This is a genomic window from Paraprevotella clara YIT 11840, assembly GCF_000233955.1.
In the GTDB taxonomy this organism is placed as follows: Bacteria; Bacteroidota; Bacteroidia; order Bacteroidales; family Bacteroidaceae; genus Paraprevotella; species Paraprevotella clara.
The window spans coordinates 461,374-506,170 of record NZ_JH376597.1; the positions used below are offsets into that span (position 1 = coordinate 461,374).

Here is a 44,797-nt window from a genome sequence, read left to right on the forward strand (position 1 = left end):
CCACATTCTTGTCGCGCACGACGATGGACAGCAACATGCGCTCGATGGAACTGGTATCGTAGGCCACCCCACGGTAAATACGCGCCTCACGCATCTTGCCCACGCCCCTCACTTCGTAATACGAGAACCATTCGATGTCTGCCGCCAACAAGGCGTCCTTCACGTCGTCGAACTTCGTTCTCCGAATAATCGCTTCGATTTTTTTCATAATTATCCTTTTTCTATTGTTGGTTTTATCCTCTCTTTTAACGTTATCCTTTCAAACAATCTTATTTACCCCTTACAAAACATACCTTTTGGAACTTATCACATTTCTGTTATGCTTAAAAACTGAGTCCTGCCGTAAAATAGGCGTTCTCGGACGCCGGATTCCAAGTAACCTTGGCAAATAAAGGCAAGGCAAACGACTCGGTCATCTTGATGTCTTTAGCCGCCTGCAACGCCACTTCGGAAACAGCAAACCCGGAGCATCCGCCATTATAGAAAGAAGTTTCCCAAGGCACTGCGGCCACCGTAGCGTTCCAATCCAAACCTCCCAAGCGGAAAGGAGCGGAAAGCGAGACATAAGAAGAGTAGGCCCGTTTACCGTCCTTCTTCAGCCCGTCGTTGCCACCGATGTTCGTGTACCAGTTCACGGTCAGGAAGCCGAAGTCATACCCAACCTGCGCTTCGTAGACATGCAACGTGGAATTGCTGCCGAAATGGAAGTACTTCCCGCTGATGTCGGCACCCGTCTTGAAATTCGTCCCCTTGCTGAAACTGTAATCAGTGACCGACACACTGAAACCTTTTACGGCATAACCTAAGGTCAAATCGAACTCTTTGGCATATCCGCTGCCCCAAGAGGCCGAACCCCACGCCGTAAGCGAAAGACCTTTCCACGAAAGCGAAACGGAAGGCTGTATGCTGACATCGCCCAACTCTTGCCCGCGCCAGATATAACTGCTCACCAGATCCGCCCCCACGGATGCCTCGACTTTGTCTTGCCCTTCTGCGGCCACAGGGAATGCCACTGCCGCCGCCCATAGGAACATGGTTTTCTGAATCTTCGTTTTCATTCTTCTCACCTTGTCTAATTACACATTATTGTCAAACACTTCCCTGCGCATGGAAAATTTCTTTTTAAAGCAAAACCACTTAATAAGCAAGCAATTTGCTTTTGTTTTATGCAAAGTTATATCTTTTTGACAACTCAATAAGCAAATATGGTATCCTTTTTACAGAACAAGTCTAACCATGTTTCGATTTATCAGTATTTACATGATAAAACCTTCCAAATTATAACCACACATACCGAAATCCTCGTATTTTTTCACCGACATGAAACCTTTGAAAACTTATCTACCGGAAATACCCATACTCTTAAGGCCTGTACTTCCACATATTATTGGAAGAGATTTCATAATCCGCCCTACGCATTTTACAAATTGTCAAAACGTCAAGCCGACCACTGCGAGAATCGCCTATATCCCTTCCGCCGCCGACAGACACGAAAAAAACGAAATCTCGCACATCGGACTTTTATCCCAATGACAACTTATACCCGTCTTTCGTGCACACGCTGACAGACGAAAAAGCCATTGAACCGCACACCGTCCGCCGGCACGTAAGTTTCATCCCCGAATTTGCTGACATCCTGATTTCCATTTCCGTCACTCGAACAACTCCCAATAAGAGAAAAAAACGGGGAAAAGGCCTCGTTTCTTTCCCGAAACAAGACATTTTCACCTCTATTTCAGTACACACCCGTAGTAACAAGAGGAGAAAAAAATTTTTCTTCCTGCGATTGAAAAATCACTCTCTTGAGATTAAAACGCATATATACAGAAAAAGGCTGCATATATGCAGCCTAAAACTTATATTTATTCAAAACCCGCGTTTTTCCGTCTCATTTTATCCGGTTTTCACTTCACAGAAAAGAGGAAAAAGCTGTCATTCTACAACAAAAACGAGAACAAACACGGCAATTTATCAGATCTTGTTATCCCTCGGAACAAACCGGCCATCCCGAAGGTAAAAGAAACTGTGCCGGAAGACCTATACAAGTATTCCGGCACAGCCTTATCGGATGTTTCTTATCAGAAATAGAAACCTAATCCTAACTTCAAGCCGACCTTACTTCCGTCTGAAAAGTCATTCAGACTCATGTGGTAATACACTGCCGGCTCTATCGTGATGAAACGGTTCACGAAAAAGGCATACCCCACTTCGGGACACAACTGCAAATTATTCACGCTCTTGGTGGCATGCTCATACTGCAAACCAAGGCCCATATAAATGCCGTTCTGCGTGAAATAATAACGCCCGCCTACTCCCATCTGGAAATGGTCGGTATAACGCGTATGATCATACCCTAATTTACCATAGAGCATCCACGCGCTCTGCACGAAATAACCACCCGTGAAATCCAGACCGAAATTCAATTTCTCGCTGGAACTATAGGATAATCCCAAACTCGTAGTGGATGCCGCCACATACGTAGTACCCTTTTCAAATTGTGCCTTCGCACCCATTGCCACCATCATCAGCAGCAAGGACAGCATTAACTTTCTCATATTATCTTTTTTCTTGATTAATATTCACATCTTGCCCGCGTTTGTCCGCCAATTTTTCCCGCCGCCGGTAAAGATACCACAACGCCACCAGAATCACGGCATTCAAGGCCATCGTAGCCCAAATATGCCGGCTGCTCATATCCGTACGGGGGATGAAATAGGCATATACCGCTACGGAATATAAAGTAAATCCCAACAGGATTACGGTGGATTTCCGGAACCGTCTTCTTTTCATACCCTTGTCTTTTTAAATTGTAAATACCATTTCATGAACATTCCTAATAAGAGTGCGGCCATCCCTCCCCCGACTGCGCAACTTAACACGTAGGACAACCCGAATCCTTCGGGAGCCACCAGTATATAGGTCGTACAGACAGCCGTCATGAACAATGCCGGAAACAAGGTCACATAAAACGTCTTTCCTTTCCGCGCAAGCCATACGGTAACCGCCCAAAACGTAAAGATAGACAAAGTTTGATTAAACCACGCAAAATAGCGCCACAATATATCAAAGTTGATATTCATTAACACTGCAGCGATGACAAACAAAGGCAACGAAATAATCAAGCGGCGCAAAATGGTGTCTTGCCTGTAATGCAGGAAATCGGATGCTATCAGACGTGCGCACCGGAAGGCCGTATCACCGGAAGTGACAGGGGCCGCCACCACACCGAGTATCGCCAACACGGCTCCCGCCGTCCCCATCCAATCCTGACAAATGGCATTGACCACAATGGCGGGATTGGATTTTCCCGACGGCGACATCAGTTCGGCCAACGCCTCATAACTGCCTGCAAACTTAATGGCCGCAGCCGCCCATATCAAAGCCACCACGCCCTCGGTTATCATGGCGCCGTAGAACACGCGCCGCCCCAGCTTCTCGTTCTTCATGCAACGCGCCATCATCGGGCTTTGAGTGGCATGGAAACCGCTGATGGCTCCGCAGGCAATCGTGATAAAAAGCATGGGAAATATGGAGAGATTCTTATCGGGATGATGGCTCTCGAAAGCCGATGTAATCTCGGGCATCCAACCGTCATGGGTGAAAATGCCGACCAACACGCCGACGGCCATAAACAACAAGGCCACGCCGAAAAGGGGGTAGATGCGTCCGATAAGGGTATCGATGGGCAGCAAGGTAGCCAACACGTAATACACGAAAATCACCACGCTCCAAAACAAAGCGGAACCCCATACGCCCCAGTCTCCGGTCATGGAAGCCAACAACCCGGCGGGCGTGGTGACAAATACCGTACCGACCAAGACCATCAGAATCAGGGAAAAAACTCGCATCACCAAGCGGATGCCCGCCCCCAGTTCGTCGCCCACCACTTCGGGCAGGCTGGCCCCGTTCTTCCGCAGGGAAATCATGCCGGACAGGTAGTCGTGTACCGCCCCGCCGAATATGCATCCGAACACAATCCACAAATAAGCCGCCGGCCCGTAAAGGATACCCAGAATCGCACCGAATATAGGTCCCGTCCCGGCAATGTTCAGAAACTGGATGAGATAGACTTTCCACGTAGGCATCGGTGTATAATCCACACCGTCAGCCATCGTATAACAAGGTGTCTTTCGGGAGGCATCCGCCCCGAATACTCTTTCGACAAAGGCGCCGTAGACCACATAGCCCAATACCAGAAGCACCAATGCCGTAGTGAATGTTATCATATCAGGTTATCAATTAAATTACGCAAAAATAATAAATTGTATCGTAAACCATGGCATTTGTCCCCGAAACTTTCATTTTATACCCTGAAAAGCTTAACTTTGCATCTGATAAAGCTGCATACACCTACATGAAAAGATATATCTTCTCCTTATATATATGTATCACCGGCTGCCTGGCGGCAATGGGCACGCAACGTTTCGATCCATTGTCCTCCCCCAAACGGGAAACCCGGGCCGTGTGGTTGACCACGTTCAGTAGTTTGGACTGGCCGAAGAACAAAGCTACATCCCCGGCCGGCATCAAGGCACAACAGGATGAACTGTGCCGCATCCTCGACCGGCTCAAGGAAGTGAACATCAACACCGTGCTACTGCAGACCCGCGTGAGGGGGAGTGTCATCTACCCTTCGGCCATCGAACCGTGGGACGGCTGCCTGACCGGCACTCCGGGACGTGCGCCGGGATATGACCCCTTGGCCTTTGCCGTCCGGGAATGCCACAAACGAGGGATGGAACTGCATGCGTGGCTTGTAGCCATACCTTGTTTCAAGATATCCGCTGCCACACGTATGGGAAACCGTTCCGTACTGAAAACCCATCCCAAACTTTGCGTACGCCATGGAGACAGTTGGTATCTCGACCCGGGGCAACCGGAGACCGCCGACTATCTGGCTTCCCTCTGCCGTGAAATAGCTGCGAACTATGACGTAGACGGCATCCATTTCGACTATATCCGTTATCCGGAAAACGCGGCGAAATTCAACGATGCGAGCTCTTACCGCAAATACGGCAAGAGGCAAAACAAGGCCGACTGGCGTCGCGACAACATGACCCGCTGTGTACGGACGATGTATCGGGCCGTGAAAGCTGCCAAACCTTGGGTCAAGGTCAGCTCTTCGCCCGTGGGCAAATTCAGCGACCTGAGCCGCTATCCGTCCTATAACTGGAATGCCTACTCTGCCGTGCATCAGGATGCACAGGGCTGGTTGCGTGAAGGAATACAAGACATGCTGTTCCCGATGATGTACTTCCGGGGCAATCATTTCTACCCTTTCGCTATCGACTGGAAAGAAAACGACTACGGCCGACCGGTCGTCCCGGGATTGGGCATCTACTTTCTCAGTCCGCAAGAAAAGGACTGGCCGCTGGAGGATATTACCCGTGAGTTGTATTTCACGCGGTCTTTAGACCTCAGAGGACAGGCATTCTTCCGTTACGCGTATCTGAACGACAACCACAAAGGCTTGTTTGATTTCCTGAAAGACGTATATTACCCCTTCCCGGCACTGCCATCGGCTTGTAACAGCCAGGACAGTATCCCACCGGAACGTCCGGGAAATTTGCACAAAAGCCGGGAAGCGCAAACGTATGTGCTCCGATGGTCGCCGTCTGTCGATAATCTATGTGGAAAAGATGTGAGATACAACGTGTACGCTTCACAGACCTCTCCCGTGGACATCGCTTCCGCACGAAATCTTATTGCCGTGAATGTGGATTCTTGCAGCCTTCCCATCAACGAGGAATTCTGCGCCCTCAACGGCATCAGTTTCGCGGTAACGGCCATAGACCGTTTCGGAAATGAAAGCGAACCGGCACGGCTCCCGTCCGGATGGTCCGACAAACCGAACCTCTCAGGGCGGTTCCTCCCGCACGACTCGCAGACCTTGGACATCCCTGAACAGGACAGCCCTTACGTAGCGGTTGTAGATGCGTACGGGCGTATCGTCAGTACGGCACCTTACAGCCGCCGTGTCCGTATCGGGCATTTAGCCAAAGGACTGTACGAAATCAGAACCTTAGCCAAGAAAGGACGCTCAAAACACATCGGATATTTTATCAAATAATTCGACCGTCTTATGAAAACAGTCAGACTTATCACCTGTGACGGAGCCTTTCAAGCCCGTTTGATTCAGGGGGCGTTGGAAAACGAAGGCATCGCCTCCGTCCTGCACAACGAAAACACGTCCAACATCCTGCGCGGATTCACTCCCACGATTTCCGGAGTGGATATTTTCGTGTATGAAGACGACTATGAACGTGCCATGGCCCTGCTCGAACGCAACCAGATGATACCGGAACAATTAAAATACTGCCCCTGCTGCCATTCGCCCCACATCAAGTTCGTATTGAAAAAGTCTCATAGTTTCAGGGCGTTCATGGCCGCCATATTCAGTATCCTGGCCGGCGCACCTCCGGGCACGACGCATTGGGAATATGTATGCAAAGACTGTGGGGCGCACTTTGAAACGCCCGTGGCACGACAAAGAAAAGAGACACAAGACACCACCACACCCGACACAAAATGAACATCAGACCTGCACAATTCACCGATATGCCCGACATCATGGGCATATTCGACCACGCCCGGAAATTCATGAGGGAAAACGGAAACCCCTACCAATGGACAGACGGTTATCCTTCGGAAGAACTCATGGAAACGGAAATCCGACAAGGACACTGCTTCGTCTGCGAAAACGAAACGGACGGCGTGGTAGCCACATTTTGCTTTTCGGTGGGAAACGACCCTACCTATTCTCATATCGAAGGGAAATGGCTGAATGAGGCTCCATACGGTGTGATTCACCGCCTGGCATCCAACGGAAAGGCCAAAGGTATCGCCCGGCAATGCATCGCATGGTGTTTTGCCCGACACCACAATTTACGCGCAGACACCCACGCTGACAACCTCATCATGCAAAACCTGTTAAAGACCAACGGATTCCGGGAGTGCGGCATCATTTATACCCGTCAGTCACCGCGCATCGCTTATCAAAAGGTCACGGATGCCGCTCCATCCGGATTCCAAGCATAACGCCGCATATCCACGTTTCCGTTTCTTCTGAAAGCCACACCTTCGGCTTCCAGCAATGCTTTCTGTTCCGGCCAGGACGGAACAAGGCGTCCACAGCCATTCACCACCCGGTGGCAGGGAAGGCCTAGCGCATCCGGTACGTTACGCAAAGCCCTACCCACCAAACGGGCATGTTGGGGAAAGCCGGTCAGAACGGCAATTTGCTTATACGTCGCCACCCGACCGGCCGGAATCTCTTTCACGACGCTATACACATCCTGATAAAAAAGGGAAGTATCTACCATGCAATCTGCAACAGTTATCTGCTATCATCTGATGTTTCACTCTCACAATAAAGTGTACGATACCGAATCCACGTCTCTACTGTTCGTCCCCACCATGAAGGTGAAGTCGCCTTTCTCCACCACAAAATTCATCCGATTATCATAAAAGCCTAACTGCTCGTCCGTAATATCAAACACGACCTCCTTGCTCTCTCCCGGCTTCAAGGCTATTTTCTCAAAGCCCTTCAATTCTTTGACCGGACGGGTTATAGAAGCAGCCTCATCTCTCACATACAATTGCACGACTTCCTCTCCCTCATAGCGTCCGGTGTTCTTCACTTCCACTCTCACACGTGCGTGTACCTTCCCGCCATCGCCTGGAAGTACCTTTAAGGCTGAATACTCAAAAGTGGTATAAGATAAGCCGAACGCAAAAGGATAGGCCGGTTCGGAGGGTATGTCAATGTACTTGGCACACCACCCGCTGTTCGCATAAGGACGTCCCGTACTTTTATATTGGTAATACAAAGGAAGCTGTCCCAGATGCGAAGGAAAGGTCATCGGCAATTTACCGGAAGGATTATAATCTCCCCACAACACGTTGCAAATGGCCGGTCCGGCCTCACTGCCCAACCACCACGTACACAAAATAGCCAGTGCCTGCTGACGTACCTCATTGAAAATCACGGGACGACCGCACATCATCAATACAATCACCGGCTTACCTGTTTTTACCAATTCCGTCACCAACCGCTGCTGCTGTTCCGGAATAGATATGTCTCCTTTGGAAGTCATCTCTCCGCTCTCCCCCGAACGTTCGCCCATGGCCACGACAACAACATCAGCACGGCGGGCAGCCTTTAGCGTTCCTTTTAAATCTTTAATTTCATTACTTTCCAAATCATAGCCCTCGTGAAAGTCTACCTCCACACCACGCTCTTGCATGGCTTCGTAAAGTGTTACCACCTTACTCTCGTCGGCACACGTCCATGAGCCGCACATGTCCTTCTGCGACTTGGATAAACCACCAATCAACGCCACGCGTCTCACCGATGAAGCCAAAGGCAACACTGCTCCCTCATTCTTGAGCAACACCACAGAGCGCTCCGCCATATAGCGTGCCTCCCGGCGCGACCGCTCCGCCCCGATGACAGTACGCTCCCGTTCTTCATTGCAATAACGGAAAGGGTCGTCAAATAGGCCCAACTTATATTTCTGCTCCAAAATACGGCGGACAGCATCGTCCAGCAAAGCCTCCGGCACTTTCTTTTCGCGAACCAGATCTGCCAAGTTTTGGGCATAACATTCCGACACCATCTCCATATCCAAACCCGCCATGATGGCCTTATTGGCGGCTTCCTTCTGATCCTTGGCATAACGATGGTTAACCATCTCTCCCACAGAACCCCAATCGGACACAACGAACCCTTGGAAACCCCACTTTTCTTTCAAAAGACCACGCAACAAATCTTCGTTACCGGTACACGGGCGATTCTCGAAATCATTGAATGCACTCATGACCGTAGCCGCTCCGGCTTCTACACCAGCCTTGTAGGGTGGCATATAGAAATTGGCAAAATGCCCCCAAGACATGTCCACACTATTATAATCCTTTCCGGCCACCACCGCCCCGTAACCCACAAAATGCTTGATACAAGCCAAAATCGTACTGTCGGCCGACAAGTCATCACCTTGCAAGCCACATACACGGGCTGCGGCCACTTTAGCACCATAATAAGGATCTTCGCCCGCTCCCTCCATGACACGTCCCCAACGGGCGTCCCAACCGATATCTACCATCGGGGCAAAAGTCCAATGCAATCCGGCTGCTGCTGCCTCCCGTGCGGAGCACCTTGCACCCATTTTGATAGCCTCCAAATCAAAGCTTGCCGCCTCAGCTAACGGCAACGGGAAGCCGGTGCGGAAACCATGAATGACATCCATACCGAAAAGCATGGGAATCTTAAGACGCGACTTCATGGCCGCCTCTTGAAACTTACGGGTCTCTTTCACGCCGCAAACGTTCAACATGGAACCCAACAGTCCCTTGCCGACCTCCTCAGTACGGCTTATCTGCGTATTGTCCGGCCCGGTAGCGAAACCTCCTGAGCACTGGCTCAACTGTCCGACTTTCTCTTCCAGCGTCATTTTCTCCAAAAGAGAAGATATGAAACGTTCCATTTCGATATTACCTCCGGCTGCAGACATCCCCACGGGACTTAACATTCCGGCCACCCATAACCCAATAAAAAAGTTTTTCATGATTCGATATTTATATATAACATAATCACACCACAGCCACGGCAAGAAGCCGGCGGCACAGGCTCATCCTACGATATATTTACTCTTGGGCAGATAAGAGAGCAATTTTGTCAACACATAGCAAATCGCATAAATCACGATACCGGCCACCAAAATGGTACCGGGCGTATTGAAATGCGGTGCCACATGAGGGTACACAAGGTTCAACACCATATAATGTGCAAGATACATTCCATAGCTCAACTTTGAAATGGAGAAGATGCCACGGTAGAGCCACCCGCTGCCCCAGTTAATCTTTTTGAATACGATAAAGAGGGCGAAAGTCATCATCGCCACATTAGGCGTACAAAAACGCCAAGGCTGTTCCACCACAAACGGGTCTGAACTCACGGAAGAAAGATGATAGAACGCACCGACCGAGAAAGCATACCCTATCAAGAATACAGGTACGGCCACAGCGAGCGTCTTGCGCAGACTCCAGTCAATGTAGGTACGGACGTAATGTGCCATCAACAGAAAACCGATATAACCGGCATTGTAATACAAGATGTGGAAATCGTTCCAACTGCATTCTCCGTAAATCTCTCCGCCCGGCACACAAAGCTTCACGTAATGCCAGAATGTAGTGAGGAACCAAAGTCCCAAAAAGAAAAGCTCCTCCTTACGCCCTACTTGCTTCAACCAAGGAGACAAAATCGGCATAAAGAAATAAACCCCTATCAACATGTACACAAACCAAAGATGTATGGCGTTGGACGGGAAATTGTAGAGGAACGTAAGTAAGTGTGTTTTCGCGCCGTCCCAACCGTGACCGCCCCACAACAAGGGTAAAAAGGCATAAAGAAGCCCCCAGACGACAAAGGGAATGCACACACGGGTGAAGCGGCGTTTGAAAAAGACCGGTGTACTGTCCTTCAACGGAACCAGAAGATAGGCCGATGCCATGATGAACAGCGGCACGCAAGGACGCAGAGAACTGTCGATGAAAGAAATCCACCAACGGTCGGCATTGCTGGAGAAACTGATACCGTCCAGATTGAAATAAAAAGCCTCGCACACATGTACGAGAATGACCATAAAGCATGCGATGGCACGCAAATAGTCCAAAAATACAATTCGTTTTGTTTCCATAAAGCGTTTTTTCAGCTATTAGAAGCCGTTTTCGGTTGATTAGAAAGATTTATAAGACAGAGACGCAAAGTTAACAGTTATCCACTCCCCGACCCCACTTGCAGGGCAATAAAAAAACTTAAAAAGGAATATTTTCCTTCATCCATGCCATTGTCCACTCCATTTCCCCGGTATCCTCCTCCACATGCCTATCCCGGCATTCAAAACCTTCTCTACGATAAAATGCAATGGCACGGCTGTTCTTTTCATACACATGGAGCAACAAGAACCGATGTCTTTTCTTTAAAAAATCCAACAGCGCATGTCCTATCCCACGAGAACGGCATTCCATCTCCACAAAGATACCGGCGATGTAATCCCCTGCCAATCCGACAAAGCCGACTATACGCCCATCCGACTCGTATATCCACACTTCCGCTTCGGACATTGCCTTCCGAACCAACTCCACGTTACGCTCCCAATATCCGGAAGGTACAAAAGAATGCGCCTGAAGATTTGACGTTTTCCAAATACGAAGCACCGTGTCCATATCAGAAATTCCCAATGGTCTAATCATTTCTTCTTTTTCCATATTAACTTATACGACCGGACTTCTCCTACCCTTGGGGGAGCCCCACAACGCCGCCCGGTAATGTGCGGAGGGGGTCACCGGAACCAACGGCAAATATCCCTGAAGGAGTTTTCCCTCCCGTAAGCACAACGGATGGGCTTCCTCGCACCGGCAGTGCTCCGACCACAACCGCCCCGCTTCCTTCTCATAGTCTATCACAAAACGCGCTTCCGAAGAGGGAGCCAAGAAAGAAGCCAAATCGACAGAAACTTGTCCCATCGTACGGCGTAAATTGATTTCCACACAAGGATGCACACACAGGTATTCGAATCCCGGTACACGGCACAACATCATATCCACACCCAGATGGCCGTTGTAGCCGTTACCCAACCAATCAGCCAAGTAGTGCGTGACAGCCGTTTTCAGCATCTGCCATAAAAGCAAAGGAATCCTATCGGTCAGCCAACGCACCTTATCCTCTTCCGACGCCACCCAATTCCCGGCGTACGTGCCACGTGCGGTGGTCAGGAAAACCGAAAGCCCCGTATACCGCACGCCTCCGGCACCGTCGGCATAAAACTCCAAGGCAAAATCCGACACCTTATTATATACAGGCTCCACGATTACCCCGCCTTGTTCACGAAGCTGACGGCCACACCAACCCGAAAGCGGCGGCACATAACCTCCTCGTCCCAGACGCAAGCCCTTTCCGCTGCCCGACCACGGCGCTTTCAATAGGGTTTCGGGATATTGCCGCATCCTTCGGATGATTTCCTGTTCGCCGGTACAGTAATAAGAAACGCCACAAAGCCTATCCCTCCACTTCTGTCCCAAATCCGAACCGGGACCGCATAAATAAGCCAACATGTCCACTGCACGACGGCGGTTCGACAGTTCACGGTAACGCGCCAAACGCGCTTCATCGGGCAAACGGCTTCTGTCCGCGCCGCCCGTCAACAGACGTTGCACCATCAACGGACTCCACCCCCAAGGGGCAACGTCGGCATCCGAAGGCAAGCCGTCGCGCCCGACCCATTTCACTTCCGGACAAATCCCACCGGCTTCTTCCGCCCAACGCCGGGCCTCCTCCACCGAAGCCACGCACACGGCATCGCCCCTCATTGCCCACCATACGGGCAACGCCGAAAGGTCGTCGGCCATCTGCCGGGCCGAAGCTGGGGGAATGAAATGCGGACTGGGGCAGGCCAACGCCAGGTCGTTCTCGGGATTGAATATATGCAAGGTCATGGAGAAACATGAAAAACAGAACCCGAACCTTTATTTTACGACCGGCAAAACGCCCTCCGAAGTCATCTGCACACGCCGCATCGTACCATCAGCATTATAATATAAGTAGTCTGCACAGACACTTCGGCTGCACGATGTTCCTCCTTTTAGGACACCATTGTGATAAAAAAAGTACCACCGGCCCTTATATTCCTGAATAGCCTGATGATTCGAGCTACTATTCCCGGCCCATTCGTTCAGAATGCCCTGATAAACCCAAGGTCCCTCTATACTGTCGGCCATGGCATAAGCAATACGCTCGGGGAAACCGCTGGCATAAGAAAGGTAATATTTATCGCCGCGTTTATGCACCCAAGGAGCTTCTTCAAACACAAACCCCTCGAAGTTCACTTGGCGGATTTCCCCCTCGATTTCAATCATGTTCTCTTTCAACCGTGCATAATAGCACTCCCCGTTACCCCAGAAAATCCAAGCCTGCCCGTCGTCGTCAATCAAAACCGTAGGGTCGATGCAAGCCCACTGTTTTTGGGATGCGAAACAATCGGACACGGTCAACAGAGGTTTGCCCAACGCATCTTTATACGGCCCTTCCGGACGGTCGGACACAGCCACCCCGATACCCGTATGGTCGGTACTGACATACCAATAAAACGTCCCGTTCCTTTCCACCACCTGCGAAGCGTATGCAATGCCCGAAGACCATTTGAATTCATCTGCGCGCAACGGTACGGGATATTCCCGATAGTGCACTAAATCCGTCGTAGCGAACACACACCAGTTTTCCATGTGCGTACGTTGTTGATTACCCTCAAAATCTTCGCCAGCAAAAATCCAAAGCGTGTCCTTATAAACCAAAGTAGCCGGATCTGCTGTATATTTGTGCCGTACTACGGGATTTCCCTCCGCTTTCCATTCATACACTTGTGCCCATGCGGCAGAAAGCACCCAAAAAGATGCTAAAAAAATAGATATAAATCTCATCCTTCGAACTGTTTTTTTAATTCCACATCTCAATCCGTCCGACAAATATAACACTTTACTTCCACTCCACCTATAATCTTCCTTACATTTCATACCACAAACATTTCCCCACCTCCATTATTGCAAAATGCGCTTTTTTGAAACCAATTTTCCATTATATGCAACAAGAGAAACAGTCCTTCTGGGAAAAAGAGCCTACTTTTGCCCTGTCAAATATCAAACATCAACCCAAAAAACATGAGAAGAAACATTTTTATTTTAGCTTGCACCTCAATCTTGTTCCTCACAAGTTGCATCTCACAAAAAACGCCGGACCACACCGCCTATCTGTTTGCTTACTTTGAAGGCTCGGGCGAACTGGCGACACAAGAACAACTGAGATTTGCCGTGAGTGCGGATGCCGTACACTGGAAAGCCCTGAACGGGAACCGCCCCGTCATCCCATCGGACGAAATATCCCAAACCGGAGGCATACGCGACCCGCACATCCTGCGCGGAGAAGACGGGCACAGCTTTTATATCACGGCCACAGACATGTTCACCCGAAAGAACGGTTGGGAATACAATCCCGGCATCGTCTTGCTCAAATCCGGCAACCTGACCGATTGGACGCACGGCATCATCGACCTGGAAAAATCCTATCCCGAGAAGTTCGCCCACATCAAATGGGTATGGGCACCCCAAACCATTTACGACCCCGAAGCACGGAAATACTTGGTCTACTTCACCGTACGCTTCGAATACGACACCGCCCTCAATTTCTATTGCGCATACGCCAACGAAGATTTCACGGCCTTCGAGAACGAGCCTCAACTGATGTTCGCTCCCAAATACGGTGCCATAGACGGCGACATCATCCATAAAGACGGCACCTATCATTTCTTCTATAAAGGAAATACCAAAGACCGGAACGGCAAAGAGCTGAAAAGCGGTATACAGCAAGCCACGGCCCCGTCGTTGCGCGGCCCGTGGAAAGAGCATTTCGCATATCTCGACGCGTATGCCGGAACCCGTACGCACGTGGAAGGCTCCAGCATATTCAAACTGAACGATTCGGACGAATACATCCTGATGTACGACCTTTACAGCAGCGGACGCTATGAATTCCAACGCAGCAAGGATCTTATTCATTTCAGTTCCAAGCCCGAAACCTTCGTCAAAAACTTCCATCCGCGCCATGGTTCCGTCATTGGCATCACCCGCGAAGAGGCCATCCGTCTGGACCAAAGATGGGGAGGAGTCCCCGAAGAAGCCAAACAGTAAAAAACCAATTTCATAACCTAATTTCCATTTCAGATGCGGCAAACGGCAAAATCCTATTCCTTTAGGACGTACCCGTTTGCCGCTTAAAAAGCTTTTCCGACAAGCGGAACAAGAAGCACAGGAAACGTTCCTAATAAACAAATGAAAAGACATACGCCTTTTTTACCGACAAAACGTAAGTTCTACGGACTTTTTCTGAATGAAAAGTTCCATGTTCCAGTTACGTTCCATGCCATTTTTGCCCCTTTTTAGATACATAAATTCACGTTTCAGCCTTGTTTTTAGCTTTTTTTCAGCCTAAACGCATTTCAATCGCAGCCGAAAAATTTTTCGCTCGGCTGAGAAAACATTTTTTTTGTCCTCATGGTGGGGCATCTTTCTCTGCATGCAGGTGGAGAAAAGCCCTGAAAACAGAAAAAAGATATGCCCATACGGCTCGTTTTTCTCCTAAACGGAGCGCATCGGACTACAAAAAACGAATGACAGGATGCCCTACGGATGCCGTTTCACGCTTCCACGAATCCCGACCCCGTACGCACGCCGTGCCCGAATGCCGTGCATTTTGAAAGCCCGACAGGCCGAAGGAGCTTCAGAATGTCATTCCCCCGACGCGCGAGAATCGCGTATTTCCGCGCGCCTCCGTTCCTCGGTTCAAATGGCTCAATCCTGCAAGGCCGGGATTGACAAATTGACAACCCTCGCATTTCGAGATGCAAAATGAAGAAAAAACAAAGATTTTGCCAACCCGACTTTGCACTTTTGCGGTTTTACACTATCTTTGCAAATTGTATCAAGTACCAAAGAATGGAGTCTTTTTTCAGAACACATGCGTACCTTGTGGAGCATACCCACGCTCCTGTCCGTCGCGCCCTCATGGACGAGATAGACTGGAACGACCGTCTGATTGGTATTAAAGGTACACGCGGAGTAGGAAAGACCACTTTCCTCCTGCAATACGCCAAAGAACATTTCCACGTGGAAGACCGGAAATGCCTCTACATCAATCTGAACAATTTCTATTTTCAGGGCAAGGGCATTGCCGAATTCGCCACAGAGTTCTACGAAGGCGGAGGAAAAGTATTGCTGATCGACCAAGTGTTCAAACAACCGGACTGGAGCACAGACCTGCGCAAATGCTACGACACGCTGCCGGGACTGAAAATCGTATTCACCGGCTCTTCCGTCATGCGGCTGAAGACGGAGAACCCGGAACTGAACGGACTGGTGAAATCATACAACCTGAGAGGATTTTCTTTCCGCGAGTTCCTCAACTTGCAGACGGGCAATGACTTCCCGTCTTATACGCTCGACGAAATCCTGAACCGTCATGAACAAATCGTGCGCAGCATCCTGCCTAAAGCCAGTCCGCTGAAGTTCTTCCAAGACTATCTGCACCACGGTTTCTACCCGTTCTTTCTGGAAAAGCGGAATTTCTCTGAAAATCTGCTCAAGACCATGAACATGATGCTCGAAGTGGACATCTTGCTCATCAAACAAATCGAGCTGAAATATTTGGCAAAAATCAAAAAATTACTATATTTGCTCGCGATAGACAGTCCGGTGGCTCCCAACGTCAGCCAATTGGCGGAAGACATCCACACGTCGCGGGCCACGGTTATGAACTACATCAAGTATCTGGCCGACGCACGGCTCATCAACATGATTTACCCGAAGGGGGAAACCTTTCCCAAAAAACCGGCCCGAATCATGATGCACAACAGCAATCTGATGTACGTCATCTACCCGTGCCGCCTGGAAGAACAGGACATCCTGGAGACTTTCTTCCAAAACACGATGTGGAAAGACCATAAACTGAACAAGGGAGAAAAGGGCACCTCGTTTTTGGTGGACGAAAATCTGAGATTCAAAATCTGCCCCAACGAAGAACGACGGCGAAACGCTGAAACGATATATGCCCGGCATAAGATAGAAATAGGGCACGGAAACGAAATACCGATATGGTTGTTCGGATTCCTATACTAAAGAGAAAATAAAGAAATTGTAGTTTAATCTCGTAATATTAATCATTATTATGGCAAAAGAAAAAAAGTTTATCACTTGTGATGGTAACCAGGCCGCAGCGCATATCTCGTATATGTTCTCAGAAGTTGCAGCCATCTATCCCATCACCCCGTCGTCGACCATGGCAGAATACGTGGACGAATGGGCAGCACAGGGCCGTAAGAACATCTTCGGCGAAACAGTGTTGGTACAGGAAATGCAGTCGGAAGGCGGTGCCGCCGGAGCCGTCCACGGTTCGTTGCAGGCCGGTGCGCTGACCACGACTTATACGGCATCCCAGGGTTTGTTGCTGATGATTCCGAACATGTACAAGATTGCAGGCGAACTGCTGCCTTGCGTGTTCCACGTGTCGGCCCGTACCTTGGCTTCTCATTCACTGTGTATCTTCGGTGACCATCAGGACGTCATGTCTTGCCGCCAGACCGGTTTCGCCATGTTGTGCGAAGGTTCCGTACAGGAAGTGATGGATTTGGCCGGCGTGGCACACTTGTCTACCATCAAGAGCCGCGTGCCGTTCCTGAACTTCTTCGACGGTTTCCGTACGTCTCACGAAATCCAGAAGATTGAAATGCTGGAGAACGACGACCTCGCTCCTTTGGTAGACCAGGAGGCTTTGAAGGAGTTCCGCGGCCGCGCCCTGTCGCCCGAACATCCGGTGGCACGCGGTATGGCCGAAAATCCCGACACGTTCTTCACTCACCGTGAATCTTGCAATAATTACTACGACGCAGTTCCTGCCATCGTAGAGGACTACATGAACAAGGTGTCTGAAATCACCGGCCGCAAATACGGCCTGTTCTCTTACTACGGTGCCGCAGACGCAGAACGCGTCATCATCGCCATGGGTTCCGTAACCGAAGCCATCCGCGAAACCATCGACCACTTGACCGCACAAGGCGAAAAGGTGGGCTTGGTAGCCGTTCACCTGTATCGTCCGTTCTCGGCCAAGCATTTCCTGGCAGCCGTTCCGGCCACAGCCAAGACGATTGCCGTACTGGACCGCACAAAAGAACCGGGCGCCAACGGCGAACCGCTGTATCTGGATGTAAAGGAATGCTTCTACGGCAAGGAAAACGCCCCGGTTATCGTAGGCGGACGTTACGGCCTCGGGTCTAACGACACAACTCCGGCACAAATCTTGGCCGTGTACGAGAATCTGGCTCTTCCGGAACCGAAAAACCAGTTCACCCTCGGCATCGTGGACGACGTGACGTTCACTTCGCTTCCTCAGAAAGAAGAGGTGGCCATGGGTGGCGAAGGCATGTTCGAAGCCAAGTTCTACGGTCTGGGTGCCGACGGTACGGTGGGTGCCAACAAGAACTCCGTGAAGATTATCGGCGACAATACCAACAAGCACTGTCAGGCTTACTTCTCTTACGACTCTAAGAAGTCCGGCGGTTTCACCTGCTCTCACTTGCGTTTCGGAGACGCCCCCATCCGCTCCACTTACTTGGTGAACACGCCTAACTTCGTGGCTTGCCACGTTCAGGCTTACCTCCACATGTACGATGTGACCCGCGGATTGAAGAAGAACGGCACGTTCTTGCTCAACACCATCTGGGAAGGCGAAGAACTGGCCAAGAACCTGCCGAACAAGGTGAAAGCTTACTTTGCCAAGAACAATATTAAGGTATATTACATCAACGCCACCAAGATTGCACAGGAAATCGGATTGGGCAACCGTACCAATACCATCCTCCAGTCTGCATTCTTCCGTATCACCGGTGTCATCCCGGTAGACCTGGCGGTAGAACAGATGAAGAAGTTCATCGTGAAGTCCTACGGCAAGAAGGGTGAAGATGTGGTGAACAAGAACTATGCTGCCGTAGACCGCGGCGGTGAATACAAGGAACTGGCCGTAGACCCGGCATGGGCTAATCTCGCTGCAGACGCTGCACAGCCCAACGACGACCCTGCATTCATCAATGAAGTGGTACGCCCCATCAATGCACAGGACGGCGACTTGCTGAAAGTTTCCGCATTCAAGGGTATCGAGGACGGTACTTGGCCGCAAGGTACGGCCGCATACGAAAAACGCGGTGTGGCAGCCTTTGTCCCGACATGGAACGCAGACAACTGTATCCAGTGTAACAAGTGTGCATACGTTTGTCCTCACGCTTCTATCCGTCCGTTCGTTCTCGATGCCGAAGAAATGAAGGGCTTCAACGCTCCGGTTATCGAAATGAAGGCTCCGGCAGCCATGAAGGGCATGAACTTCCGCATCCAGGTGAGCGTAATGGACTGCTTGGGTTGCGGCAACTGTGCCGACGTATGTCCGGGCAATCCGAAATTGGGCAAGGCGCTCACGATGGTTCCGTTGGAACAGGAACTCGCCGAAGCTCCGAATTGGGAATACTGCGTGAAGAACGTGAAGAGCAAACAAGACTTGGTAGACATCAAGAGCAACGTGAAGAACTCACAGTTCGCACAACCGTTGTTCGAGTTCTCAGGCGCTTGTGCCGGTTGCGGTGAAACTCCGTATGTGAAATTGATTTCTCAGTTGTTCGGTGACCGTGAAATCGTTGCCAACGCCACCGGTTGCTCTTCCATCTACTCCGGTTCCATTCCTTCTACTCCTTATACGACCAACGCCAAGGGTCAAGGTCCGGCATGGGCAAACTCCTTGTTCGAGGACTTCTGCGAATTCGGCCTCGGTATGGCATTGGCCAACAAGAAGATGCGTGCACGTATCGAAGAACTCCTCAAGGGTGCCATTGCAGCCGATGAGACTCCGGCCGACTTCAAGGCTGCCGCTCAGGAATGGCTCGAAGGCAAGGACGACGCAGATGCCAGCAAGGCCGCTGCCGGAAAACTCGTCCCGATGATCGAGGCAGGCAAGGCTGCCGGTTGTCCGGCTTGCGCCAAACTGTCCGAACTGGCACACTATTTGGTAAAACGCAGCCAATGGATTATCGGTGGCGACGGTGCTTCTTACGACATCGGCTACGGTGGTCTGGACCACGTCATCGCGTCGGGTGAAGATGTCAATATCCTCGTATTGGATACCGAAGTATATTCCAACACCGGTGGCCAGTCCTCCAAGGCAACCCCGCTTGGTGCCATTGCCAAGTTTGCCGCTTCCGGTAAGCGCGTACGCAAGAAAGACTTGGGTATGATTGCTACCACTTACGGTTACGTGTACGTGGCACAGATTGCCATGGGAGCCGACCAGGCACAGTGTCTGAAGGCCATCCGCGAAGCAGAAGCTTATCCCGGCTCGTCTATCATCATCGCTTACGCTCCTTGTATCAACCACGGTTTGAAGAAGGGTATGGGCAAATCGCAGGCTGAGGAAGAAGCAGCCGTGAAGTGCGGTTACTGGCACTTGTGGCGTTTCAATCCGGCTTTGGAAGCCGAAGGTAAGAATCCGTTCTCACTCGACTCCAAAGAGCCTAACTGGGATGCTTTCCAAGATTATCTGAAAGGCGAAGTCCGCTTTGCTTCCGTCATGAAGCAATACCCGGCCGAAGCCGCCGACCTCTTCAACGCTTGCGAGGATATGGCCAAGAAGCGTTATCAGAGCTACGTGCGCATGACCAAGATGGACTGGAGCGAATAAGCCAATCCTATCAATCCATACATGACAAAGGGAGTGTCGGTACCATTCCGGCACTTCCTTTTCTAATATATTTCAGGGCATAGTCCCGATTCCATCTGCATATTTAACCTTAATTTCAACAAATGATGAATAAAGCACTGCACCATTCCATAACTTGCATGTTCCTCATCATCGTCTTTTTCGCCGGAGCATACAAACTTCAATCGCAAAACATAGGGCGGTTCGAGTTGCCTCATTACGACCAACTCCCCAACAGACAAATCAAAAAGATATTCCAAGACTCGGAAGGGCTTATATGGTATTGTACGGAAGACGGTTTATGCCGCGACGATGGTTACAACATTCAAATCTTCCGCTCCGACTTCAAGACACCGGATGTAATTAAACACAACCACATCACTTGTATCACAGAAGACCTTTCCGGAAAAATCTGGTTCGGCACTCTGCGCGGAGCTTATATTCTGGACAAAAACGACTACCGCATCACGCCCATAGAAGGCTACGGCTTCGACTCATGGAGCATCGATGAAATCAAAGCGACCTCCGATGGTTTGGTCTACATTGCCACCAACAATAAAGTGTACCGTTTCGATGCCCGTTCCACCCGCCTCACCCACAGCTACGATATAGAGTGGCAAGGTGTACCGAATAAAGTCTCGTTTTTTTTCGAAGACCCTCAAACGCACAAATTATGGGTTACATTGCAAAAAGGCGGACTATGTTGGTTCGACAAGCAACAAGAACGTTTCGTTCCCTTCTATTGGCCGTTCGAGACTCCTCCCACCGCATTGGTACGGGACAAGAGCAACCATTTCATCTGGCTTGCCACATACGGCAACGGACTCTTCCGTTTCTGCCCCGATGCCCGAAACAGCAGCAGCATTTATGTCCCCATACGGGAAGAAGCCCTGGGAAGTCCTTCCGCAAAAATCATCTATAACCTGTTGCAAGATCCTGCATCGGGTGACTTGTGGACAGGAAGCGGCGACGGCTTGTGCCGCTACAAGACCTATCCTGACGGCAGTTTGGAACGATTGAGTACACCTCCGTCCTTACAACTGGAAAACAAGGTCTTTGCGTCAGCCATGTTCGACCATGAAAACAACCTGTGGGTTGCAGGAGACATCCATAATTCTTTCATCCTTTCTTCTTTGGATTCCGCCATCCAACGCTATAGCACGCAATCTCTCCAGAGATACGGAATCCCTACTAACATGGATTTGCTGATACACGAAGACAGCCTCATCTGGTGCCTGAATAAGCAAAAGCAGCTTTTCGCCTACTTTCCAAGTAACGGAAAAGTATTCACCAGCAAGCTGTCCCACAGGCGAACCACCCCTTTGCTGGCGAAGGTACGCAACGGAAAAGGCATCTATTGCATCCTGAAAGACAACATCGTAATCCGTCTTACATTCGAGCATAACGATATACACGAAACCGAAATCGTGAATATGATTTCCGTGGCCGAAGCGGACGAACACATCCGTACACTTCACGAAGATGCTTACGGACAACTCTGGATCGGCACTTCCCGAAATTTATATCGGTACTCCCTGTCAAGTCATAGATTGGAAAAAATATGGGCATCCACTCGCATGATAAATGATATCGTCACGGACGGACATACCGCATTCATCTCCACCGAGAACAACGGACTGCTCGTCATAGAGGGGCAAGGAACGAAAAAAAGAATAAAAATAGCCGAGAACGGTCTCGGATTAGCCCTGCAACCTGGAGAAATCCTGTGGATCAGCACAGCCAAAGGCAATATACTCCGTTACGACCTGCACCGCAAAACCCTGCATTCCATGGATCGGGAGTGCGGACTGAACGGCAACAGCATCTATAACATCACGACCGACCGCAAAGGAAAACTATGGATTCTCACCCGGCAAAACGTCACGATATTCTCTCCTGAAAAACAAACATTCAGTACGTTGCGCGCATCGTCTCCTCACATCGACATGGAAAACTTCCTTTGTATGTACAAAGATAGCGACGACAGCTTCTACATCGGAGGACAAAACGGCTACTTGTCTGTCCGAACAAACGCTTTCTCGGACAAGAAAAAAGAAAAAGATTTCTTGCCGCGTCTTACCGCCGTCACGGTCAACTCCCAAACAAGACCTATATCTTCTGCTACAACGACCTTGAAACTCCCTCCTTCTGCACAAGATCTCACGCTACACCTTTCCACGTTCACGCCCCTGCACAGCCAGAATATCCGTTTTGCGTTCCGGCATGCCGGTCGCCACGAAGAGTGGAACGTCCTTCCGCAAGGACAGAACAGCATCCACCTGTCACAACTCTCCAAGGGAGACAACAGCCTCGAAATCAAATCTACGGATGCCAACGGACATTGGAATGAAACGCAGAGCCAAATCCTGCATATCTACCGTGCACCATGGTGGTACGAAACTTATGCCGCCTATTTCCTATACGTTTTGGGAGCCGTAGCCGTGCTTTTCATATACATTCGCCATGTACTGAAACGCCAACAAGCCAAAAACCAACAGGCAGCCCAGAAACAAATGGAAGAGATGAAATACCGATTCTTCACCAATATCAGCCATGAACTACGCACGCCACTGACACTCATCATCGCGCCATTGGAATACCTACTGAAAAAGGAAGAGAATCCCGACACCAGAAAACAACTGAAAACCATCGACCGGAATGCCCACAACCTCCTGTCGTTAGTCAACCAGCTACTTGATTTCAGGAGAATCGAGATGAAAGGAGAAACATTGGCTTTAGAAACTTTCAACCTAAAGGATATGCTATCGCGTATTTATGAAAGTTTCCTTCCCATGTCTGAAGAAAAGAATATCCGTTTTGACTTTCATTGCCACCCGGAAACCTTTCTTGTCACTGCGGACAGCCCCAAAATAGAAAAGGTGGTGAACAACCTGCTGTCCAACGCATTCAAATTCACTCCTCAGGGAGGACACGTGACCTTAAAAGCCTATCCGGAACCTTCAGACGGGAGAGAGATGGCTGTCATACAAGTGGAGGACGACGGTATCGGTATCCCGACCGAAGAGCAGACACATATATTCGAACGATTCCATCAGGCGAGCTCCCATAAGGGCAATACAGGAAGCGGTATAGGGCTAAATGTCGCCAAAGAGTATGTCCAAATGCACCATGGGAAAATCAACGTATCAAGCAGTCCCGGAAAAGGGAGTTGTTTTACCGTCCGTATTCCCGTAGGAAACATTAGCCACGTACCGTCCCCGCTTCTCCCCACAGCTCCGCAACAAGGGAATCCGATGGACAATCCCCCTTTGCCCGTTGATTACACCGTCCTTCCTAAAATATTATTGGTAGAGGACAACAACGATTTCCGCCATTATTTACAGGAGGAACTCCGTCGCCACTTTGTCGTATTCGAAGCTTCGGACGGAGAAGAAGGCGAAGCTGTAGCCTTGCAACAAAAACCGGACATCATCATTACCGATTTGATGATGCCTAAAATGGACGGTATAGAACTTTGCAAACGAATCAAACACAACATCGACGTATCCCATATTCCCATCATATTACTCACGGCCAGTGCCAGTATGGAAAATGAAGAACGGGGTTACAAAGAAGGTGCGGACGCGTATATGACCAAACCGTTCAAATGGGAAATCCTGACTGCCCGCATTCATAATCTTCTTGCGCAAAGGCGGCAGCAACAAAACGAATTCAAACAAAACGCCGAGGCCGAAGCCAAGGACGTTACCATATCGCCGGCCGATGAAGATTTTCTGAACAAGGCTTTACGGTTCGTAGAAAAGAATATGGATAACTCCGAATATTCCGTAGATGAACTTAGTGACGACATGGCCATGAGCCGGGCAACCTTATTCCGCAAGATGCGTTCTGTTATCGGTATGTCTCCCACTGACTTCATAAGAAATACCAGACTGAAACGCGCCGCCCAACTGATTACGGAGGGACGCCTGTCCGTCACGGAAATCGCATATTCTGTAGGATACAGCAGTCCCGGCCATTTCACCAAATCATTCAAAAAAGAATTCGGCGTACTTCCTACTCAATACCACAAAACTTAAAAGAACAGTTCCTTTTTCATAGAACGTAGGTTGCATGGGCTTTCAAATATATCAAAAAAAGCCGGAATGCAACCTACGTTCCATTCTTTGCAACGTAAATACCATTCATCCGCGCAAAAAATATCGACTTTTACGGTGACAAATTAAAATATCCATTAATCATAAAAAGCAGAAACAAGCGCACGATGAAAAAACTCTTATTCTTTCTACTCATCACAATCGGATTCTCCCTACAGCACAGCCTTATGGCGAACGAACCGGACTCTGCCTATGTCTTCGCATACGCAACCGATAAGAACGCCGGACGCAACGGCTTGCACTTCGCTTGGAGCACAGACCGGAACACATGGCACTCCATCGGTCCGGAACGCACGTTCTTACGAAGCGAATATGCCAGCGGACGGCACGGCAAACGAATGTTGTCACCTTATTTAATAAAGGGAAACGACGGGATGTGGCACTGCCTATGGAGCGTACATGAAGGATATGCCGTATTTGCCCATTGCACATCGACAGATTTAATCTCCTGGGGGCAACAGGCATTTCCAACTACAGGAAACACCGGTAATTGCATGAATCCTTCGGTTACATTCTCGCCCACCGGCCAAGACTATCTTATCACATGGAATAGCCTACAGGGGGAAAACACGAAAACCTACAGTTGCCGCACGAAAGATTTCCGTACTTACAGTATTCCACAAGCGGAGAATGTCGCCGTCCCCCATCGACAACAGGTCACAATCAACGGAATCACAGAAAGCGGAACCCTCCACCGTGTAGCATGGAACGAAGTGGAAGCACTCATACAAGCCGACAAAATGGCAAAGTACAAAGCCATCCAAAATGCGGAACGACTGGCCATCAACCCGGAGCTTTTCAAAGACACCATCACACTGAACGTAACGCTACGCCCCGAAGAAAGCAAGAAAATCAGCGATATGCTCATCGGAGTTTTCTTTGAAGACATTAACTACGGGGCGGACGGAGGACTTTATGCCGAACTCGTGCAAAACCGCGATTTCGAATATTCTCCGAATGACATCGGTCGTGAAGAGAACTGGACGGCCACCAATTCGTGGAGCACGGGTGGAGAAGGCCTTTCGTTTGACATAGATACCGTGGCTCCGTTGCATACCCACAATCCCCATTATGCCGTTTTGGACATTAAAGAAAAAGGTCATGGGTTGGTTAACGACGGTTTCGACGGTATTCCCGTCAAAGCCGGAGAGAAATACGACTTCTCGGTTTTTGCCCGCAGTACCAGCAACAAACGGGGAAAAATCATCGTAAGACTACTTGACGAAGACGGAAAAGTCATCGGCGAAGCCCGCACCGGCAAGATTTCCAAAACATGGAACAAGCTCACGGCCGTGGTAGAGGCTACCGGCTCCGCCGTAAACGGACGCATCGAGGTTATCCCGGACATGGAAGGCGAAGTGAATTTGGATATGGTTTCCCTCTTTCCCCAAAAGACATTCAAAAACCGGAAGAACGGAATGCGTGCCGATCTGGCCCAAGCCATTGCCGACATCCGCCCCCGATTCGTTCGCTTCCCGGGAGGATGTGTGGCTCATGGCAACGGATTGGATAATATATACCATTGGGAAAACACCATCGGCCCGTTAGAAAGCCGCAAACCCTTGCGCAACCTGTGGGGCTACCATCAGACCATGGGGCTTGGCTATTATGAATATTTCCAATTCTGCGAGGACATCGGGGCGGAACCGCTGCCCGTCGTTGCAGCCGGTGTGTGTTGCCAGAACTCTTCCATCGGAGGCGCAGGTCAAATGGGCATCCCCATGGAAGAAATGCCGGAATACATAGAAAGCCTACTGAACCTCATCGAATGGGCTAACGGCGACCCGTCCGAAAGCCCATGGGCCAAGATGCGTGCGGAAGCCGGACACCCGAAACCCTTCAACCTGAAATATCTCGGTGTGGGCAACGAAGACCTCATCACGCCTGTGTTTGAAGAACGTTTCACCATGATATTCAAGGCTATCAAAGAAAAGTATCCGGAAATACAGGTCGTAGGTACCTCCGGCCCCTTCAGCGAAGGCCCGGACTACGTGGAGGGATGGAAGGTAGCCAGCAAGCTCGGTGTCCCCCTCGTGGATGAACATTACTACCAACCTGCAGGATGGTTCCTCAACAACCACGATTATTACGACCGCTACGACCGTTCCAAACCCAAGGTTTACCTCGGAGAATATGCTACACATATCCCCGGCAAAGGCAATAACATCGAGACCGCCTTATTGGAGGCTTACCACCTGATAGGCTGCGAACGAAACGGCGATATCGTCAGCATGACATCATACGCCCCGTTGTTGGCCAAAGACCGACGGACAAGATGGCGTCCCGACCTGATTTATTTCAACAACATGGAAGTCAAGCCCGGTACGAGTTATTACACTCAACTCCTCTTCGGACAAAACTCCGGGAATGAATATATTCCTTCCGTGCTCACCCTGTCGGATAACCGTGACGATGTACGCAAACGCATCGGCATATCAGTAGTGAAAGACAGTCTGAGCCAAGACCTCATACTGAAAATCGTCAACCTCCTCCCGGTCAAAGTACAGGCTAACATAGACCTTGCCGCTTTGGGCATCACCGGAAAACAAGATGCCACGAAAACCGTATTGAGCGGTATGCCGGACGATTGGAAGGCTCGCCCTGAAACTTCGCCCGTCGCCATGGAACCTCAATACTGGGATGAACTGCCTGCCTACTCGCTGACAGTCGTCAGATTAAAAAGCAAACCGTAAAAAAGGGACCATTCATTAAACTTAAAATCATGAAAAAGAAATTACTATTATCTATGTGGGCTGCCTGCTGCCTCACGGCACAAGCCCAACGTATGATGGAAGACCTCAACCGGGGACTCGTAGCCGTACAAACGGAAAAAGGCGTGTTCACCAGTTGGCGTATCCATGGCACGGAGTATTATGACACACAGTACAACCTTTACCGCGACGGCAAGTTGGTAAATCCGGAACCGTTAGACGTATCCAACTTCACCGACCCCGAAGGCACGGCCTCATCCACCTACACGGTAAAAGCCGTAGTACGGGACGAAGAACAAGATGCCTGCGAACCTGCCGAAGTGTGGGACAAACAGTATCTGACAATCCCCATGGGCAAGATGTATTCCCGGCGAGGAACGGACATCACGTTGGACTACTTCCTAAATGATGCCACAGCGGCAGATCTGGACGGAGACGGAGAAATGGAAATCATCGTGAAGCGACTACATAACAACGACGGACTTTTCTATCCGGAAAACGACAGCGCATTCACATTCTTCGAGGCTTACAAGTTGGACGGCACGCGGCTGTGGCAAATAGACATCGGCCCCAACATGATCAGCGCAGGTGAAGTGGAAACCAACATCACGGCTTTCGATTGGGATGAAGACGGAAAGGCGGAGCTGCTGATGCGCGCCATGGACGGCACCATAGTCTATGCTTCGGACGGGACAAAACAAGTAATCGGCGACCCGACCAAGAACTACCGCGACAGCGTGCTGCACACAGCAAACATGACATATTCCATGGCGGGCGAGGAATACCTTATATATATGGAGGGAGCCACAGCCAAACTGTACAACCCGGCCATGCAATTCCCCCTCAAACGGTTGGAGAACGGCGAGACGGACCTGAACGCCGCATGGGGCGACGGTTACGGCCACCGCGCCAACAAGTTCTTTTTCGGTGCGCCTTATCTGGACGGCCTCCATCCGAGCATCTTTCTGGCACGCGGCATCTACACGCGCCACAAGATGATTGCCTACGATGTGAATCCGGAAACCCACGAACTGGTGGAGCGTTGGAGGTGGCTCAACAATGAACCGGGCAGCCCATGGTTCGGCGAAGGATACCACAACTTCGGCATCGCCGACGTGGACTGGGACGGACGCGATGAAATCGTCTACGGCTCGATGGTCGTAGACGACAATGGCAAAGGACTTTCCACAACAGGTTACGGCCACGGCGACGCACAGCATTGCAGCGACTTCGACCCCTACCGCAAAGGACAGGAAATCTTTGCTTGCAATGAGAACAAGGCCGGTGCCAACTACCGCGATGCGACTAGCAGCCGAGTCTATTATTGGTACCAACACCCGCAAGACTGCGGCCGTTGCATGGCCGGAAAGTTTACCGAAGAGTTCATGGGCAGCCAGATGGCAGCCGGAAGGTCCGGCACCGTCAGTTCGGTAATAGACGAAGCCCTCCCCAATGCCACAGGCCTCTTAGGTGCCAGTTTCCGCATCTATTGGGACGGGGATTTATGCAGTGAATCATTGGACGGCACCAACCTCACCTTCTACAACGGTACCATTACCACGCTCGAAGGCATCCATTCAAACAACGGAAGCAAAGGCACGCCTTCCCTTCAGGCCGACATTTTCGGAGACTGGCGCGAGGAAGTCATCAATCCGTCCACCGACGACCAGTCGCTGATCATCTACACCACAACCATCCCGACGCCTTGGCGAAACTATACCCTGCTGCACGACATGCAATACCGGCAGGCCATCTGTTGGCAGATGTGCGGTTACAACCAACCGCCCCACGTCAGTTACTTCATGGGAGAGACGGAAGGATATACCACCACCCCTCCCCCTTTGATGACCAACGGGCGCACGGAAGTGAAAGATGCCATTACAACCGCCCAGAACGGACAGCACGTGTTATTGGCCGATCCCGAGGGCGGAGAAGTGACAGTCGCCGAAGGCGCATCGCCTTACATCCTCACCGTCAACGCCTTCTCCCATACGGAAGGACATGACAACAACGACAACATCACCACTTCCTACTCCACCTATACGCTCAAAGGCGGTACGTTTGGTGGAGACATGCGCTTGGTGAAACAAGGCGAAGGCATCCTGAACCTGAGCGGCGAACAGACCTATTCCGGCCCGACGGACCTTTGGGGCGGCATCGTGAACTTCACAGGAAAACTCCCCAACAGCCGCGTATGGATGAACCGCTTTGCCGAATTAAACGCCAAGGCTGACTTCGGAAAGGATATCAAGATGGAATACGCCTCCGTGCTCCGCGTAGGAGGAACGGGAGAAGCCGCCACCATCCACGCTGACAGTGTGACCATGCGGTACGGCGCCGTCATGGAATTCGACCTCTATTCCGAAAACACCCAGGCCGACCGCATCGTGTTGGCCAAAGGCCTTTCCCTGGAAACCCTCAACCGAAGCGACGGTCCCGAGTTCCAAGCACCGATATTCCGCTTTACTCCTCACTATCAAAACGGGAAAAACGTGATGGCAGCCGGAAGATACCTCATCGCCGAAGTGAAAAAGATCGACGGCAACGTAGATGACATCCTCCTTCAGGGACTGGAAACTCAAAAATGCCACTTGGAATACGAAAACGGCCAAATATTCCTCGTCATAAAGGAAACGAGAGATGCCACACAAGTGTATTGGGACGGTACCCACACGCTCAATGAATGGAACCTGAATGAAAACGAAAACTTCAACAATGCGGGAGAAGCCGACATCTTCGTTTCCGGCGACGACGTGATATTCGACGATGCGGCCACTGACGCCTCCGTCCGCATCAACGAGAACCTCTACCCCCAAACGGTGACATTCGACAATGACACGAAAACCTACAGCCTAAGCGGCAACGGCGGTATCAGCGGAGAAACGGGACTGACCAAGAAAGGAAACGGAACATTGGTCATCACGAGCACGAACACCTACACGGGAAAAACAACGTTAGAAGGAGGCGTCACTGCCGTCTCGGCTTTGGCCGACTCCATCGTCCGCAAAGGAGCTTTGGGGTGCTATACCAAAGAAATAGGGAACTTTGAAATCAAGAACGGCGCCACCTTGCGCAACACAGTAGCCATTCAAAACGGAGTGCCCATCACCATCGGTGAAGGGGGAGCCGTCTTCCAGACCGACGGCGAACTGACTTTGAACAAGCCTCTATATGGCAATGGCAACACTTTGACCAAAACCGGTTCGGCCAACCTGATACTGTTTGCTGCCGACAACCTGAAAAAGACCTATCTGAAAGAAGGCACGCTACAGGCCAAAGGAGAAGGCGTGCTCTTCGGCGATACACTGATTTTCATCGGTAATGCCACTTATCAGGACTTTGACGACGGCAACACCTACAGCCTGAACCTCAATAATCTCAAAGTGGAAGAGGGCGTGACGGGCACGATGCGATGCGACAGCCGTTGCGAGAACCGCATCAAACTTTTCGGAAAAGGTACGCTGAAAATATACGTGCCGTGGATCCGTTCGGATTTCACAGGCGACTGGTCGGCTTTCGAAGGTACGGTAGAACCTTCCAACCCCGACAACTGGTTCGCCTTGAACAACAGCTATGGCATGCCCAAGGGTACGCTAAACATCCCGGAACGTACCACTGTAAGCAATACGGCCAAACCTTACACCCTTGGCAAAGTGACCGGAAAAGGAACCTTAACCGGCGACAACAACACTTGGCGTATCGGTTCGTTGAACGAAGATTTCTCTTTCCAAGGCAAGATAGAAGGCACCGGCACGCAACTGATTAAAGTAGGGACAGGCAAAATGAGCCTTACAAATATCCACAGTTTCACCGGAGACTGCACGGTGCAAGAAGGTACGCTCCTCATCAATAACGCATCGGCAGCCGAAGGCATGCTGGGCACAGGCAGCGTCACAGTTAAAGCCAACGGAACCTTCTGCGGTCGCGGCAAACTGAATAACGGCGCGTTCACGGTGGAAAAAGACGGCCTGCTGTACCCCGGCGTTTCAGAAACCGCGACTACCGGTACGATAGACTTTTCGGAAAACTCCGTTACCATAGACAAGGACGGTATCCTCTCGCTGAACATCGCCAGCAAGACGCGTTGCACCAATCTGACCGGTGTCAAAATACTGAATCTGTATGGCATACTCAGACTACATGTCCGCGAAAGTCTTTCGTTGGAAGCAGGCGACGAGTTCCGTTTGTGGGAGGCCAACCGCACGCGTACCCGTACCACTACAACATTTGAACTGGACAGCCCGGGCGAAGGACTGGAATGGGATACGACCGACATCGAAGACGGTATCGTCCGCGTGAAGCTAAGCACCTCCGTCGACGAAATCCATGCCGACGAGAAAGTCACTTGCGAAGTCTTCACCGTAGGAGGTGCAAAAGTGGGTAGTTTCACCTGCGCCCGCAAGGACATCCGCCGTACATTGAAACAAAGCGGAGCGGCTCCGGGCACCTACATGGTGAAAACCATTCAGGGCAGTTCAACCGCCACAGAGAAAATCAGCATCGATTATTAAACTCCATTCGTGCAGGGGAAAGATTTCCCCTGCCGATATAAAAACCAAACTTTATCCATTTAAAAACAAACATTATGAAAAACAGTTTACTGACGGCCATAGCTCTTTGCTGCGCCACATCTTCTACCATGCCTTTGTGGGCATCCGCGTACGAAAATCCGAAGTTGGAAACCGTAGAGCCGAACTTGGCTACCGACGGAACCGGCGGTGGAGTGTACTACGTCTACCATGTAGCCACAAACAAATTCCTCACGAACGGCAATGATTACAACACGAGACTCAGCGTAGGCGACACGGGGCAGGAAGTCACACTGTCTTACGGTGAGGAACGCGCTCCCCTGATGGGCAAAGAACCGGTAGTGCCCGGAAAAGGATGGACTTTCAATATGTTGAAAGCGCAAAGCAACTCCGGTTTCCACGAAGTCTACGCAGGCAGCGAGACAGGAGCATGGGTGGACTGCAATGAACAAGGACACACCCTATGGCAAATCCTGCCGCAAGACAACGGCTATTACCGTATCAAGATTGTAGACCAGGATGCCCAATACGGATTAAGCTCCGCCAACGCTTTGACGATGAACGGTATGTGGGGCACAGACGGTGTAGAATCGACCATCGTATATCCTTTCATCGACCCTTCTCAAGAGGGATACCAGAACGCAGAAACAGACTGGCAGTTCGTGGAGCCGGAAGCATACGAGATTTATCAGGCCAAGAAACTCCTCCTACAGCAACTGGAAACCGCCAGCGAAACAGGCTACGCCGACGTGTCGGCTTACGAAACCGTATACAACGACGATAATGCGACGACAAAACAGGTACAAGAAGCTGCCGAACAACTGCAACAAGCCATCGCAGATTACCAACTGTCCATCGTGGACGAAGAACATCCGGCTGATTTCACCGGAAGAATCCAAAACAACGCATTCGAGTCCAACACCGATCATTGGGACATCAACGGTGAAAGCGTAGGTTACCAAGCTACGCTCTACGCCACCCAAGACCGCCAATACGAGATGAAGAACTTCGTGGAAAGATGGGTTAGAGGAGGCGGCAACCTGGGTAACTCGATGGACGTTTCGCAAACCCTGAGTGATCTGCCGGCCGGAAAATACCGTCTCTCGGCCAATACCATCGGTTACCAGCAAGGCGACATGGCTCTTACGCCGGAAGGAGTCTATATTTACGCCCGCGTACAAGGGGCTGAATACAAAGGCGAGGCACACACACTGGAATTCGGTGCCATCAGGGGTAACGACGGCTACGTTACCGACGCACCGACCCCACGGTTGGCTACTTTGGAATTCTTCCTGGCGGGCGGAAACCTCACCGTCGGTTTCAAAACCGAAAACACGAATTGCAACTGGGTTTGCGTAGATAATTTCAAACTGGAATACTTAGGACTGGAAGAAGGTGGATTAGCCCGACAACTGGCTCAGACCATCACCGATGCCCAAACATTGAAAAAAGGATACGACGATGCCCAAATCAAATATTCGATAACCAACGGAGAGAAATTCGACCAAGCACTCAGTCTGGCCCAGCAAACTTCAGGAACAGCCGGTGTGGACGAAGCGACTTTAGGCGAAGTCCTTAACGGCCTGATGCTCGCCATGGACACGCTGAACCTCGACGTGGCCGCATACGAGAAACTGGAAGAGCTGACCGGAGAGCTGAATGAAGCTTACGACGCCAGCCCTTACTCCGAAAATGGCCTGATTTCATACGAGGATTTCTTGTATGAACTGGAAGAAATACACGACAACCGGACTTTCAATCCCTTGGAAATAGACAGCATCCAACCACGCGCCGACCGCATGTTCAAAGCCTGTGTATGCGAAGCCCTTATCGCAGGCGACACCCAGAATGCCGACGGGATGGCCTCTAATTTAGACTTCACCGGAAGCAATTCGGGATGGACCAAAACCGGTGACGGAGATTTCAAATACGGCAACAACGTGGCCGAAGTATGGCAAGGCTCCTCTTTCGAAGTGTACCAGGAGCTCACCGGCCTACCCAAAGGTTCTTACACGATTTCCGTGCAAGCTTATAACCGACAGGGCGCAAATGCAGACATTGCCTCTTCTTATAATGCTGCAGATCCTAAAAAAGATGTCCTTTCTTATCTTTTCGGAAACGATGCAAAAGAAAAACTTCATCACTTATATGAATACCACTACGCCTCAAAAGAAGAACTGGCCAACAATGCCGTACAAATATCCGGTACCGGTACGGAACTCGACGGACAATGGGTACCCGACGGCGTAGCCGGAGGAGAGGCCGCCTTTGCTTTCAACGACCGTACCGACTATACGACCACTATTACATGCTATGTGGGCGAGGACGGTAAACTCCGTTTCGGTATCACCATGCCCACCGGACCGAATTCCAACAACTGGACGCTGTTCGACAATTTCCACATCCAATATCTCGGCGCGACCGACATGACGGGCGCCGTGAGCGCACTCAATGCCAAAATAGCAGAAGCCAACGCCGCACTGGCAGACAAAGCCATTACGACGGAAGAGGCTTATCACACACTGGAGCAAGCTATCCAAGATGCCCGGAAAGCTTTGGAAAGCGACCTGACCGAGGAAATCTACACCGCACAGATTAAGGCTTTGGACGAGGCCATCACTTTGAACCGGAGCTCAGTAGAAAAGGTAGAGACGTTGCACCAAACGGCCCTTATGTATGACGAACAAATCAACAGCGGAGCTTTTGCCGATTACGACGAGGGCATATTGGCCAACGTGGTTTACGAAGTCTTGGATGTCTTCACCCAAAACGGGAAGTTCAAAGACATCCCACAGACCGAACAATACATTGTCGAGATGAACGAAGCATACAATCAAATGGTGTACGAAGGCATCGACGTGGGAACGGCTTCCAAAGACACCCCGACCGATGTGACGGATATGCTCATCAACCCCGACTTCCAGCAAGTATTCGAGGAGAAGGACTCCGTTGCATTCACCGATGCCGGCTGGACAACGGAATTTACGAACGGCATAAAGGAAGCGAACGACTCCGTATTCGAATTCTACAATACCGACACGTGCCACATCTACCAAAAGATGTACCGTCTCCATCCGGGATATTACAAAGTGACGCTCTACGGATTCTACCGCGCAGGCGAGGCCGACGTGGCCGCACTGGCCCGCCGGGAAGGCGAAGAACAGCAGAACGCCAAGGTATATGCCGAAACGGAAAGCGCCAACTACTCGAAACCCTTGCCTTCGTTCTTCGAATGCGTACAGAACGGCAAATTCACAGCGACCGATATCGTGCTGCCGGACAGTCTCTTCCCCAACTCGGGACGGGTGTACAATTGCGTCATCAACGACCGGAAAGGCGCCCGTACGGCCATGAATCAGGGATATTATGAAATGGAATCGTATTTCTATGTCAAAGAAGGTGAAACGGTTCGTCTCGGCGTGCAAAAAACCGACACGCTCGTCAACGACTGGGTACTCATTGACGATTTCCACTTGTATTACCTTGGCGATGGAGAGGCAAACAGACCCGAAGGTTTAGACGACGTAGACATCAGCGACGGCATCAGCGACAACGTAGCCGATGAAAAGAGTACCGTGGTCGGTACCGCATGGTACAACCTGAACGGTATGCGCATATCTCGTCCGACACAACGGGGCATCTACATCCGTGAGGATAAGATGAGCGACGGCACAAAGAGGACTTTAAAAGTGCTCTTCAAATAACCAGATAGTATGGTTTTTCATTATTGAAATTAGGATTAAGTTAATGATTGAACAGGGGCCGAAGTGATTCGTTCCCTGTTTTTTTATTTACATCTTTCCGTTCGGTAGAGAACGTCGAACCGATAAGAGCAGAACGGTAAATCAATCTCAGGCGAATGAAAAATCAATCTCAGCCAAACGATTTTTCATTTGGCGCAGAATGATTCAGCACTTGCAACATACTATTTTACAACAACTTACTACTTCTTAATTTGCGACATGGCAATCGAAACTTATTCTTTACAAAAAGGATGAAGCAAACTCTTGTAAGTTGCATCCCGCCCTCCTGATCTTAACGCTCCCCGCTTACATACCGGTATACAGCCTCCGAAACATCGGCTATAATCCGGGCTGTGGCCTGTTCGCTTTCTTCCGAATCGCGGACCAACACGGCAATACTGTAACGACGCCCGTCCGGAAGAAAAACAAAACCGATATCGTTTGTCCCGATAATCTGTCCCTTTCCGTTACGGTCGCCCGTACCTGTCTTGTGCCCGATAACTGCCTTCGTACCGGCAAGCGGTGCCGGCAGACGGTCGCGACCCGTCTGGCAGGAAATCATGGTTTGCTCTATGAAATCCCGGTATGCTCCCTTAGCCGCCTTACCCGAAACCAGCCATTCCAACAAGCGTACCGCCTCTAACGGAGTCGTCCAGTTCCGGTAACAATCCGCCAGATTGCGGTGCATATCGTCCTCCGTGGCTTCAATGGCAAAATCCCGCAAGCCCATGCTGCGCAAATACTCATCCGTAGCAGCCGGACCTCCGAACACCCGGAAAAGGATGTCGCAGGCATTGTTGTCGCTCAGGTGCAAAGTGTACTTCAAAAGTTCGCCCACGGAAAGAGACAGGTTTCCTTCTGGATATTTGTCCCGTAACGGACTGTACGTATCCGGGCGCAAATCGTCCGGCCGGATATACACCAACGTATCGAAAGAAACGCCGCGCCGCCCGCAAGCGTCTGCCACAGCCAAAGCCTGGTGGAACTTGAACACGCTCATCATGGGGTAGCGCACGTCATTGTTCACCGTCAGCGTGTCGCTCCCGTCCACTATGACGGCTATTCCGACTTGCGCCTTCTTGTCCGCCACCATACGTCGCAACTGTTCCTGCAAATCTCCCCACCCGGCCTGCAATGCCAACACCGGACAAAGGCACAAAACGCCCGCCCATATTGTCCGTATCCGCTTTTTCATCCGTCTTTCCCCTTTTACGATTTACTCCAGACCTTGTTCTTTCAACCGCAAACGAATCAAGTCCAGATGGGACATATATCCACTGAAAGTCACGGATATGTTCTCCTTATGTACCTTCAGCACCGCCAATAGGGCTTTCACCGTGCGCGGAAGGTCGGAAGCCGCCGTCGCCTCGTTCAGTTGCAATGTCGCGGGAAGGCGGTCCATCCGTTCTTCAAACCAACGCGTCAACTCGTCCACTTCCTGTTTCGTATATGCAGGTTTATAAATATGCGGATTCTTTTCCACCGCAGGCTTCTGTTCTTGCTCTTCTGTCATCTTTCGTCATTCATTAAAAATACACGTTCCTAAAACCGTCTCGGCACAAGCATATCCTTCTTCGTACAAGGCCGTCAGTTTCCCGATATTGTCTTCAAGCCGGTCCACTTCGAGTTTTTCGAGCGGACGCACCACCAGAACCTTTCCTTCATCCTCGAGTTGCTCTATCAACTCCAATTGGCGGTTGTAGCACTCGCACCTGTGACTGAGCGCCACTCGCAGACGGGGAAAACGGCGATAAATAAAAGAAGGAATACGGATGTCCCGGCCCGTCTTGCGATAACCGCGGTTGCGCGTCAGCACGACCACGTTGCGCTCATAACCGAGCGACATCGCCCGCTCCACCGGTATGGAGTCCACGATACCGCCGTCGAGCATCGGCACGCGGTCTACGACGACAACCGGACAGACGTAAGGCAAACTGCTTGAAGCCTTGGCTATCCGTATCAACCGGTTGTAATTCTCTTTCTCCGACAAATAGTCGGCACGCCCCGTCAAGCAATTGGTAGTCACCATCTCGAACACTCCGGGATTGGCCCGGTAAGCCTCGAAATCGTAAGGTACGATACGCTCCGGAAAATCCTTATACAGCAGTTCCTGGTTCAGGATGCTATGCTGCGTCCACAAAAAACGCATACCGATGTATTTGTATTTTTTGAGCATGTCGATATTGCTGTACTTCGCCCGTCCGCGCTGACGGCTCATATAAGACAAGCCATTGCACGCCCCTGCCGACACAGCGACCGTGTAGGGAAAATCAATGTGGTGGTCCAACAGCCAGTCCAGCACCCCGCATGTAAAAACTCCGCGCATGCCCCCGCCTTCCAGCACTAAACCCGTATGCTTGTCTATCTCCATAATTATTCCTAATTTACGAGTAAAGTTAATGAAAATCCCAAATGAAATCAGTATTTTTGCATACTTTATTAAATGTTTTATCTTTAAGCTACGTTTATGTTATTTGACAAAGAAACATATACAGCCCGACGCGACCGGCTGAAGCGTAAGGTGAAAGAAGGCTTGATATTGCTTTTCGGAAACAACGATGCGCCGTCCAATTATCCGGCCAACGTATACAAATACCGGCAAGACAGCAGTTTTCTTTATTTTTACGGACAACACCGCGAAGGACTCGTGGGGGTAATCGACATAGACAACCACAAGGAATATCTGATTGGCAATGATATCGACATTGAAGACATCGTATGGTTCGGTGCCGTGGACAGCGTGGCCGACCTCGCCGCACAAAGCGGCGTGGAACACAGTGCTCCGATGAGCCGTCTGGAAGAACTGGTAACACAAGCCCGCACCCAAGGCCGGAAAATCCATTTCCTGCCTCCTTACCGTCACGACCAGATGATTCAACTCATGGACCTGACAGGCATACATCCTTCACGGCAACGCGAGGAAGCATCGTTGGAACTCATCATGGCGGTCATCGACCAACGGGCTGTGAAAACGCCGGCCGAAATAGAGGAAATCGAACGGGCCTGTGCCATCGGTCATGAGATGCACACGACGGCCATGCGCCTTTGCCGCCCCGGAGTGAGCGAACAATACATCGCGGGCACCATCAGCGGTATCGCATCGGCCAAAGGGTGCATGACCAGTTTCCCCACCATTCTTTCCATGCACGGGGAAATCATGCACGGATACCCTTCTCCACGTCCTTTGGAAGACGGACGGCTGATGCTTTGCGACGCAGGAGCGGAAACCAATGAGAACTATTGCTCGGACAATACGCGCACCACTCCCATCAACGGCAGGTTTACCTCCCGCCAACGGGACATTTACAGCATCGTGGAAGCTTGCCATGACCACGTATTGGACATCGCACGCCCCGGTGTAAAATGGTGGGACGTGCACATGAGCGTAGCCCGCCTCATGACCGAGCGCCTGAAAGAACTCGGCCTGATGAAAGGCGACACGGAAGAAGCCGTACGCAACGGAGCGCACGCCATGTTTTTCCCGCACGGCCTGGGGCACATGATGGGCATGGACGTACACGACATGGAAGGGCTGGGACAGCGATATGTGGGCTTCGACGACGAAGTGCAGCCGTCCACGCAATTCGGTACGAACTGCCTGCGTTGCGGACGCCGCCTGCAAGAAGGTTGGGTCATGACCGACGAACCGGGCATTTATTTCATCCCGGCTCTGATCGATGAATGGAAAAGCAAAGGCATCCACAAGGATTTCATCAATTTCGACCTCCTGGAAACTTACAAGGATTTCGGGGGCATCCGCATAGAAGACGACATCCTGATTACAGCAAGCGGTTGCCGCATGCTGGGACATGAACGCATCCCGTACCACATGGACGATGTGGAAGAGTTTATGGCACAAAGGACTAATTAATGTATCACTAAAATATCCGAAATGAAAAAACAACTTTTATTTATCGCATGTGCTTGTTTGTCACTTGGCGTATCGGCTAAGAAACACGTGGAAAAAGCCGACACCGGTTTCGTCTTTACCACGGTGAAAGAAAACCCTATCACCTCTATCAAGAACCAGAATCAGAGCGGTACGTGCTGGTGCTTCAGCACACTGTCTTTCTTCGAATCCGAATTGCTCCGCATGGGAAAAGGCGAACATGACCTTTGCGAAATGTTCGTCGTACATAAAACCATGGAAGACCGTGCAGCCCAAACCGTCCGTACACACGGCGATGTTTCGTTCGCGCAAGGAGGAAGTTTCTACGACGTGATTTACTGCATGCAGAACTACGGTATCGTACCGCAAGAAGCCATGCCGGAGCCGGGTACGCTCTACGGCGACACCCTGCCCAACCACAATGAGGTGGACCTCGTAGCCACAGCCTTTGTAGATGCTTTGGCCACGAGCAAATTGAAGAAGCTGTCTCCCGTATGGAAACAGGCTTTCAGCGGTATCTATGATGCTTACTTGGGCAAATGCCCCGAAAAATTCACTTACAAAGGCAAGGAATACACTCCGCAAAGCTACATGCAGTCGTTGGGCCTGAACATGGACGATTACGTATCCCTGACTTCTTATACCCATCATCCGTTCTACAAACCGTTTGTCATCGAAGTACAAGACAACTGGCGTTGGTCGCTGTCTTACAACCTGCCGATCGACGAATTGATGGAGGTATTCGACTATGCCATCCACAACGGATATACCATCGCATGGGGTTCGGACGTGAGTGAGACGGGGTTCACACGCAATGGTATCGCCGTGATGCCGGACGTGAAGCAGGCAGAAGACCTGGTAGGTTCGGACGCTGCACGTTGGCTCGGATTGAGCAACAACAGCAAACGTGCGGAAATCGTCAAGAAACTGACTTCCAAACCGCTTCCGGAGGTAAAAGTCACTCAGGAAATGCGTCAGACGGCTTACGACAACTGGGAAACGACGGACGACCACGGCATGCAGATTTACGGTATCGCCAAAGACCAGAACGGAAAAGAATACTACATGGTGAAGAACTCGTGGGGTGATGCCGGAACTTACAAAGGCATCTGGTATGCTTCGAAAGCATTCGTAGCCTACAAGACCATGAATATCGTAGTGAACAAGAATGCCATCCCCGAACCGATCCGGAAGAAATTGGGGCTGAATTAAAAAAGACAGAGGAACAGCCGCTTTCTCATAAAGAGAGTAAAAAGCTACCGCAGTTTTCCAAAAAAGATGGGGAAACTGCGGTTTTCTTATATTTTTTTCCTACTTTTACATGAATAACCGTGTGGCCTCGTGACAAGCCTCACGCCCGGAGATAGCATAAAAAGGAAAAAAATACATATAATGAACTATAAATGGAAATTAGAACCTCCTACACCGGAAAAACTGGAAGCGGCTGAGAGACTGTCCAAAGAGCTGAACATCAGCCCCATTCTCGGTCGTCTCTTGATAGAACGCAATATCACGACGGTGGCGGATGCCAAGAAATTCTTCCGTCCCTCGCTCACAGAACTGTACGACCCGTTCATGTTTACCGATATGGACAAGGCTGTAGAGCGTCTGAACAAAGCTTTGGGACGCAAGGAAAGAATCATGGTTTATGGAGATTATGACGTAGACGGCTGCACGGCTGTAGCATTGGTCTACAAGTTCCTGCAACAATATTATTCCAATATCGACTACTATATCCCCGACCGTTACGAAGAAGGTTATGGCGTGTCGGTCAAAGGAATCGACTATGCATACGAAAGCGGTGTAAAACTGATTATCGTGCTCGACTGCGGCATCAAGGCCGTAGATGAGATTGCATACGCCAAAGAAAAGGGTATCGACTTCATTATCTGCGACCACCACGTACCGGACGAAATCCTTCCGCCGGCCGTGGCGATTCTGAATGCCAAACGGTTCGATTCAACTTATCCCTATCCCCATTTGTCCGGCTGCGGCGTAGGTTTCAAATTCATGCAGGCTTTCGCACAAAGCAACGGCATCGAGTTCAGCCAACTCATCCCGTTATTGGACCTTTGTGCCGTCAGCATCGCGTCGGACATCGTGCCGATTATGGGAGAAAACCGTATCCTGGCTTACCACGGCCTACGACAACTGAATGCCAACCCGAGCATCGGGCTCAAGGCCATCATCGACGTATGCGGCTTGTCGGAGCGGGAGCTGACCATCAGTGACATCATCTTCAAAATCGGACCGCGTATCAATGCTTCGGGACGCATACAAAACGGAAAAGAGGCCGTGGCGTTGCTCGTGGAAAAAGACTATCAGACGGCGCATGAAATGGCGGAACAAATCAACCGCTACAACGACATGCGCAAAGACTTGGACAAGTCTATGACGGAGGAGGCAAACAGTATCGTAGAGAAACTGGACAAACAAAGCGAACAACGGTCTATCGTCATTTACAACGAAGAGTGGCACAAGGGGGTCATCGGCATCGTGGCTTCACGACTGACGGAAATCTACTACCGGCCTTCGGTCGTACTGACCCGAACGGACAACCTGGCCACGGGGTCAGCGCGTTCCGTTTCGGGATTCGATGTCTACAAGGCTATCGAAAGTTGCCGGGATTTATTGGAGAATTTCGGGGGACATACGTATGCAGCGGGCTTGTCCATGAAAGTGGAAAACGTACCGGAATTCCACCGACGCTTCGAAGCTTACGTGGAAACACATATCCTGCCGGAACAGACTTCGGCCATATTGAACATCGACGCGCAAATAGACTTCAAAGACATCACGCACAAGTTTCACCACGACCTTAAAAAGTTCAATCCTTTCGGACCGGACAATACGAAACCGCTGTTTTGTACGCAACATGTATATGACTACGGAACGAGCAAGGTCGTAGGACGCGAACAAGAACATATCAAATTGGAATTGGTGGACAACAAGAGCAACAACGTCATGAACGGCATCGCTTTCGGACAAAGTTCACAGGCTCGTTACATCAAGACCAAACGTTCTTTCGATATTTGCTACACTATCGAAGAAAATACGCATAAACGAGGTGAAGTGCAGCTTCAGATAGAGGACATCCGCCCCTCCGGTAAAGAATAAGCTTCACGGGATCCTCGCATGGAAGACGTTTATCTGTCCATATTGAAAAAGTATTGGGGGTATGACGGGTTTCGCGGCATACAACGGGAAATCATAGAAAGTATCGGAAACGGACGGGATACTTTGGGGCTTATGCCTACCGGAGGAGGCAAGTCCATTACATTCCAAGTACCTGCGCTCAGCCGTGACGGCATTTGTATCGTGGTCACTCCGCTTATCGCTTTGATGAAAGACCAGGTACGTAACTTGCGCGGAAGAGGCATCAAGGCTGCTGCCGTCTATTCCGGACTGTCACGTGAGGAAATCCTCGTTACGTTGGAGAACTGCATTTTCGGCAATTATAAGTTCCTCTATGTATCCCCCGAACGGTTAGCCTCGGATATCTTCCTCGCAAAGGTGCGCCACATGCCCGTGAGTTTCCTTACGGTGGACGAGGCGCACTGCATCTCCCAATGGGGCTATGACTTCCGGCCTTCGTACACCCGGATTGCGGAAATCCGTAAAATCCTGCCGGACATCCCGGTTCTTGCCCTGACGGCCACGGCTACACCCGAAGTGGTCAAGGACATCCAACGCCAGTTGGCTTTCAGGGAGGAGAATGCTTTCCGTATGAGTTTTGAGCGGAAAAATCTGGCTTACATTGTCCGGCATACAGAAGACAAGTTTGGGGAACTCATCCATATTCTAAACAGCACGAAAGGATCGGCCATCGTATATACCAGAAGCCGCCGGAATACCCGGGAGACCACGGAGAAGTTACAAGCTGCCGGTATGTCCGCCACCTTTTACCATGCCGGACTGAACGATGCGGAAAAAGACCTTCGCCAACATCAATGGCAAGAGGACAAAATACGGATTATGGTAGCGACTAATGCGTTTGGCATGGGAATCGACAAGCCGGATGTACGTTTGGTAATCCATCTCGACCTGCCTGACTCCATAGAGGCTTACTTCCAGGAAGCGGGGCGGGCCGGACGTGACGGCGCACAGGCTTACGCAGTACTGCTATACCAAAGACACGACCGTACACGCTTGATGAAACGTATCCCCGATACTTTTCCGGACAAGGATGCCATACGGGAAGTGTACGAACACATTTGTTATTATTACCAGATGGCCATGGGAGACGGTTATAACGTAACCCGCGAATTCGACCTGGACGAATTCTGCCGTAACTTCAAACACTTTCCGGTTCAGACCGACAGTGCGCTGCATTTATTGGAACGGGCAGGCTATATCGAATATACGGAAGAACAAGACAACGCCTCCCGCATACACTTTCTGCTCCGCCGCGACGAGCTATATCGCATTCATGAACTCGAAGCGGAACAGGAACAACTCATCCAATGGGTTTTACGCAGCTATGGAGGCGTATTCAGCGATTATGTCTTTATAGACGAACGGCGTATCGCGACTTTATCCGGCCTGACCACAGACCAGGTTTACCATGGACTATTGGCACTTGGCAGGGCCAGAATCCTCCATTACATCCCCCGCAAAAAAACGCCTTATATCACCTTTTCCTGTAAACGCATCGAAAAAGAACGTATCGTATTCCCTTCTTCCGTGTACGACGAACGCAAGAAAAATTTTAAAGAGCGGATTGAGGCCATGTTGTACTATGCCGAAGAGGCTGACTTCTGCCGTAGCAAAGTCCTTTTGCACTATTTCGGCGAAAAAGACGCACAACCCTGCGAACAATGTGACGTTTGCCGGATACGGAAATCTCATCCACATGCGGATGCTACGGACGAACAAATCATCGCGCTTATACTGGAGACTTTAAAAGACGGGCAGAAGCACAATTTGTCAGAAATGACCTTCCCGGGCATCTCCCGTGAAAAGACTGCACAACTTCTGCACCAAATGATTGAGGAAGAAACCGTACGTATTCAAAATGGCGTATTGTTTCTTCCTCATCCCTGAGAATTTCGTTCCTCAATATATACGGAACATACCCGCTATTCCACGATACAGTCATACAAAGTCGTTTTCACAATTAATTAACTGATAGTTTTCCCTACTGACAAAAGCTCTCAACTACAGGGTTTCCTACTCACGGACAGGCACTATCTACATACTCTTATCCTATTAGTTACCTAAAAATCAATCCATACCCGTTCCTAAATGAAGTCCCCAAAAAGTTAGACATAAAACTTAAAAAAATCAACCACAGGCATCAATCCGTTTTGCCAGCCGTAAACAGACACAATGAATTTTTGGGAGGTGTTCAGGATTCCGGAATAAATTCTTTCCATGCTCTTCATCTCTCCAAATAGTAAATCCCCTTGGATGAGAAAAAAGCTGAAAAGGACAAATAAATAAAAAGGGCACCGAAAGTCAACCCGGAATAGG

At 50.4% G+C, this 44,797-nt stretch carries 28 protein-coding genes (1 of these 28 cut by a window edge); 14 read left to right on the forward strand and 14 right to left on the reverse strand.

The features are described from left to right. From HMPREF9441_RS07940 to HMPREF9441_RS07965, 5 genes are all read right to left on the reverse strand, one after another. Positions 1-208, reverse strand: partial view of a P-II family nitrogen regulator gene (locus HMPREF9441_RS07940; RefSeq protein ID WP_008619995.1) — the 5' portion only. 149 nt of this gene lie to the left of the window's left edge; 208 of the gene's 357 nt are visible here — the first part of the coding sequence; the start codon lies at positions 206-208; the stop codon falls past the left edge of the window. A 115-nt stretch (positions 209-323) separates the two neighbouring features. Beyond that, positions 324-1,058, reverse strand: coding sequence for a hypothetical protein (locus tag HMPREF9441_RS07945; RefSeq protein WP_008619996.1), 735 nt, complete (start codon positions 1,056-1,058; stop codon positions 324-326). Positions 1,059-2,078: 1,020 nt separating this feature from the next. Further along, a complete protein-coding gene (locus tag HMPREF9441_RS07955) occupies positions 2,079-2,555 on the reverse strand; it encodes an outer membrane beta-barrel protein (protein ID WP_008620006.1) in 477 nt (158 codons plus the stop codon). Between the two features lies 1 nt (position 2,556). Continuing rightward, the gene (locus tag HMPREF9441_RS07960) at positions 2,557-2,790 is read right to left on the reverse strand and encodes a hypothetical protein (RefSeq protein WP_008620007.1); all 234 of its coding nucleotides are present in this window, start codon (positions 2,788-2,790) and stop codon (positions 2,557-2,559) included. Next, positions 2,787-4,226, reverse strand: coding sequence for a carbon starvation CstA family protein (locus HMPREF9441_RS07965; RefSeq protein ID WP_008620009.1), 1,440 nt, complete (start codon positions 4,224-4,226; stop codon positions 2,787-2,789). Before HMPREF9441_RS07965 ends, HMPREF9441_RS07960 begins: the two co-directional genes overlap by 4 nt. Before the next feature lie 50 nt (positions 4,227-4,276). On the opposite strand from HMPREF9441_RS07965, the gene HMPREF9441_RS07970 reads away from it, so the two are divergent. From HMPREF9441_RS07970 to HMPREF9441_RS07980, 3 genes are read left to right on the forward strand one after another with little or no spacing between them, the layout of a single operon-like run. Continuing rightward, a complete protein-coding gene (locus HMPREF9441_RS07970) occupies positions 4,277-6,070 on the forward strand; it encodes a glycoside hydrolase family 10 protein (RefSeq protein WP_008620010.1) in 1,794 nt (597 codons plus the stop codon). Between the two features lie 12 nt (positions 6,071-6,082). After that, complete coding sequence (locus HMPREF9441_RS07975; protein WP_008620012.1) at positions 6,083-6,532, forward strand: putative signal transducing protein; 450 nt, start codon at positions 6,083-6,085, stop codon at positions 6,530-6,532. Next, complete coding sequence (locus tag HMPREF9441_RS07980; RefSeq protein WP_008620014.1) at positions 6,529-7,038, forward strand: GNAT family N-acetyltransferase; 510 nt, start codon at positions 6,529-6,531, stop codon at positions 7,036-7,038. The genes HMPREF9441_RS07975 and HMPREF9441_RS07980 overlap by 4 nt, the downstream gene beginning before the upstream one ends. Here the strand turns inward: HMPREF9441_RS07980 and HMPREF9441_RS07985 are convergent. The 6 genes from HMPREF9441_RS07985 to HMPREF9441_RS08010 form a co-directional block, all read right to left on the reverse strand. Continuing rightward, entirely contained in the window at positions 6,996-7,322 is a 327-nt protein-coding gene (locus HMPREF9441_RS07985) for an MGMT family protein (protein ID WP_021980425.1), read from the reverse strand. The genes HMPREF9441_RS07980 and HMPREF9441_RS07985 overlap by 43 nt on opposite strands. 42 nt (positions 7,323-7,364) lie before the next feature. Further along, positions 7,365-9,527 (reverse strand): glycoside hydrolase family 3 N-terminal domain-containing protein, encoded by a 2,163-nt coding sequence (locus tag HMPREF9441_RS07990; protein WP_244949698.1) that lies wholly within the window; start codon positions 9,525-9,527, stop codon positions 7,365-7,367. A gap of 99 nt (positions 9,528-9,626) precedes the next feature. Continuing rightward, positions 9,627-10,694 carry an acyltransferase gene (locus tag HMPREF9441_RS07995; protein WP_008620024.1) on the reverse strand — a complete coding sequence of 356 codons (1,068 nt, stop codon included), beginning with the start codon at positions 10,692-10,694 and terminating at the stop codon, positions 9,627-9,629. 118 nt (positions 10,695-10,812) lie between these two features. After that, entirely contained in the window at positions 10,813-11,265 is a 453-nt protein-coding gene (locus HMPREF9441_RS08000; RefSeq protein ID WP_008620026.1) for an N-acetyltransferase, read from the reverse strand. A gap of 6 nt (positions 11,266-11,271) precedes the next feature. Then, positions 11,272-12,492 carry a hypothetical protein gene (locus HMPREF9441_RS08005; RefSeq protein ID WP_008620027.1) on the reverse strand — a complete coding sequence of 407 codons (1,221 nt, stop codon included), beginning with the start codon at positions 12,490-12,492 and terminating at the stop codon, positions 11,272-11,274. Positions 12,493-12,522: 30 nt separating this feature from the next. Continuing rightward, a complete protein-coding gene (locus HMPREF9441_RS08010; RefSeq protein ID WP_021980429.1) occupies positions 12,523-13,473 on the reverse strand; it encodes a glycoside hydrolase family 43 protein in 951 nt (316 codons plus the stop codon). Between the two features lie 237 nt (positions 13,474-13,710). On the opposite strand from HMPREF9441_RS08010, the gene HMPREF9441_RS08015 reads away from it, so the two are divergent. From HMPREF9441_RS08015 to HMPREF9441_RS08045, 7 genes are all read left to right on the forward strand, one after another. After that, the gene (locus HMPREF9441_RS08015) at positions 13,711-14,736 is read left to right on the forward strand and encodes a glycoside hydrolase family 43 protein (protein WP_244949691.1); all 1,026 of its coding nucleotides are present in this window, start codon (positions 13,711-13,713) and stop codon (positions 14,734-14,736) included. An 804-nt stretch (positions 14,737-15,540) separates the two neighbouring features. Then, positions 15,541-16,719 (forward strand): ATP-binding protein, encoded by a 1,179-nt coding sequence (locus tag HMPREF9441_RS08020; RefSeq protein WP_021980431.1) that lies wholly within the window; start codon positions 15,541-15,543, stop codon positions 16,717-16,719. A gap of 49 nt (positions 16,720-16,768) precedes the next feature. Further along, complete coding sequence (nifJ, locus tag HMPREF9441_RS08025) at positions 16,769-20,317, forward strand: pyruvate:ferredoxin (flavodoxin) oxidoreductase (protein WP_008620036.1); 3,549 nt, start codon at positions 16,769-16,771, stop codon at positions 20,315-20,317. Between the two features lie 122 nt (positions 20,318-20,439). Next, positions 20,440-24,375, forward strand: coding sequence for a hybrid sensor histidine kinase/response regulator transcription factor (locus tag HMPREF9441_RS08030; protein ID WP_244949692.1), 3,936 nt, complete (start codon positions 20,440-20,442; stop codon positions 24,373-24,375). Between the two features lie 185 nt (positions 24,376-24,560). Then, entirely contained in the window at positions 24,561-27,146 is a 2,586-nt protein-coding gene (locus HMPREF9441_RS08035; protein WP_008620041.1) for an alpha-L-arabinofuranosidase C-terminal domain-containing protein, read from the forward strand. Between the two features lie 29 nt (positions 27,147-27,175). Then, a complete protein-coding gene (locus HMPREF9441_RS08040) occupies positions 27,176-31,675 on the forward strand; it encodes a rhamnogalacturonan lyase family protein (protein ID WP_008620043.1) in 4,500 nt (1,499 codons plus the stop codon). 74 nt (positions 31,676-31,749) lie between these two features. After that, complete coding sequence (locus HMPREF9441_RS08045; protein WP_244949693.1) at positions 31,750-35,397, forward strand: hypothetical protein; 3,648 nt, start codon at positions 31,750-31,752, stop codon at positions 35,395-35,397. Between the two features lie 331 nt (positions 35,398-35,728). On the opposite strand, the gene bla is transcribed toward HMPREF9441_RS08045, so the two are convergent. From bla to HMPREF9441_RS08060, 3 genes are read right to left on the reverse strand one after another with little or no spacing between them, the layout of a single operon-like run. Further along, positions 35,729-36,631, reverse strand: a complete 903-nt coding sequence (gene bla / locus HMPREF9441_RS08050; RefSeq protein ID WP_008620049.1) for a class A beta-lactamase, subclass A2 — start codon at positions 36,629-36,631, stop codon at positions 35,729-35,731. Between the two features lie 21 nt (positions 36,632-36,652). Further along, positions 36,653-36,949: a DUF6965 family protein gene (locus HMPREF9441_RS08055; RefSeq protein ID WP_008620050.1), complete on the reverse strand. Its 297-nt coding sequence runs from the start codon at positions 36,947-36,949 to the stop codon at positions 36,653-36,655. A 6-nt stretch (positions 36,950-36,955) separates the two neighbouring features. Continuing rightward, positions 36,956-37,807 carry a patatin-like phospholipase family protein gene (locus tag HMPREF9441_RS08060; RefSeq protein ID WP_008620052.1) on the reverse strand — a complete coding sequence of 284 codons (852 nt, stop codon included), beginning with the start codon at positions 37,805-37,807 and terminating at the stop codon, positions 36,956-36,958. A 96-nt stretch (positions 37,808-37,903) separates the two neighbouring features. On the opposite strand from HMPREF9441_RS08060, the gene HMPREF9441_RS08065 reads away from it, so the two are divergent. The 4 genes from HMPREF9441_RS08065 to HMPREF9441_RS08080 all read left to right on the forward strand — a co-directional run bounded on the left by HMPREF9441_RS08065 (position 37,904) and on the right by HMPREF9441_RS08080 (position 44,368). Then, complete coding sequence (locus tag HMPREF9441_RS08065; RefSeq protein WP_008620053.1) at positions 37,904-39,307, forward strand: aminopeptidase P family protein; 1,404 nt, start codon at positions 37,904-37,906, stop codon at positions 39,305-39,307. A 21-nt stretch (positions 39,308-39,328) separates the two neighbouring features. Then, positions 39,329-40,537: a C1 family peptidase gene (locus HMPREF9441_RS08070; RefSeq protein ID WP_008620054.1), complete on the forward strand. Its 1,209-nt coding sequence runs from the start codon at positions 39,329-39,331 to the stop codon at positions 40,535-40,537. A 180-nt stretch (positions 40,538-40,717) separates the two neighbouring features. Further along, positions 40,718-42,442: a single-stranded-DNA-specific exonuclease RecJ gene (gene recJ, locus HMPREF9441_RS08075; protein ID WP_008620055.1), complete on the forward strand. Its 1,725-nt coding sequence runs from the start codon at positions 40,718-40,720 to the stop codon at positions 42,440-42,442. Positions 42,443-42,460: 18 nt separating this feature from the next. Next, positions 42,461-44,368, forward strand: coding sequence for a RecQ family ATP-dependent DNA helicase (locus HMPREF9441_RS08080; RefSeq protein WP_008620056.1), 1,908 nt, complete (start codon positions 42,461-42,463; stop codon positions 44,366-44,368). Positions 44,369-44,797 lie beyond the last annotated feature (429 nt).

Excerpts from the sequence above, each read along its gene's own strand:
- nifJ (WP_008620036.1), top strand. The coding sequence starts at position 16,769 with ATGGCAAAAGAAAAAAAGTTTATCACTTGTGATGGTAACCAGGCCGCA.
- HMPREF9441_RS07995 (WP_008620024.1), bottom strand. The coding sequence starts at position 10,694 with ATGGAAACAAAACGAATTGTATTTTTGGACTATTTGCGTGCCATCGCA.
- HMPREF9441_RS08000 (WP_008620026.1), bottom strand. The coding sequence starts at position 11,265 with ATGGAAAAAGAAGAAATGATTAGACCATTGGGAATTTCTGATATGGAC.
- HMPREF9441_RS07960 (WP_008620007.1), bottom strand. The coding sequence starts at position 2,790 with ATGAAAAGAAGACGGTTCCGGAAATCCACCGTAATCCTGTTGGGATTT.
- HMPREF9441_RS08060 (WP_008620052.1), bottom strand. The coding sequence starts at position 37,807 with ATGGAGATAGACAAGCATACGGGTTTAGTGCTGGAAGGCGGGGGCATG.
- recJ (WP_008620055.1), top strand. The coding sequence starts at position 40,718 with ATGAACTATAAATGGAAATTAGAACCTCCTACACCGGAAAAACTGGAA.
- HMPREF9441_RS07980 (WP_008620014.1), top strand. The coding sequence starts at position 6,529 with ATGAACATCAGACCTGCACAATTCACCGATATGCCCGACATCATGGGC.
- HMPREF9441_RS08005 (WP_008620027.1), bottom strand. The coding sequence starts at position 12,492 with ATGACCTTGCATATATTCAATCCCGAGAACGACCTGGCGTTGGCCTGC.
- HMPREF9441_RS07975 (WP_008620012.1), top strand. The coding sequence starts at position 6,083 with ATGAAAACAGTCAGACTTATCACCTGTGACGGAGCCTTTCAAGCCCGT.
- HMPREF9441_RS08080 (WP_008620056.1), top strand. The coding sequence starts at position 42,461 with ATGGAAGACGTTTATCTGTCCATATTGAAAAAGTATTGGGGGTATGAC.
- HMPREF9441_RS08055 (WP_008620050.1), bottom strand. The coding sequence starts at position 36,949 with ATGACAGAAGAGCAAGAACAGAAGCCTGCGGTGGAAAAGAATCCGCAT.
- HMPREF9441_RS08065 (WP_008620053.1), top strand. The coding sequence starts at position 37,904 with ATGTTATTTGACAAAGAAACATATACAGCCCGACGCGACCGGCTGAAG.
- HMPREF9441_RS08040 (WP_008620043.1), top strand. The coding sequence starts at position 27,176 with ATGAAAAAGAAATTACTATTATCTATGTGGGCTGCCTGCTGCCTCACG.
- HMPREF9441_RS08070 (WP_008620054.1), top strand. The coding sequence starts at position 39,329 with ATGAAAAAACAACTTTTATTTATCGCATGTGCTTGTTTGTCACTTGGC.
- HMPREF9441_RS08020 (WP_021980431.1), top strand. The coding sequence starts at position 15,541 with ATGGAGTCTTTTTTCAGAACACATGCGTACCTTGTGGAGCATACCCAC.
- HMPREF9441_RS08035 (WP_008620041.1), top strand. The coding sequence starts at position 24,561 with ATGAAAAAACTCTTATTCTTTCTACTCATCACAATCGGATTCTCCCTA.
- HMPREF9441_RS07990 (WP_244949698.1), bottom strand. The coding sequence starts at position 9,527 with ATGTTAAGTCCCGTGGGGATGTCTGCAGCCGGAGGTAATATCGAAATG.
- HMPREF9441_RS07965 (WP_008620009.1), bottom strand. The coding sequence starts at position 4,226 with ATGATAACATTCACTACGGCATTGGTGCTTCTGGTATTGGGCTATGTG.
- bla (WP_008620049.1), bottom strand. The coding sequence starts at position 36,631 with ATGAAAAAGCGGATACGGACAATATGGGCGGGCGTTTTGTGCCTTTGT.
- HMPREF9441_RS07955 (WP_008620006.1), bottom strand. The coding sequence starts at position 2,555 with ATGAGAAAGTTAATGCTGTCCTTGCTGCTGATGATGGTGGCAATGGGT.
- HMPREF9441_RS08030 (WP_244949692.1), top strand. The coding sequence starts at position 20,440 with ATGATGAATAAAGCACTGCACCATTCCATAACTTGCATGTTCCTCATC.
- HMPREF9441_RS08010 (WP_021980429.1), bottom strand. The coding sequence starts at position 13,473 with ATGAGATTTATATCTATTTTTTTAGCATCTTTTTGGGTGCTTTCTGCC.
- HMPREF9441_RS08045 (WP_244949693.1), top strand. The coding sequence starts at position 31,750 with ATGAAAAACAGTTTACTGACGGCCATAGCTCTTTGCTGCGCCACATCT.
- HMPREF9441_RS08015 (WP_244949691.1), top strand. The coding sequence starts at position 13,711 with ATGAGAAGAAACATTTTTATTTTAGCTTGCACCTCAATCTTGTTCCTC.
- HMPREF9441_RS07945 (WP_008619996.1), bottom strand. The coding sequence starts at position 1,058 with ATGAAAACGAAGATTCAGAAAACCATGTTCCTATGGGCGGCGGCAGTG.
- HMPREF9441_RS07985 (WP_021980425.1), bottom strand. The coding sequence starts at position 7,322 with ATGGTAGATACTTCCCTTTTTTATCAGGATGTGTATAGCGTCGTGAAA.
- HMPREF9441_RS07970 (WP_008620010.1), top strand. The coding sequence starts at position 4,277 with ATGGCATTTGTCCCCGAAACTTTCATTTTATACCCTGAAAAGCTTAAC.